Raw genomic sequence first — 53949 nt, 5'->3', positions numbered from 1 at the left:
GGGGCGAGCGCGAGTTTCAGCCGCGTGGCGACCAGAGGGGTGAACGCGAGTTCCAGCCGCGTGGCGACTTCCAGGGCCGTCGCGACGACCGGTTCGGCCGCCGTGGCCCGCGTCCCGACCAGCCGCGCTTCGACCGGCAGGATCGCCAGGACCGGCCGGCGGGCGAGCAGCCCGAGCGGCAGGAATTCCAGGACCGTCCCGAGCGTCAGGAGCAACGCGCCGAGCGTCAGGAGCGGCCTGAAAGGCAGGATCGTCCCGAGCGCCAGGATCGTCCGGAGCGCCAGGATCGCCCCGAGCGTCAGGATCGCCCCGAGCGTCAGGAACGCCCGCGCCGCGAGCGTGCTGAGCGTTCGGCGCCCGTGGCTGACGATGCCGCGCTCCCGGCCTTCATCACGGCTCCCGTGCGGGTGATTGCTCCCGAACCGGTCGCCGAGGCTCCCGCGTCTTCTCCCGTTGTCGAAGAGGCTGCCGGCGAGGAGTTTCCGGTGCGCGCACGCCGTCGGCGGACGCCCCGCGCCAAGGCCGAGGCCGCTCCGGCCGGTGTCGACGAGACCGCCGGCGATTGATCCGGTTTGCCCGCCTCCCGGCGGGATGTGAGATCGAAGGGCGGCCTCGTGGCCGCCTTTCTGCTTTCTGGCGGCCCGCGCAATCAGGCACCGCGATCGGCAGCGGCGGCGTTGACCTCGGCGGCTCCGCGGTTATGATCCGCGCCGCTGCCCCCAGGGGCATGCCCCTGTGGCGGAACTGGTAGACGCGCTCGACTCAAAATCGAGTTCCGCAAGGAGTGCTGGTTCGATCCCGGCCAGGGGCACCATTCCACAGCGTCGCTCTCGTCTGATCATTTCGCGTCATTCCCACGGACGGCGAAACGCAGACACCTGTATCGCGCCTCTGTTCCAGCTCGTTGCGCAACCCCCGATTGAGGGGGGTCCGGCCGACCCCTCCAAGTCTTTGGGCCTTGCCCCATGACGCTAGGGTCGTCGCCGAACCGCAAGTCCGGAGACGACACCATGCCCCGCATTGCCTCGGCCACGCCCTCGCCGTCGCTCCTCACGCCGCGCGACCATGCCCTGCTGATGATCGACTTCCAGTCGCAGATGTCGTTTGCGACGAAGTCGATCGACCCCGTGCTCCTGCGCAACAATGCGGCGCTGGTGGCCCGTGCCGCCGCCGGCTTCGGCGTTCCCGCCATTCTCACGACGGTGGCCGAGAAGTCCTTCTCCGGCCCCATGTACGACGAGATCACCTCCGCCTTTCCGAAGGATCCGCTGCTCGACCGCACCTCCATGAACACCTGGGAGGACGTGCACGTGATCGAGAAGGTCAACGCGATCGGCAAGGACAGGGTGGTGATGTGCGGGCTGTGGACGTCCGTTTGCATCGTCGGGCCCGCGCTGTCGGCCATGTCCCAGGGCTTCGAGGTCTACGTCATCGGCGACGCCTGCGGGGACGTGTCGGAAGAGGCGCATGAGCGCGCCATGGACCGCATGGTGCAGGCCGGGGCGCGGCCGATGACCTCGCTCCAGTACCTCCTCGAGCTGCAGCGCGACTGGGCGCGTGGCGATACCTACGAGCTGACGACGGGTATCGCGAAGGTCTGGGGCGGCGCCTACGGGCTCGGCATCACCTATGCCAAGAGCATGTTCAACGCCCACGAAGGCTGAGCGGCGGAGGTGGACGTGAAGCTCTACCTCGCCTCTCTCGGGGCAGGCCTGCTCGTCGGGGTGGTCTACGCGATGCTTCAGGTACGCTCGCCCGCGCCGCCCGTCGTGGCGCTCGTCGGCCTGCTCGGCATCCTCGTGGGCGAGCAGATCCCGCCACTGGCGAAGGCGCTGTGGACGCGCGATCCCGCCGCCTTCGGCTGGATGAGCCATATCCGGCCGCATGTCTTCGGCGCGCTGCCTCGCGGCGGGGACGCAGCCCTGGCCGAGGGTGGAGCGCCGGCTTCCGGGCTTCGTCCGCCTGCTCCTGCCGCCACCAGAGCCATGCCGTCCAGCGATGGAGAACCGGGATGACTGCGCCGAATGCACCCGACCTGATCCTGCGCAACGGCCGCTTCACGACGCTCGACCGCGCCAATCCGCAGGCCGAGGCCGTATCGATATCCGATGGCGTGTTCACGGCCGTGGGCTCCGAGCGCGAGGTGAGGGCGCTTGCCGGTCCGTCGACCCGCGTCATCGATCTCCGGGGCCGCCGCGTGCTCCCGGGGCTCATCGACAACCACCTGCACATCATCCGCGGCGGCCTGAACTTCAACATGGAGTTGCGCTGGGACGGGGTGCCCTCCCTCGCGGACGCCATGGCCATGCTGAAGCGGCAGGTGGCCGTTACGCCGCCCCCGCAATGGGTGCGGGTCGTCGGCGGCTTCACCGAGCACCAGTTCGCCGAGAAGCGCCTGCCGACGCTGGAGGAGATCAACGCCGTCGCGCCCGACACGCCGGTCTTCATCCTGCACCTCTACGACCGCGCGCTGCTGAACGGGGCGGCGCTGCGGGCCGTCGGATACACGCGGGATACGCCCGAGCCGCCGGGCGGGCAGATCCTGCGCGATGGCGCCGGCAACCCCACGGGGCTCCTGCTGGCCAAGCCCAATGCCGCGATCCTCTACGCCACTCTCGCGAAGGGGCCGAAGCTGCCCTTCGAGTACCAGCTCAACTCGACGCGCCATTTCATGCGCGAGCTGAACAGGCTCGGCGTCACCGGCGCGATCGATGCGGGCGGCGGCTTCCAGAATTACCCCGACGACTATGCAGTCATCCAGCGCCTCGCCGACGAGGGCCAGCTCACCATCCGGCTGGCCTACAATCTCTTCACGCAGAAGCCGAAGGCGGAGAAGGACGACTTCCTCAACTGGACCCGGACCTCCGCCTACAAGCAGGGAACCGACTATTTCCGCCACAACGGCGCGGGCGAGATGCTCGTCTTCTCCGCTGCCGACTTCGAAGACTTTCGCCAGCCCCGGCCGGACATGCCGGCTGAGATGGAGGACGACCTCGAGGGAGTGGTGCGCATCCTGGCCGAGAACCGCTGGCCATGGCGGATGCACGCCACCTATGACGAGACGATCTCGCGCGCCCTGGACGTGTTCGAGGAGGTCGACCGGGATATCCCGCTCGAAGGCCTGAACTGGTTCTTCGACCACGCCGAGACCATCTCCGAGCGCTCCATCGACCGCGTCGCGGCGCTGGGCGGCGGCGTCGCCGTGCAGCACCGCATGGCCTACCAGGGCGAGGATTTCGTCGAGCGCTACGGCCATGCCGCGGCGGAGGCGACGCCGCCCGTCACGCGCATGCTCGAGAAAGGTGTCCACGTCTCCGCCGGCACCGATGCGACGCGGGTCGCGTCCTACAATCCCTGGGTCTCGCTGGCGTGGCTCGTCACGGGGCGAACGGTCGGCGGCCTCGGCCTCTATCCGCGCCGCAACTGCCTCGACCGCGAGACGGCGCTGCGGATGTGGACGGAGAACGTCACCTGGTTTTCCAACGAGGAAGGGCTGAAGGGCCGCATCGCGACGGGCCAATTCGCCGACCTCGTGGTGCCCAGCGCGGACTTCCTTTCGTGCCCGGAGGACGAGATGGCGCATCTCAGCTCCGACCTGACGATGGTGGGAGGCAGGATCGTGTGGGCTTCCGGCGACTTCGTCGCTCACGACGAGGGTGAGGTGCCGCCGGCCATGCCGGACTGGTCGCCGGTGCGAAGGTTCGGCGGCTACGGGGCCTGGGCAGAACAGGAGGGCGCAGAGCGCCAAACGCTGCGCCGCATGTCAGCGGCCGCGTGTTCCTGCGGGACGTCGTGCGGCGTGCACGGCCACGATCATGCAAGGGCGTGGTCCGGCCGGGCACCCGTCGAAGACCTGCGCTCGTTCTGGGGTGCGCTCGGATGCGCATGCTGGGCCGTCTGAGATGGTGGCCCGTCATCCGCTGCTCTCGCGCCTCGCCTTGCTGGCCCTGTGCTCGGCCTACATCCAGGGGCCACTGACGAAGCTCGCCGACTGGCCCGGCGCGCAGGCCGAGATGCTGCATTTCGGCCTGCGTCCGCCCGGTCCCGTCGCAGCTGGCGTGATCGTGTTCGAACTCGCGGCCTCGCTGATGGTTGTCACCGGCGTACGACGCCGCCCCGCGGCGCTGGCGCTCGCCGTGTTCACGATGGCGGCCACCCTGATCGCGCTGCGCTTCTGGACCATGCCGGCCGGCCCGGACCGGGCCATGGCGACCAACGCATTCTTCGAGCACCTGGGCCTCGCAGGCGCCTTCGTCTTCGTGGCGCTCCAGGGGCCAGCTTTCCCCCGGCAGGAGTGACCGCATGAGCCACGAGACCGACAGACCCCCCCTTCGCCTGAGCCGGCGCGAGACCCTGGCCGCGGCCGCGGCGATCGTCCCCGCAACGATGCTCGCCCCGGGCCACCTCGTCTCCGAGGTCCTCGCGGCCACCCCCGCCTCCAAGCCCCCGAAAGGAGATCACCACATGACCAGCACCGTGAAGACCAAGGATGGCGTCGAGATTTTCTACAAGGACTGGGGCCCAAGGGATGCCCAGCCGATCATGTTCCACCATGGCTGGCCGCTCTCCTCGGACGACTGGGACACGCAGATGCTGTTCTTTCTCCAGAACGGCTTCCGCGTCGTGGCGCACGACCGGCGCGGTCATGGCCGCTCGCAGCAGGTCTCGGAAGGCCATGACATGGACCACTACGCTGCCGACGCGTTCGCGGTGGCCGAGCACCTCGACCTCAGGAACGCCGTCCATATCGGTCATTCGACGGGCGGCGGCGAGGTGGCGCGCTATGTCGCGAAGCACGGGCAGCCGGCCGGGCGTGTCGCCAAGGCGGTGCTCGTCAGCGCCGTCCCGCCGCTGATGCTGAAGACGGAGGCCAATCCCGAGGGGCTGCCTCTTGAGGTGTTCGACGGCTTTCGCAAGGCCACGGCGGAAAACCGCGCCCAGTTCTTCCTCGACGTGCCCACGGGCCCCTTCTACGGCTTCAACCGCGAGGGCGCGAAGGTGATGCCGGGGGTCATCCAGAACTGGTGGCGGCAGGGCATGATGGGCAGCGCCAAGGCCCATTACGACGGCGTCAAGGCCTTCTCCGAGACCGACCAGACGAAGGATCTGGAGACCATCACCGTTCCGACGCTGGTCATGCACGGTGACGACGACCAGATCGTGCCGATCGCCGATTCCGCGCTCAAGTCCGTCAAGCTGCTCAAGAACGGCACGCTGAAGGTCTACAAGGGCTATCCGCACGGAATGCTGACAACGGAGGCCGCGACGCTCAATCCGGACCTGCTCGCCTTCATCAAGGGCAAGGCCTGATCCAGGGGGCGCCGCGACGCGCGGCGCCCTCCGCCTCCTGCACGATCCGCATCCAGACCGGGGCAATCGCCATGTCCGCCAGTGCCGCCGCAACTTCCGGTGCCACAGCGCACCGCATGCCCGGCGTCGTGCTGCCGGTGGCGCTGGCCTTCACGGCAGGCTTCGTCGACACCTGCGGCTTCATCGCCCTGTTCGGACTGTTCACGGCGCACGTCACCGGCAACTTCGTGCTGATCGGGGCCGAGCTGGTCGGCCCGTCCCAGGGCATCCTCACCAAGCTCTTGGCCCTGCCCACCTTCGTCGCAGCCGTTGCCGCGACCCGGCTCGCGGTGGCGGCGATGGAGGCGTCTGGCCGCGCTCCGTTGCGCCCGCTGCTCGTGGCCCAGGGGCTGCTCCTTCTCGCCTTCATGGTGGCGGGGATCGCCATCACGCCGCCGCGCCAGCCGGACGGGTGGCCGGAACTCCTCACGGGTCTCCTCGGCGTCACCGCGATGGCGATCCAGAACGCCAAGGCCCGCCTGCTGCTGTCGACCTCCACGCCATCGACCGTGATGACGGGCAACGTGACGCAGCTCGTCATCGATCTCGTCGATCTCTCCCGACCCGTTGCTCCGGAGGTGCGCACACAGGCCGCGTCGCGCGCCGGCAAGATGGCGCCCGCCGTGGCGGCTTTCGCGGCGGGAGCAATCGCCGGCGCCTTCGGCTATGCGGCGCTGGGCTTCGCCTGCCTCGCGGTTCCTGTCGTGGTCGTACTGGCACTCGCGGCGTTTGCGCGCCGGACATAGCGGCCGTGCCCACCATTTCGCTCGCCACCGTTCTCGTCTCGGCGTTCGTCAGCGTGGTGACGGGCTATATCGGCTCGCTCCTGAACCTGAGCCGGCAGAGGCGGACGGAAAGGCGCGTATACGGGCTCGCTTTGCTGGCCGAGATCAAGTCCATCCAGCGCGGCCTGCTGCGCTACAAGGCGCGGATCGACATGTACTCGGGAGGGGCACCGGAGCTCTCCGGCCGCCTGCGGCACGAGCTCTCGCTGTGGCGAAGGGACCTTTCGGTCTACGCCAACAATTCCGGACGCATCGGCCTCTTCTCGGTCCGCACCGCGATCGAGCTCATCGAGTTCTACCATCGCATCCGCTGGCTCGATGGGCGGATCGGGGAGCTCGGGGACAAGGACCTCTGCACTCCCGAGCTGTTTGAGCAATGGGTGGAGGATCATCGCGAGACGCTGCGCCGGGCCAGGCTGCATGGCCGCTATCTCAGCCGCCTGCTGCGCCAGGAAGTGCCTGCCACTTGGCCTGAGATCGCTGCGGCCATCCGCGCCGGCCGCCTTCGCGGCAGACGCTTCCGCCCTGTCAGGCGGGCGCCCATCTAGCCGGCTCAGGCGGTCGCGGCCTCCAGCCGGTCACGGATCTGCAGGAGGGCTTTCTGAATGGCCTCGCGCTGCTCGGCCGTTTCGCCGATGGCCTCTGCGATGGCCGTATTGACCTGCGGCACCCGGGCAGCGGCCTCGCGACCTTTGGCGGTGAGGTCCACAGTGACCACCCGCTCGTCTTCCGCACTGCGGGTCCGCGACACGAAACCGCTCTTCTCCAGACGCTTCAGCATCGGCGTCAGCGTGCTCGTCTCCAGCTTGAGCCGTTCGGCGAGCCTGGAGACGGGCTGCGGCCCCTCGTGCCAGAGCACGACCAGCACGAGGTATTGCGGGTAGGTGAGCCCCAGCTCGTCGAGCAGCGGGCGATAGAGCCGGTTGAACATGTGCGCGGTGGAATACACCGCGAAGCAGAAGTGCTGGTCGAGGTCGAGCATGGTCGTTTCCGGGCGCGCAGGACGGGCCGGCCATCCAGTCCGTTCGCCCTCGTACCACGAAGATTGACTGGTTCCAAATATATCGTGCAATAGTAATTTATCTGCCAACAAGTGGGGTGTTCGTGGTGGCGTTCGATCTGCGGCGAGCTGGGCGGCCCATGGGAGCGGTCGTCGGACTGCTGGCTGGTCTCGTGCTCGCCGCCGCAGCCCCTGTCCGCTCGGCCGAGTTTCGGACCGCCAGCATCGCGCCGCAGACCGTCGTGCTCCCCGTCGCGAGGGCGGCCGACATCCGGTTCCGGCGCACCAGGCTGGAGCAGGGGCTTTCCCAGACCCGGGTCGCCCAAATCGTGCAGGACAACAGGGGCTTCCTCTGGTTCGGCACGCAACACGGCCTGAACCGCTTTGATGGCCGCGACTACCGTCTTTTCAAGCATGAGGCCGGGCAGGACGGCACCCTGAGCGGGGTGTTCATCTACGCGCTGTTCAAGGCCCGCGATGGCGCGCTGTGGGTGGGGAGCGACCAGGGGCTGGACGTCTTCGACGCGGAAACGGAGACGTTCCGGCACGTCCGGGTCGACACAGACAACCCGGTCGTCAACCACATCAGCCAGGACGAAGCTGGGCTCCTCTGGCTTGCGACGGTTCAGGGGCTCTACCGCCTCGACCCTCGCACCGGCGAGACGCGGCGGTTCGTACACAATCCCGCCGATCCCCGAAGCCTCGGCAGCAACGACATCAAGTCGTCCGGCCTCGACCATCAGGGTGGCTTTTGGGTGGCGACAGGGGAGGGCCTCGAGGCCTTTGACCGCGCGGCCGGGGGCGTGACCCTACGTGTTCCCCTCCGGGAGAGCGTGCGTGAGTTCTCGTTCCACGAGGATCGCGCCGGCGTGTTCTGGCTCGTCTACGGCTCCGGCAACGGCCTTGCGCAGTATGATCGGGCTACCAACACGCTGACGCGCTACGCCGTGCAAGGCGGGCAGGAAGGCGGATCGGGCCTGACCGGAATCTACGCCATCCTCGAGGACCATGCCGGCACGATCTGGCTGGGCACGATGGGCGAGGGGCTGCTGCGCTTCGACAGGCAGCGGAACGCCTTCACGGCCTACCGCCACGATCCCGGCAATGTCGAGACGCTGGCCGAAAACCGGGTCATCGCGCTGTTCGAGGATACGCAGCAGAATATCTGGGTCGGCCTCCACGCCAGTCCGCCCAACAGCTTTCCGGCAGTGCAGCTGCCTTTCGAGCGCGTGGTCACGCCGGTCGCGGATCCCAAGGCCGTGGGCGAGACGCTGGTCAACACGGTCTTCACCGCCTCGGACGGGACGCTCTGGGTCGGCGCCGGAGGAGCGCTCGGACGGATCGACCGCCGCACCGGCGAGACCAGGGCGCAGGTGCTCCCCAGCGGCGGACCGGTGGAGGTGCTGGCCATCGCCGAACACCCGACGGGCGTCCTGTGGGCGGGCACGCTCGGGCAGGGCCTCCTGAGGCTCGACCTCGAAACCGGCGCCTTCACCGGCTACCGGCACGACAATGCAGACCGGTCTTCACTCGGAAGCGACATCGTCACCCGCGTCTTCGTCGACCCGGAGGGCACGATGTGGCTCGCGACCTGGAACGGGCTGAACCGGTTCGACCCCGCTTCCGGCCGAACGGAAACCTTCAAGCGCAACCCTGAAAGCGCGGCGGAAGGATATTTTTCAATCGCCCGGGATCCGTCAGGCGACCTCTGGCTCGGCAGCACCTCCGGGCTCTGGCGGTTCTCTCCGGCCGCAGGGACCTTCAAGGGCTACACGCACGATCCCACGAGACCCGGCACCCTCAGCAACAACACGGTCAACACGGTGCTCGTCGATGCTGCAGGCCGGGTCTGGGTCGGCACGCAGAACGGCCTCAATCTGTTCGATCGGGAACGCGGGACCTTTCGCGTGCTGGGCAAGGGTGACGGACTGCCCGGCGACGTGGTGAGCTGTCTCCTGGAGGAGGCGGAGGGCGTTCTCTGGATGAGCACCAACAACGGCATCGCTCGGCTGGACCTCGCGTCGAACGCGTTCAGTTCCTTCTCCGTCGCGGACGGCCTGCCCGGCAACGATCTCAGCGGCTGGAACGCCTGCCACCGGGCCGCGTCGGGGGAGATGGTCTTCGGCGGCTTCGCCGGGGCTGTTTCCTTCCGGCCCGAGCAGGCGGCACAGGCCGAAGTCGAGCCTCATCTCGGGATCACCGACGTCCGGCTCGCCGGTGTGCCAGTGGACGCGTCGGACCGGCGCAGGGGGCCGCCCGACGGGCTTCCCCGTCTCGATGTGCCGAGCGACCGCAACGAGTTCGCGATCGCCTATGCAGCCTTGTGCTTTCGCAATCCGGAAGGCGTGCGGTACCGCTACAAGCTCGCCGGCTTTGACCCCGGCTGGCGTGAGGTGGGGAGCGATCGCCGCGTCGCGAGCTACACCGCGGTGCCTGCGGGCACATATCGCTTCGAGGTCCAGGCCCGCACCGGGCGCAGCAATTGGACGGAACCCGGCGAGGCGATGACCGTCACCGTGATGCCGCCCTGGTGGGCTCTGTGGTGGGTAAGGGCCGCCGCCCTGGCCCTCCTCGCCGCGGCGGCGGCGGGCGCCTACAGGGTGCGTTTGGCGCAACTCGACCGGCAATACGCGATACGCCTCGAGGAGCGGGTGGCCGAGCGCACACGCATCGCGCGGGACGTGCACGATTCCCTCCTGCAGGGCTTCCAGGGCCTGATCCTCAGGCTGCAGGCGATCCGCAACGCCCTTCCGGCACGGCCGGTGGCAGCGGCCGAGATGCTCGACGGAGCGCTCGACAGGGCAGACGCGGCTGTCGCGGAAGGCCGGGACAAGGTGGGTGCCCTGCGTTCCAATGCAGGCCTGGAACTCGAGCTTCCCGACGCCCTCGCCCTGCTTCCCGAGGAACTCGACGGGTCCGGCCGCACCCGACCGGCTTTCGAACTCGTGATCGAGGGCCAGCCACGCCATGTTGGCGCGCTCGTGGGCGACGAAATATATCAGGTTGCGCGCGAAGCGGTTCGCAACGCGGCACGGCATTCGGGGTCTAGCCGCATCGAGGTCGAGTTGTCGTACGGGCGCAAGAGCCTGGTCGTCAGGGTCCGCGACGCCGGCGTCGGAATGGACGCGGCGACGGCGGCCGGGGGGCGCCAGGGCCACTGGGGATTGCAGGGCATGCGGGAGCGCGTGGAGAGGATCGGCGGCGATCTCGCCGTATGGAGCCAGCCGGGCGCGGGTACTGAGATCGAGCTCTCCATCCCCGCTGCGACCGCCTATTCCCGCGGCGAGATCTCTCCGGATCATGGAAGCGGGAGGGCCTGACGCATGGCAGCGCCGATAACCGTGCTGGTGGTGGACGACCACCCGCTCATGCGCGACGGGATCGCGGCCCTGCTGTCGCAGGAGCCGGATCTCGACCTCGTCGGCGAGGCGGCGGACGGCGAGCAGGCCGTCGCGATGCATCGCGCCCTGCGCCCCCACGTGACGCTGATGGACCTGCAGATGCCGCGGACGGGGGGACTGGACGCGCTGGAAGCCATCCGCGCCGAGGCGCCCGGCGCGCGCATCGTCGTGCTGACGACCTATGCGGGCGAAGCGCTTGCCCGGCGCGCGCTGAAGGCCGGGGCCCAGGCCTATCTGCTGAAGAGCGCGGTGCGGAAGGACCTCACCGATACCATCCGCGCTGTCCATCGCGGGCAGATCCGCGTCTCGCCCGACGTCGCATCCGCGATGGCCAGCACCCTCGGGGCCGAGGATCTGACCGGGCGCGAGCTGCAGGTACTCGACCTCGTCGCGGCCGGAAACTCGAACAAGAGCGTCGCCCTGCGCCTCGGCCTCTCCGGCGAGACCGTGAAGGGTCACGTCAAGAACATCCTGGGCAAGCTCGGCGCGCGTGACCGTACGCATGCCGTGTCGCTCGGAATCGCCCGCGGGCTGATCTCGCCACGCGACCCCTCCTGACCCGGCACACCCCCTCTTTCGGGGTGTGTGGGACGCCTGCAGAAGCGCTAGCCTCGCGGGCGAGGTGACGCGTGCAACGCCTGTTTTCGACGTTTCCCGGCTCCTGGCCAGGGCTCGGACTGCTTCTTCTCCGGCTCACGATCGGCTTCGCCTGCCTCGCAGGGCTCGCCGACCGGTTCGGCTCCGCCGGGCTGTCGGAGGCAGCGGCCGGCTTGCCTGCCCTGGTGCTGCTGGCGTGCGTGGCCGCGGGTCTCGCCACGCCCGTCGTGTGCCCCATGCTGGTCCTCGCCCTTTTCGTCGCCGGCCGCGGGCTCTCCGTCTCGTCCTGGGTGATACTGGCAGGCGGCAGCCTCAGCCTGATGCTGCTCGGCCCCGGGGCATGGTCTCTCGATGCCTGGCTCTACGGCCGCAAGCGGATCCGCTTCGACGCGGAATGATCGCGGCCGTGGAAGACGCCGCTCAGTCGTCCTTCCTCGCCACGGCAAGCATGCTGCGGATGCCGGCGCGCAGCTGGATCACGTCGTTCCCCAGCGCGGTCAGGTCGAAGCCCTTGCGGCGCATGTCGCGGGCGCGCTCGGCGGTCATGGCGAAGGAGCAGGCGGCCTTTCCGTGCGCGCGGCAGCGGGCCACGACGTGGTCGAGCGCCTTGTCGACGTCGGGGTGGTCGGCATTGACGAGCTGGCCGTTGGACAGTGCGATGCAGAGGTCGGACGGTCCCACGAAGACACCATCGATCCCCTCGACGGCCAGAATGTCGTCGAGCGCCGCCAGGCTCTCGCGCGTCTCGACCATGGCGATGGCGCGCACCAGCCCGTTCGCCTGGCTGAGATAGTCGCCCGGAACGAGGCCGGAATAGCCGAGCGCGAGGTGCGGTCCCCAGCTGCGTGCGCCGATAGGCGGAAACTTGGTGAACTCGACGAGCATCTTGGCATCCTCGACCGAGTTGACCATCGGGGCGATGATGCCGGATGCGCCGGCGTCGAGCAGCCGCGAGGCCGTCTGGAACTCGCCGACGGGGATCCGCGCCAGGGCCGGCTTGCCGGCCAGCAGGATCTGGCCGATGCCCTGCACTGCGGCGGCGAGATCCACCATGCCGTGCTGCATGTCCATGGTGACGGCGTCGAGGTCCTCGCGCGCCGCAAGCCCGGCAAGCAGGGGATCGGGCAGTCCCACCCAGCCGGTAAACAGGCCGGAGCCGCCCCCGAGCTTCTTCGAAAGGGCGGAATAGGCGGGCATTGACGACATGGCGGGCTCCCTGGCGCGACGGCGCTGCGGAATCAGGCGCCGCTGCCGGTCACACTAGGACAAGCGGGGCGGGATGTGCATCCCGCACCGCGCAGGCCCGCCTGTCGTCAACCGGCCGTCTTGAGCTCCTGGACCGCCCTGCCGAGCAGTTCGTCCATGGTGCCGCGGATCTGGCTCTCGCTGATCGGCACGCCGGCGGCGTCGAAGTCTCCCTTGACCTTGCGGAAGACGTCCTCGTCCCCGGCCTCCTCGAAGTCCGAGAGCACGACGGCCTTGGCGTAGTCCTGCGCGTCCTGGCCGGTCTTGCCGAGCTTTTCCGCCGCCCACAGGCCGAGCAGCTTGTTGCGCCGGGCCATCGCCTTGAAGCGGGTCTCCTCGTCATGCGCGAACTTGCGCTCGAAGCCTTCTTCGCGCTTGTCGAAGGTCGTCATCGTGTGTCTCTCCCTGTGGCGGTGCTCCGGCACCGATATAGGTGGGCCTTTCGCCGACTTCCATGGGGGCCCCTGCCGGTGGCCGAGCGGATGGGGTGGGACCTCACCATCATGTTGCGCTTGCAATACGGGGCGGGGGTCCGCATATACCGCCCGGGCCGAGCGACGGCCCCGGGTCGCGGGCGTTCTACGGGAGGCGTCGTTGTACTCGCAGCACCGATCGGCTAGGTTGCCAGCGCGGTCGGAAGCCGGGTCGGACCCGAAACCCACGCATCGCCCGCAGTGAGCCGCGGACGTTCTCCCAGCGGAGCCACGGCCGTTTCATGGATTTCCTCAAGACACGGTACACGCCGATGAACCGCCGCCGCCGGATATACGAGGGCAAGGCCAAGGTCCTCTACGAGGGTCCGGAGCCTGGCACGCTCATCCAGCACTTCAAGGACGACGCCACGGCCTTCAATGCCAAGAAGCATGAAGTGATCGACGGCAAGGGCGTCCTGAACAACCGGATCTCGGAGTACATCTTCCAGCACCTCAACGACATCGGGGTGCCGACGCATTTCATCCGCCGGCTGAACATGCGCGAGCAGCTCATCCGGGAGGTCGAGATCATCCCGCTCGAGGTGGTGGTGCGCAACGTCGCCGCCGGCTCGCTGGCGACGCGGCTCGGCATCGAGGAGGGCACGCAGCTGCCCCGCTCGATCATCGAGTTCTACTACAAGAACGACGCGCTCAACGACCCGATGGTGTCGGAAGAGCACATCACGGCGTTCGGCTGGGCGACGCCGCAGGAGATCGACGACATCATGGCGCTCGCCATACGTGTCAACGACTTCCTGTCCGGCCTCTTCCTCGGTGTCGGCATCCGCCTTGTCGACTTCAAGATGGAGTGCGGCCGGCTGTGGGAAGGCGACATGATGCGCATCGTCGTCGCCGACGAGATCAGCCCCGATTCGTGCCGGCTGTGGGACATCAAGTCCAACGACAAGCTGGACAAGGACCGTTTCCGCCGCGACCTCGGCGGCCTCGTGGAGGCCTATACCGAGGTGGCCCGCCGGCTCGGTATCATCACCGAGAACGAGCGTATCGGCGCGCCGGGGCCGAAGCTGGTTCAGTGAGAGACGGGCGGGCCCTCGCAAGGGCTCGCCGCGCCAGACGGGTAGGCCGGCCATGGCCCGCCCGCCCGGAACGAACGCGCATACCCTAGCGAGAGCGCTGTAGTCCCAATGTACTGCTGTCGCCGGGGGATGGCGGGACGCGGCCGCAAGTGGAAGCGGCAAGTCTATGCCGCGCTTCCCTCGCTCCGCCACTACGTCCTGATCTCGCCGAAGCGGCTCGACGTGACTGTGTTCAGCCGCGAGCGCGATTTCGGGGAGGATCGGCTCACCGATCCCTCGGCGGTGGTGGAACTGGCTGACCTCGGGGTTGCCATGCCCCTCGCGAGCCTCTATCGCGATACTGGCCTCGTCTGACGCGGCCGCAGCCCGGCAGCGAGGACAGAAACGATGAAGGCCCGCGTCACCGTCACCCTGAAGACCGGCGTGCTCGACCCGCAGGGCAAGGCCATCGAGGGAGCGCTGCGCTCGCTCGGCATCGAGGGCGTCGGCTCGGTCCGCCAGGGCAAGATCTTCGACATCGAGCTCGACGGCGTCGACCGCGACGCGGCGGACGGCGTGTTGAAGGCGGCCTGCGAGAAGCTGCTCGCCAATACGGTGATCGAGAATTACTCCGTCCACCTCGAGTGACGCGGCGCGGCCCCGCCAGCTGGCGCCTGACATCCCGGAAGGACTGACATGAAGACAGCCATCGTCGTCTTCCCCGGCTCCAACCGCGAGCGCGACGCGGCGCGCGCCGTGCGCGAGACCTCCGGCCACGAGCCCGACCTCGTTTGGCATGCGGACACGGAGCTGCCGGCCGGGACCGATCTGGTGATCCTGCCCGGCGGCTTCAGCTATGGCGACTACCTGCGCTGCGGGGCCATCGCCGGGCGTGCCCGCGTCATGGAAGCAGTGCGCGCGCATGCCGCGCGGGGCGGCCTCGTCCTCGGCATCTGCAATGGCTTCCAGATCCTGGTGGAGAGCGGGCTGTTGCCCGGCGTGCTGATGCGCAATGCCGGCCTGCGCTTTGTCTGCCGCATGCAGCATCTGAAAGTCTGCCGCGACGATACGGCCTTCACGCACCGCTACAGGGAAGGGCAGGTCATCAAGGTCGCCATCGCCCATGGCGAGGGCAACTATGTGGCCGATGCCGAGACCGTCGCCCGGATTGAAGGCGAGGGCCGTGTCGCATTCCGGTATTGCGATGCACAGGGCGAGACCGGTGGTGCCGGAGACCCGAACGGATCCGTCAACGCCATCGCCGGGATCTATTCCGAGCGGTTCAACGTGCTGGGCATGATGCCCCATCCGGAGAACCTCGTGGAGGACCTCGTCGGCGGCACGGACGGGCGTGGCCTCTTCGAGAGCCTCGCGACAAAGGGCCTCGTCGTCGCCTGACGCACGACATTGCCAGGGCTGAGAAAAGAAGAGAGCGGGCCTGACGGGGCCCGCTCTCTCGCTATCCGGCGAGGATTGCGTGTTCGGCTTACGAGGTCAGGCGGATGGCCGCGATCTCGTCGGCGATCTTCTGGAAGACGCTGGTGAGCTGCGAGGCGCTGGTCACGTCGTAGTACATGCCCGTGTTTGTCGCGCAGTTGCGCAGCAGCGTCTGGTTGCCGTTGATGACGCGGATCGTATAGAGCCGGATGTTCTTGGCCGGCAGCTTGATCTCGTTGCACGCGGCGGTCGTCCGGGTGTCGATCTGCGTCTGGTTGGTGGTCCAGCGGTTCTGCGTGTTGTCGCCGTCCGTCAGCATGATCATGAACTTTTCGACGCCGTCAGTGCCGTAGGCAGCACCGCCGGTCAGCGGATCGGCCGCGCTCAACGCCGCCAGACCCCAGGAGAGGCCGATGGTGACGTTGGTGTTGCCGCCCGCCACCATGCCGTCGATAGCCGTGCGCAACGCGTCATAGTCCTCGCTGAGCGGCCGGATCGTGGCCAGCGTGCCCGCGGCGCAATTGACGGCCGGGAAGAGAGCCGCGCCGGTGTCCGTCACGTCGCTCGGCTGGTCGCGGTCGGTGACGCAGCCATTCCAGGTGTTCTTGTTGACGCCGTAGGTGGCGAAGTCGAGCCAGCTGGCATTCTTGTTGGACGTGTCGAGGCGAACCTGCGTGGTGAAGGGCACGATACCGATCTTGACGGCGCCCGGCTCCTTGGCGACGCCCTGCAGCGTGGTGATGAGGTTCTTGGCGGCCTTCTTCAGCTCGACGAGCTTGCTGGCGGAGGCCATGGAGCCAGTGTTGTCGAGGACGAGCGCGACCTCGATCTTGCGGGTACCCCAGGCCGACGCGCTGCCGGCCTTCACGTCCATGCTGGGCACGCCGACGAGCTTCATCAGGGTCGCGGGCACGGCGCCTGCGACCGAGATCGTGACCGTCTTGTTTCCCTTCACGACCGAAAGGCCGGTTCTGGAGAAGCCCATGCCGTCGCCCTGCCCGCCGAGGAGGGCGTCGAAGATGATGGCGCCCTTGGCCTCGAGCTCCGCCTGGGTGAGGTTTGCCGCCTCCTTCGCCAGTGCCAAAGCCGTGGCGTCCGACGCAGACTGCAGCTTGGAGCGCACGCTCACCAGCCGGCTGTAATCGATGGCCCCGCCCGCAAAGACGATCAGGGGGATGATGAGCAGGCTGACGAGCACCGAAAAGGAGCCGCGCTTGTCGCTGAAGAAACGTGTCAAAGTGGTCATGCCCGGGCCTCGCCGCGTGTGGACGCAGGACATGTTTCAAATACGAGGCCAACTACAACTAAGGGTTGAAGATACTGAAACGCGAGCATTCAAGGTGAATCGTGTCTCAGCGCGGGACGAGGTCCAATTCCCTGTGCCGCGGCGGGACGAGGGACGGCAGCCACCCTTGCGCACGCTCCTGCAGTGTGCGAAGCGCGGCTGGCGCAGGGCGGGCAGGCGCTCCCCCGAGTTACGAGCCAACGACCGACGGAGACCGGCGTGATCCCCAACGCCATCGCGATCACCCCCGAACTCGTGGCCCAGCACGGCCTGAAGCCGGACGAGTACCAGCGCATCCTCGATTTGATCGGGCGCGAGCCGAGCATCACGGAGCTCGGCATCTTTTCGGCGATGTGGAACGAGCACTGCTCGTACAAATCCTCCCGCCTGCACCTGCGCACGCTGCCGACAAAGGCGCCCTGGGTGATCCAGGGTCCCGGCGAGAACGCCGGCGTCATCGACATCGGCGACGGGCTCGCCTGCGTCTTCAAGATGGAAAGCCACAACCATCCCAGCTTCATCGAGCCCTACCAGGGCGCGACGACAGGCGTCGGCGGCATCCTGCGCGACGTGTTCACCATGGGCGCCCGGCCCATCGCATGCCTCAACGCGCTCCGTTTCGGCGATCCCTCCCATCCCCGCACGCGCCACCTCGTGGCCGGCGTGGTGGCGGGCATCGGCGGCTATGGAAACTCGTTCGGCGTTCCCACGGTGGGCGGCCAGACCGGCTTCCACACGCGCTACGACGGCAACATCCTCGTCAATGCCATGGCGGTGGGGATCGCCAAGGCCGACGAGATCTTCTACGCGGCGGCGGCGGGCGTCGGAAACCCGATCGTCTATCTCGGCTCCAAGACGGGCCGGGACGGGATCCACGGCGCCACCATGGCATCGGCCGAATTCGATGATGCCTCGCAGGAGAAGCGCCCGACCGTGCAGGTGGGTGATCCCTTCGCCGAGAAGCTGCTCCTCGAGGCCTGCCTCGAGCTGATGAAGACAGGCTCGGTCATCGCGATCCAGGACATGGGTGCTGCCGGCCTCACCTGCTCCGCGGTGGAGATGGGGGCCAAGGGCGACCTCGGCGTCGAGCTCGATCTCGACAAGGTGCCCTGCCGCGAGCCCGGCATGACCGCCTACGAGATGATGCTGTCGGAGAGCCAGGAGCGCATGCTCATGGTGCTCGATCCCGAGAAGGAGGCGCAGGCCGAGGCGATCTTCCGCAAGTGGGGTCTCGACTTCGCCGTCATCGGCAAGACGACGGATACGCTCCGCTTCGTCGTGAAGCACCATGGGCAGGTGATGGCGGACTTGCCGATCAAGGAACTCGGCGACGAGGCGCCCCTCTACGATCGCCCGCATCTCGCCAACACTCACCAGCCGGTGATTGCACCGGGCGCCATCGACCCGCCCGTCGGGCATCGCGAGGCGCTCCTCAGGCTGATCGGCAGCCCCGATCTCTGCTCCAAGCGGTGGGTCTGGGAGCAGTACGACCATCTGATCCTCGGCAACACGGTCCAGTCTCCGGGAGGCGACGCCGCGATCGTGCGCGTGCTGGACGGGCCGAAGGGCCTTGCCCTCACCAGCGACGTGACGCCGCGCTATTGCGAGGCGGATCCCGTGGAAGGAGGCAAGCAGGCGGTGGCGGAGGCCTGGCGCAACATCACCGCTGTCGGCGGCCTGCCCCTGGCGATCACGGACAATCTGAATTTCGGCAACCCCGAGCGCCCGGAGGCGATGGGGCAGTTCGTCGGCTGCATCCGTGGTATCGGCGAGGCGTGCCGGGCCCTGGACTTCCCCGTCGTGTCCGGCAACGTGTCGCTCTACAACGAGACCAACGGTCGCGGCATCCTGCCGACGCCGACCATCGGCGGCGTGGGCCTTCTCGACGACGTGACCGTTCATGCCTCGATCGGCTTCAAGGTCGAGGGCGAAGCGGTGCTCGTCATCGGCGCGACGTCGGGTTGGATGGGCCAGTCGCAATACCTGAAGGACGTGGCCAGCCGGGAGGAGGGGGCCCCGCCGCCGGTCGATCTCGCCGTCGAGCGCCGCAACGGCGATTTTGTGCGCGGCCTCATCCGCGCCGGCCGGCTGAAGACGGTCCATGACGTGTCGGATGGCGGCATCGCCGTCGCGCTGGCCGAGATGGCGATGGCCGGCGGTGTCGGCATTGCTCTGGACGGCATGGACGTGCCCGGCGCACATCGCGGCATCGCAGGGGACGTGCCGAGCCATGCCTTCCTCTTCGGCGAGGACCAGGCCCGCTACATCGTGGCGCTGCCCTATGCCGGCGTCGCCGCCCTTCAAAAAGAGGCGGCGGAGGCAGGTGTGCCGACATGGCATCTGGGCGTTACCGGCGGTGACGCGTTGAAGCTGCCGGGAGAAGACCCCATAACCATCGCGGAACTGCGCTCGGCCCATGAGGGCTGGCTACCCGGCTACATGGCCGGACCCGATGCCATCGTCGCGCCCTGAGGAGACACGGCCATGCCCATGGATGCGCGCGAGATCGAGCGCCTGATCAAGGAAGCGCTGCCCGACGCCAGCGTCGAGATCCGGGACCTGGCCGGCGACGGGGACCACTACGCGGCCAAGGTGGTCTCGTCGGCTTTCAAGGGCAGGACCCGCGTGCAGCAGCACCAGATGGTGTATGCTGCCCTGAAGGGAAACATGGGTGGGGTGTTGCACGCACTTGCGCTGACGACCGCGACACCCGATTCTTGAGGAGAGCCCCTGCGGGGCAATCACGGCGCGCCTTGACCGCGCACGGAGAAGGACGAGCAACGATGAGCATTCAGGACGCGATCCGCAACGAGGTCACCGGCAACGACGTGGTGCTGTTCATGAAGGGCACCCCGCAATTCCCGATGTGCGGCTTCTCCGGTCAGGTGATCCAGATCCTCGACTACCTCGGCGTGCCCTACAAGGGCGTGAACGTTCTCGAGAACGACGAGATTCGCCAGGGCATCAAGGAATTCTCCAACTGGCCGACGATCCCGCAGCTCTACGTGAAGGGCGAGTTCGTGGGCGGTTGCGACATCGTCCGCGAGATGTTCCAGTCCGGCGAACTGCAGGACCATATGGCTTCGAACGGCGTGCCGGTGAAGCAGCCCGCGAAGGCCTGACGGCGACCCTGCGCACGCCGCCGCACGAATGAAATGGCCGCCTCCGGGCGGCCTTTCTGCTTTGCGAGTACAGGTGTAGTGTCGGGATCCGGAGTCAAGCAATGTCGAAGCCCCAGCGAAAACCCGTCCCCTACGGCGCCATTGCTCTGCGCGCCGAGGTGATAGCCGTCCTCGACGAGGTTGCCGCGAAGATCGGCAAGACCCGCGACGAACTCGCGGAAGAGGCTCTGCTGACCTACCTGGAGGATCTCGAGGACTCCATCGAACTCGAGCAGGCCTACAAAGAGTGGGAGAAGGACGGGTTTAAGACCTACTCGCTCGAAGATGTTCTAAAAGAAAATGGGCTGGAAGGTTGAGATATCCCCTCGAGCCCGCAAACAGATAAACAGCCTTCCGCCTTCAACCAGAAATAGAATTCTGTCCTACCTGCGAGATAGGGTTGTTCCCTCCCAGGACCCGGCCAAGCTGGGGCGATGGATGGCCGGTGAGTGGGCAGGTCACTTTCGGCTTCGTGTCGGTGACTACCGCATTGTGTGCCGCTTGAGATCGGGCGAGTTCACAGTCCTCGTTGTCTCCGCAGCGCACCGAAGCAGCATCTACGACCGCTGACGCGCCGTCCTATCCGCCCTTCGCAGCCGCCACGAGTTTCAGCGCATCGTCGCTCGCCCATTCGGCCGGGCCGGCCAAGGTGGCCAGCTCGCAGCCGTTCGGATCCACGAGCAGCGTCGTCGGCATGCCGAAAGCCTTGCCGGCCGCCTTGAGCTCCTGGAACGTCTTGGCAGCCGGGTCGGCATAATAGGCGAGGTTCTTGACGCCGATCTCGTCGAGGAAGGCGCGCGGCTTGTCGGGGTTGCGCGTGTCGATGTTGATGGCGACCACCTGGAATTCCTGTCCACCGGCCTTGGCCTGCAAGGCGTCCAGCGCCGGCATCTCCTTGCGGCATGGCACGCACCAGGTGGCCCAGAGGTTGACCAGCAGCGTCTTGCCGCGCAGCGACGAGAGCGTCGCCGGCTTGCCGTCGGGCGCCGTGAAGGCGAGGTCGGGCAGGGGAGCGGGCGTCTTGGCCACCTGAACGGCAGCGACCTCGCCATGCGCAAGCGGCCGCATGGCGTCGGCGCGGGCCTGCGCGGCGGCGCAGGCGTGGCCGGCATTGCCGGATCCCCCCTTCGTCCCGTATAGGACCGCCGATCCCACGGCGACGAGGACCGCGACAACGGCGATCCCGCCGGCGAGGCGGCTGCGCTTCGGCGCGGGTGCGGGGTTGGCGTTCTGGCTCTCTGTCATGGACGTCTTTGCTGCCGGTCGGGGTTCGAGGAGTCGTCTCGGGGCATGAGCAACACGATGTGGGGCGGCCGCTTCGCCAGCGGCCCCGACGCCATCATGGAGGAAATCAATGCCTCCATCGCGTTCGACAAGACCCTGTGGAGACAGGACATCGCCGGCTCCCGTGCCCATGTGGCCATGCTGGCCCTCCAGGGCATTGTCACCGACGCCGATGCCGCCGCGATCACGCAGGGTCTAGCGGCGGTCGAGCAGGAAATCGAGGCCGGGACGTTCAATTTCTCGCGGTCCCTCGAAGACATCCATATGAACGTCGAGTCGCGGCTGGCGCAGATCGTCGGCCCGGCAGCCGGGCGCCTGCATACGGCCCGTTCGCGCAACGACCAGGTCGCGACCGACATGCGGCTTTGGGTGCGCGACACCGTCGACGAGCTCGACGCGCAGCTGGCCGACCTGCAGCAGGCGCTGGCCGAGAAGGCCTTGGCTCATGCAGGCACTGTCATGCCGGGCTTCACGCATCTCCAGTCGGCCCAGCCCGTCACTTTCGGGCATCATCTGCTGGCCTATGTCGAGATGCTCTCGCGCGACCGTGGGCGTTTCCGCGACGCACGCGTCCGCATGAACGAGTCGCCGCTGGGCGCCGCTGCGTTGGCCGGCACCTCGTTCCCAATCGATCGCGAAGCGACTGCGCGCGCGCTCGGATTCGACCGGCCGACGGCCAACTCACTCGACAGCGTGTCCGACCGCGACTTTGCACTGGAGTCACTCTCGGCGGCGGCGATCTGCGCCGTTCACCTGTCGCGGTTCGCCGAGGAAATCGTGATCTGGACGACACCGCAGTTCGGTTTCATCCGGCTCTCCGATCGCTTCACCACCGGCTCGTCCATCATGCCGCAGAAGCGCAATCCGGACGCGGCGGAGCTGGTTCGCGGCAAGGTGGGGCGCATTCTCGGTGCGCTCGTCGGCCTGCTCACCGTCATCAAGGGCCTGCCGCTGAGCTACGCCAAGGACATGCAGGAGGACAAGGAAGGTACGTTCGACGCTCTTCGGTCGCTTTCGCTGTGCCTCGCGGCGACGGCGGGCATGGTCCGCGACATGGAGCCCGAGCCGAAGGTGATGCGCAGGGCGGCGGGCGTTGGCTATGCCACCGCGACCGACCTTGCGGACTGGCTCGTGCGCACGCTGAAGATGCCGTTCCGCGAGGCGCACCACGTTACTGGGCGCATCGTGGCCCTCGCTTCTGCCCGCAATGTCGGTCTCGAGAAGCTGGACCTGGCGGAGATGCAGGGCGTCGAGCCGCGAATCACGGAGGATGTCTTCGCGGTGCTCGGCGTCGAGCGTTCGGTCCGCAGCCGCACCAGCTATGGCGGGACCGCGCCGGCCAACGTCCGGAAGCAGGCGAAGCGCTGGCTTGCGCGGCTTGCGCGGGACGGCAAGCGGGGGGCGGTGCGCTGATGCCGGCGCTTTCGCGTCCCGATCCCTGCGCTATGATGCGCCGCCTTCCGGAGAGCCACCCCGTGCGCAGCCGATCCATTTCTGTCCCACCTGCGATGTGGCGGGTCGCCCTGCTGTGCGGCGCCATCGCCTTGGGGGTCACTGCCTGCGGCCGCAAGGGGCCTCTGGAACCGCCCCCCGCCGCCGCTGGAAAGGCCAGCAGCGATCCGATGAAAAGCGACCAGATGCAGGATGACGGGGCCGAGTCCTCCGACGGCGCCGGCGGGGCCGGGAGCGGCAGCGGACAGCTGCTGCCGTCGGTGTCGCCGGGCGGCTCGAAGCGGAACCAACCGATCGTGGCCCCCAAGCGCCCCTTCTTCCTCGACCCGATTCTCTAGGCTGCGCCATGCACCACTTCGACTACAGGGATGGCGTCCTGCATGCGGAGGGCGTCGACCTCCGCTTGATTGCGGAAGAGGTCGGCACGCCTTTCTACTGCTACTCCACGGCGACGCTGGAGCGGCATTACCGCGTCTTCGCCGGTGCCTTCGCGGATGCGCCATCGCTTGTCTGCTACGCCATGAAGGCGAACTCCAACCAGGCCGTGCTGCGGACCCTGGCGCGGCTGGGCGCCGGCATGGACGTCGTCTCGGGAGGCGAACTCCGCCGCGCCCGCTCGGCCGGGGTACCGGGGCAGCGCATCACCTTCTCGGGCGTGGCCAAGACACGCGAGGAGATGGCTCTCGGGCTCGACGAGAACATCCTGTGCTTCAACGTCGAATCCGAGCCGGAACTCGAGAGGCTCTCGGCGGTGGCCGCGGGCCGCGGGCTAACCGCCCGCATCGCTCTGCGCGTCAATCCCGACGTCGATGCGAAGACGCATCGCAAGATCTCGACAGGCAAGTCGGAGAACAAGTTCGGCGTGCCGATCTCGCATGCCCGCGAGGTCTACGCCAAGGCGGCGCTGCTCCCCGGCATCAAGGTCGACGGCGTCGACATGCACATCGGCAGCCAGATCACCGAACTGCAGCCGTTCGACGACGCCTTCACCCTCCTCTCCGACTTCGTACGAACGCTCCGCGCGGACGGCCATGCGATCGAGCATGTCGACCTCGGCGGCGGCCTCGGGATCCCGTATCGCGACGACAACGAGCCGCCGCCCCATCCCGACCGCTACGCCGAGATCGTCAAGCGGGCGACGCGCGACCTCGGCTGCACCCTGATCTTCGAGCCCGGCCGGCTGATCGTCGGCAATGCCGGCATCCTCGTCACCCGGGTCGAATACGTGAAGTATGGCAACGGGCGGAATTTCGTGATCGTCGACGCGGGGATGAACGACCTCATCCGCCCCACCCTCTACGAGGCGCACCACGATATCCGTCCCGTCCTCCTGCCCCAACAGGGGGCGAAGCGCTTCACGGCGGACGTGGTCGGGCCCGTGTGCGAGACCGGCGACTACCTCGGCCTGGAAAGGGAGATGACCGTCCCGGCCGAGGGCGACCTGCTCGCCGTCATGTCGGCTGGCGCCTACGGCGCGACGCAGTCCGGGACATACAACTCCCGCCTGCTCGTTCCCGAGGTCCTGGTCACCGGCGCGGCATGGGCCGTCGTGCGGCCCCGGCCGTCGTATGAAGACCTGCTCGGTCTGGACCGCCTGCCGTCTTGGCTCTCGCTGGACCTGCCTGCGACCCGTTGACATCCTGATGCGTTGCCCGCGGGGGGTGGCCACGGCAACAGCCCGTGCTACCTTTTCGCGGGGGCCAGGAAGGATGACGCGATGAGCGACGACGCGCCGGGCCCCGCACCGGCCGCCTACTCCGAGCGGGCGAGCCGTGCGGCGGCGCGCATCGAGATCCTTGGGCGCAAGGCGGGCCTTGTGCTGTTTTGGGAACAGCTCTGGCCCCGGCTGGCCGCGGGTATGGTGGTCGTCGCGGTGTTCCTGGCCGCGTCGTGGCTGGGCCTGTGGACGAGCGTCCCCGGCATTGCCCGCATCGCGGGTGTCATCCTGTTCGGACTTTCGCTGGTTGCGGTGCTCGGCTGGGCTATGCGGACACCTTTGCCGGTGTGGCGCGCGCGGCTTGATCGCATCGACCGCGACTCGGGCGTCGCGCACAGGCCGGCGCGCTCCCTCGACGACGATCTCGCCAACAATTCCGACGATCCCGGAACGCGACAGCTCTGGGAGATGCACCGGGCGCGTGTTCTCGAGCAGGCCGCGCGGCTCAAGGTGCTGCCGCCGCGCCCGCGCGTGGCCGAGCGCGATCCATGGGCGTTGCGCTTCGCTGCGGTGCTCGTCGCCGTCGCGGCCTGGTTTGTCGCGGGGCCGCAGCGGGATGCCCGCCTGATGGCCGCGTTCGACTGGTCCGGCGCCCGGGGCGAGGCGATGGCCTTCCGCCTCGACGGGTGGATCGATCCCCCCGCCTATACACAGGTGCCGCCGACCATCCTCGATCTCCGCGCCAGGGACGGGGGCGAGGCCGCCACCGCGCAGGTGCGCGTTCCCGCCGGGTCAACCCTGGTGGTGCGCGCATCGTCCGCGGAGGGACTGGCCTTTGCCCCCGAGGGGGCACTGCAGGTCGTCAAGCCGGAGGAACAGGAGACAAAGGCCGGCGCTCCCGTATCCGGCGCAGGCGGTGCGCCAGCCGCATCGAAGGCTGCACTGCAGACCGGCCCTGCCAGTGGTGCCGAAGGCCGCTGGACCGTGACCGGAGACGGCGCGCTCGTCGTGCGGCGCAACGGGGAGACGATCGGGTCGGTGACCATCGCGTCGATCCCGGACCGGCCGCCGATCATCGAGATCCTCGATCCGCCGGAAGCCAACAGCCGCGGCACGATGACGCTCACCTACGCCATGCGTGACGATTACGGCGTGGCCAGCGCCGAGGCGCGCTTCACGACGCCAATGCGCAACGGCAAGCCGATCGCGGCGTCCCGCCCACCCCTGGTCGCCCCGCCGACAGTGGCCCTGTCGCCGCCGGCCGGCGGCAACCGCGAGGGGGAAGGCCGGACCACGGCCGACCTGTCCGCCCATCCCTGGGCGGGCGCTCGCGTTCAGATGCAGCTCGCCGCACGCGACGATGCCGGGCAGGAAGGCCTGAGCAACGCCACGCCGGTCACGCTGCCACAGCGGCCCTTCACGAAGCCGCTCGCCAAGGCCCTGGTGGAGCAGAGGCGTGACCTCATCCTCGATCCCGGTGACCGTGGCCGGGTGATGACGGCCTTGCAGGCGCTGATGATCGAGCCCGCCCGCTTCACCCCGGAACCTTCGGTCTATCTCGGGCTGCGCACGGCCACGGGCCAGCTGAAGTCCGCCAAGACCGATCCGGAGCTCCTGGCGGTGGCGGACCTGTTGTGGGAAATGGCCCTGCAGATCGAGGACGGTGACCTCTCCGAGGCCGAGAAGGCACTGCGCCAGGCGCAGGAGCGTCTCAAGGACGCCATGGAGAAGGGCGCCACCGACGAGGAAATCCGCAAGCTGACCGAAGAGCTGCGCCAGGCGATGGACAAGTTCCTGCGCGAGTTCGCCGAGCGGATGATGAAGGAGCAGCGGGACAACCCCAACCAGCAGCAGAGCCAGAACGACCGCAACGCGCGCACCATCACGCCGAAGGACCTCAACTCCATGCTCGACCGCATGCAGGAGATGGCGCGTCGCGGCGACATGGAGCAGGCCCAGAAGCTTCTCGACGAGCTGCGCAACATGCTGGAGAACCTGAGGACCGCGAAGCCCGGACAGCGCGATCCCGGCCAGCAGCAGATGGAGCAGGCACTCGACGACCTCGACAAGATGACGCGCGAGCAGCAGGAGCTTCGTGACAAGACCTTCCGCGAGGGCCAGCAGAAGCGCCAGGCCCAGCGCGGACAGCAGGGGCAGCAAGGGCAGCAAGGTCAGCGCCAGCGGGGCCAGCGCGGCCAGCAGGGGCAGCAGGGCCAGCAAGGCGAACAGGGCGAGCAGGGAGAACAGGGCGAGCAAGGCGAGCAGGGCCAGGGCGACCAGCAGGGCGAAGGCATGGACGGCCTCGGCCAGAACCAGCAGGCCCTGCGCGAACAGCTGGAGCAGCTCAAGCGCAAGATGAAAGAGCTCGGGATGAGCGGCGAGCAGGGCCTCGACGATGCCGAGCAGGCCATGCGCGAGGCGGAAGGGTCTCTAGGCCAGGGCGACGACGGCTCCGCGGTCGATGCGCAGGGCAGGGCACTGGAGGGTCTGCGCCGCGGCGCCCAGGGCATGGCGCAGCAGATGCAGCAGCAGGGCGAGGGTAACGAGCAGGCCGGCGAGGACGGTGGCCCGGGCCAGCCTGGAAACCGCCGGGCGCAGAACGGCCAGCGCAACGACGACCCCCTCGGCCGGCCGACGCCCAGCAACGAGATGGGCGACCGTTCCAAGCTGCGCCGGGCGGGGAAGGGCGGCACGCTGGAGCAGCGCGCGCGCGAGGTGACGGAAGAGTTGCGCCGCCGCCTCGGCGACCCCTCCCGCTCGCAGGAGGAACTCGACTATCTCCAGCGCCTGCTGCGTGCCAATTGAACGTCAGATTGATCCCTGGGCGAGGCACCACTGTCTCGCCCGTCAATGGAGCCCACTGTGCCCGCTGTCCTCAATGCGATGGTGCCCTTTGCCATCGGCGCCGTCGCGCTCGTGCTGCTCGCCGGCTTCGTGAACATGTTCCGCGGCGGAGATCCCAACCTGTCCCAGCGTCTCATGCGATGGCGCGTTGGCCTTCAGTTCCTCGCCATCGTCATCATCATGGCCGCGATCTGGGCAAAGACCAGGTGAAGCTTGGCCGTTTCTTGTGTTGCCGAATTGCCATTGCTTCCAAAACCGGCGTGCGGCCCCGGAAACGTCCGTTGTGCCAAGCTCACGGATCATCCACTCTCGATTCGAGGCTTCGAGATACGTGAAGAGATCATGCGCCTGACGCACGGCATTTTGGTCGGAACGTGCTTCCTCGCGTTCGCGACGGGAGCGGACGCGGCGGACTTGCCTGCCCGGACGCAAGCGCCTCCACCTCCACCTCCCGCACCCGTGGTCGGCAGTGTTCCGGCCCTGGGCTTCCTCAGCGAAGTGCGCGCCGGGGTCATGGCCCATGATCCCTGGAGCCCGGAGAAGGACGGGGTCGCCGACCTTAACCTCGAACTCCTGACCGTGAAGCCCCTGCACACCGCTGATCCCGCGTGGGACTGGCTGGTGCCTCGCTTCAACGTCGGTGGCACCATCGATTTCAACGGCTACACCAGCACGGCCTATGCCGGGCTTGCCTGGACGTACGACATCACGCCGGCGGTGTTCGTCGAGGCCACCTTCGGCGGTGCGATCCACAATGGCGAACTCGACCCGAAGGCCGGTTCCGACATGAACGCGCTCGGCTGCCGTGCCCTGTTCCGCGAATCGGCCTCGCTCGGCTGGCGCTTCCTCCCCAACTGGAGCGTCATGGCCACGGTGGAGCACTATTCCAACGCCGGCCTTTGCGACAACAATCGCGGCCTGACCAACGCCGGCGTCCGGGTGGGCTACACCTTCTGAGTCGAGCGTTGGCGGGAGCCCGCCGGCCGATCTGAGCGGCAGGCTCCTGCGACACATGCGGCGTCTTCCGCTTCCCGTGTTCCAGCTGTATCTGGAGGGCTCGAAACGGGGGCCCAAATGGTCGCGCTGAACCGCATCTATACCCGCACCGGAGACGACGGCACGACGGCTCTTGGCACCGGCGAGCGCCGGCCGAAGTTCGACCTGCGGGTCGAGGCCTATGGCACGGTCGACGAGACGAACGCCACGATCGGGCTCGCCCGGCTGCACACGGCGGCGGATCCTGAACTCGACGGCATGCTGGCGCGCATCCAGAACGACCTCTTCGACCTCGGTGCCGACCTCTGCACGCCCGAGGGTGGGCGCAAGATGAAGCACGAGCCCCTGCGCATTCTCGAGTCGCAGGTGGAGCGTCTCGAGCGCGAGATCGACGTGCTCAACGAGGGGCTGCAGCCGCTGCGCTCTTTCGTCCTGCCCGGCGGCAGCGCGGCGGCGGCTGCGCTCCATCTGGCCCGCACCGTCAGCCGGCGCGCCGAGCGCCTGATGGTCGAGCTGGCGTCGCACGACGGCGAAAGCGTCGGTGGGCCGGCGCTGCGCTACGTCAACAGGCTCTCCGATTTCCTCTTCGTCGCCTCGCGGCATGCCAATGCGAGGGGCGAGGGCGACGTTCTCTGGGTGCCGGGCAAGAACCGCTGACGGCGCGCCGGGCGATGTTCCTTCCCCTCTACGACATCGCCCCGCTCCGCTATCTCAAGGCGGCTCATGTCAACCGGGCGATCATCGTCGTCACGACGCTGGTCTTCCTGGCAACGTGGAGCGGCCTGACCCCTGGCGGTGTCGATCTCGCCGCGCTGGTCGGCGGGTCCATCCCCGCCGTTCTCTTTCATCACGCCGTGCTGCCGCCCGAACTCGCCTGGATTCCGGGCCCAGCGACCGTCGTTACCAGCGTGTTCCTGCATGCGGGCTGGATGCACCTCATCGGCAACATGCTGTTCCTTCAGGTCTTCGGCGACAATGTCGAGGACGCGATGGGGCATCTCCGCTTTCTCGTGTTCTATCTCCTCTGCGGGGCGGCCGGTGCTCTCGCCCATGCCGTCATGAACCCGCTGTCGGAGCAGCCGCTGATCGGCGCGTCGGGTGCCGTGGCTGGCGTCATCGCGGCCTATCTCGTGCTGCATCCGAAGGCGCGGGTGTTCGGCCTTCTGTTCGGTCTGGTGCCCTTGAAGGTCTCGGCGTACTGGGTGCTTGGACTGTGGGTTGCGGTGCAGGTTTGGCACGTCGTGGTCCGCGACGAGGTCGAGACCGCGTGGTGGGCGCATGTCGGTGGTTTCGTGACCGGGCTGGCGCTCGTCTTCCTCCTGCGGCGGAAGGTGGAGCCGGTGCCTGGGGTCACGGCCTGAGTTGTCCCGCGTCATGCGCCCGGATGCGGGCCTGATAGGCCGTTTCGGCGCGTTGACAAGCCTTCCAGCCCCTGATTACGGTCCCCGCCGAGGCTGACAGTCGCGCCCGGAGCAGGGCCGCGTCGCGTTTGCGCAAGAGGCTGCCGTCCGAAGGGACGAGTGTCGCCGCCGGGCGCCCCGCCAGCGGGGGCTCATCGGCCTGCCCGGACGAGGGTCCCGCGCGGGCTGCCCCGTACGGGTCTGGAGGAGAAGCGATGAAGATCCTTGTGCCCGTGAAGCGGGTCGTCGACTACAACGTCAAGATCCGGGTCAAGCCGGACGGATCGGGCGTGGAGCTCGCCAACGTCAAGATGTCGATGAACCCCTTCGACGAGATCGCCGTCGAGGAGGCGATCCGGCTCAAGGAGGCCGGAAAGGCTACCGAGATCATTGCGGTGTCGATCGGACCGGCCCAGGCGGCCGAGACCATCCGCACCGCGCTCGCCATGGGCGCCGACCGCGGCGTGCTGGTGAAGCATGACGGCATCGTCGAGCCCCTGGCCGTGGCCAAGATCCTGAAGGGTGTGGTCGAGGCGGAAGGCCCCGGGCTCGTCATCCTCGGCAAGCAGGCCATCGATGACGACGCCAACCAGACCGGCCAGATGCTGGCGGCACTGCTGGGCTGGCCGCAGGCGACCTTCGCCTCCAAGGTCGTCATCGGCGACGGCTCGGCCGAGATCACGCGCGAGGTCGATGGCGGGCTGCAGACCGTCGAGGTGAAGCTGCCGGCGATCGTCACGACGGACCTGCGCCTGAACGAGCCGCGCTATGCCTCGCTGCCCAACATCATGAAGGCGAAGAAGAAGCCGATCGACGAGAAGACGCCTGGCGACTACGGCGTCGATCCGGCGCCGCGGCTCACCGTGGTCAAGACGACGGAGCCCCCGGGCCGCAAGGCCGGTGCCAAGGTGACCTCGGTCGAAGAACTCGTCGGCAAGCTGAAGAACGAAGCGGGAGTGATCTGATGGCAACCCTGCTCCTCGCGGAACACGACAACGCGACCGTCAAGGACGCGACCGCCAAGGCCCTCACCGCCGCCGTCGCTCTCGGCGGGCCGCTGCACGTGCTGGTTGCCGGTTCCGGCGCCCAGGGAGCCGCTGAGGCGGCCGCCAAGCTCGCCGGCGTCGACAAGGTGCTTCTGGCCGATGCGCCTGCCTACGAGCATGCGCTGGCCGAGCCGCTCGCGGCCCTCATCGTGAGCCTTGCCGGCTCCTACGACGCGATCGTCGCGCCCTCGACCTCGACCGGCAAGAACGTTATGCCGCGCGTCGCGGCGCTTCTCGACGTGATGCAGGTGTCCGACATCACCAAGGTGATCGGCCCCGACACCTTCGAGCGGCCGATCTATGCCGGCAACGCGATCCAGACGGTGAAGTCGAACGACGCGAAGAAGGTGATCACGGTGCGCACCGCGTCCTTTGCGGCGGCGGGCGATGGCGGCTCGGCCGCGGTGGAAGCCGTGCCGGCGGCTGCCGATCCGGCCGTGTCGACCTTCAAGGGCGAGGCGGTGACGAAGTCGGACCGGCCGGAGCTGACCTCGGCCAAGATCATCATCTCCGGCGGCCGGGCGATGCAGAACTCCGAGAACTTCAAGACCTACATCGAGCCCATCGCCAACCGGCTGGGTGCTGCCATGGGCGCTTCCCGCGCTGCGGTGGATGCGGGCTACGCTCCGAACGACTGGCAGGTAGGCCAGACCGGCAAGGTCGTGGCACCGGATCTCTACATCGCCGTCGGCATTTCAGGCGCCATTCAGCATCTCGCAGGCATGAAGGATTCCAAGGTCATCGTCGCCATCAACAAGGACGAGGAGGCGCCGATTTTCCAGGTCGCCGACTACGGCCTCGTCGGCGACCTCTTCACCGTGCTGCCCGAGCTCGAGAAAGAGCTCGCCAAGCACGGGCAGTAGCATCGGCGCTCCGGGCCGCCCGGAGCGCCCCATCCCTCCGGACGGCCGCAGCGCCAGGCAGGAACCATGTCCATCGCCATTCGCAAGATCGGGATCATCGGCGCGGGCCAGATGGGCACGGGCATCGCGCAGGTCTGCGCGCAGGCCGGCTACGACGTGCTGATCCACGACGTCAGCGCCGACCGCGTCAATGCCGGCCTCGCCACCATCAACGGCAACATGGCCAAGCTGGTGCAGAAGGGCGTGCTGGAGGAAGCGGACCGGCACCGTGCGCTGGAGCGCATCGGCGGCGCTCCCGGCTACGACGACCTGGGAGACTGCGACCTCGTGATCGAGGCCGCCACCGAGAACGAAGAGGTGAAGCGCAAGATCTTCATGTCGGTCTGCCCCGTGCTGAAGGCGGACGCCATGCTCGCTTCCAACACGTCGTCGATCTCGATCACGCGGCTCGCATCCTGCACGGACCGGCCGGAGCGCTTCATCGGCATCCATTTCATGAACCCGGTGCCGCGCATGCAGCTCGTCGAGCTGATCCGCGGCATTGCGACGGAAGACCCGACCTTCGAGGCAGCGCGGCACCTGATCGCCGCTCTCGGCAAGACCGCCACTGTCGCCGAGGACTTCCCCGCCTTCATCGTCAACCGCATCCTGCTGCCGATGATCAACGAGGCGATCTACACCCTCTACGAGGGCGTGGGATCCGTGGACGCCATCGACACCGCCATGCGGTTGGGCGCCAACCATCCCATGGGGCCGCTGCAGCTCGCCGACTTCATCGGGCTCGACACCTGCCTGTCGGTGATGCAGGTGCTTCACGAGGGCCTGGCGGACTCCAAGTACCGCCCCTGTCCGCTTCTCGTGAAATATGTCGAAGCCGGGTGGCTCGGCCGCAAGGCGAAGCGCGGCTTCTACGACTATCGTGGCGAGAAGCCGGTTCCGACGCGCTGATCCGGGTTTCGAGCGAAGGGCGCAACGCTTTCGCAAGGTGACAGGCGCATGGTCACCGGGCACGTAGCCCGGAACATGTCATGTCGGACCTCGCTCTCACCGCCGTCGCCACCCAGGCGCAGCAGACGCGCGATGCCATCGCGATCAGCGTGATGAAGCAGAACGCGCAGGCCGAGCGGTCGGTCGCCAACATGCTCGAGCAGAGCGTCAGCGAGGGCGAGGCGCTGGCCCGCTCAGCCACGCCGCCGGGCGTGGGCACGCAGGTCGACATCTCCGCCTGACCTGGAACCTTAGCCGCCTGCAGCGGCGGCCAGTTCCTTCTCCACCGCCGCGATGACCCGCGAATCGGTCGGTTCGACAGGCGTCGGGAAGACGGCCGCGATGCGCCCGTCCACGCCGACCAGGTACTTGTGGAAGTTCCAGCGCGGTGTCTCGCGCGGGCGCTCGTCCGCCGCCCAGCGATAAAAAGGATGGGCCTGCGGGCCTGTCACTTTGGCCTTCGCGGCCATGGGGAAGGTGATGCCGTGCTGTACGGCCACCGACCGGATCTCAGGCGCGCCTGCCGCCTCCTGCCCGCCGAAATCGCCGGAAGGGACCCCGACGAGGAGCAGGCCGCGCGGCCCGTGGCTGGCCCACAGTGCCTGCAGGGTATCGAACTGCGAGGCGAAGCCGCAGAAAGAGGCGGTGTTCACCACCATCACCGGCTTCCCGGCATGGTCGCCCAGCCCGATCGGTGGGCCGTCGAGCCCGTCGAAGGAGAAGGTCCAGGCCGTCCGACCGCTCATCTGGGCCGCACCGGCGGGTGCAGCGAGGGCGGCTGCGGCAATCCCGGCTCCAAGGCCGAGGAGATGGCGGCGGTTCATGGTGGCGCACGGGCCGGCGTTCATGGCAGGCACTCCAAGCGGATCAGGCTTTCGGAATACGGACGGCGGCGCGCACCGGTTTCGCGGTGCGGCAGAGTGCTGCGGGGCCGCCCTGACGGCGGTCCTCAGGCCCGCTTCGCACGGGCGTATCCAGACAATCGCGGTTGAAACTCACTCCTCCATGTAGCGGGCGAAGGCATCCTTCCAGTCCGGGTGCCAGCGGGACAATGCCGGCCGGTTCTCGACGATGTCGCCCGCCGCCCAGCGGATGCGCTTCTCGTCCATCTCGCGGGTCACGTCGTTGTCCGGGCACAGAATGTAGAAGTCGCCCCGGTCCAGCGCGTCCAGCATGAACGCGACCACCTGCTCGGGCGTCCACGCGGCGTCCGGCTTCACCGGGGTCCGCACGCGGGTGAAACCGGTGAAGGTGAAGCCGGGAATCAGGAGGTGGGCGGTCGCCCGGCAGCCCTCGGTCGAGCGGAACTCGTGTGCCAGCGCCTCGGTCACGGCTTTCACGCCGGCCTTGCTGACATTGTAGGCGGTATCCCCGGGGGGCATGGTGATGCCCTGCTTGGATCCCGTGTTGACGACGACGGCCGGAGATGTCTGGCGGGCCAGCGCCGGGCCAAAGGACTGCACACCGTTGATGACGCCCCAGAGGTTCACCTCCAGGATCCGGCGCCAGCGCTCGGGATCACCGAAGAGCTGTCCACCGCCTTCCGTGCCGGCATTGTTCATCAGGAACGCAATGTCGCCGAAGCGCTCGATCGCACGGTCGCGCAGACGATCGACGTCCTCTCGCCGGCTTACGTCGGTGACAAGGGCCTCGACGTCGCCAGGGTCCCTCGCCAGCGCACGGACGCCGTCAGCGGCCGAAGCGAGGTCGGGAGATACGTCCGCCATCAGCACCTTGAGCCCGAGCCGGGCGAGTTCCTTCGAGGCCGCAAGTCCGATACCGCTGGCGGCGCCGGTGATGACCGCGCCGCGGCCCGCTGTCAGTGCCTCATGCATCCCGTGCTCCCTCTCTCAGTCATTCGCGCCGGGAGCGGGGTGGATCGGATCGACCCACAAAACTGCTTCCGGCTTTTCGACAGGCTCGATGTCGAGGTTCACCGCGACAGCCTCGCCGTCGCTGCGCACCAGCACGCATTCGAGAACCTCGTCGCGGCTGGCGTTGATTTCCTGGTGCGGCACATAGGGCGGCACGTAGATGAAGTCACCCGGCCCGGCCTCGGCGGTGAACTCCAGCTTGTCGCCCCAACGCATCCGGGCGCGCCCCTTCACGACGAAGATGACGCTCTCGAGATGACCGTGATGATGCGCGCCGGTCTTGGCGTCGGGATGGATCGACACGGTGCCGGCCCACAGCTTCTGCGCCCCGACGCGGGCCGCGTTGATCGCCGCCTTGCGGTCCATGCCGGGTGTCTGCGCGGTATTCGGGTCCAGCCGGTCCGCGGGGATCACGCGGACGCCGTCATGCTTCCAGCGCGGCTCGCCGGAGTGGTCGTGCCCATGGTCATCGTGGTCGGCTGCCATGTCCATCTCCCTGCCATTGCTTGCTGGTCAGGGTGGGGCGGCGAGGCAGGCGCGGCAAGCGCAGCGGACGCGGGGCGGGTATCCGCATAAAGACGATAAGGAGTCTGCCGGATTGCTGAAACGCTGCGCCGATGTCTTTCTGTCGACATGCGTTTGCGCATCGGCCCTCTCCCGGGCTCGTTTCCTCCCAAGACTTGGGCCGCTTCGGCGGCCCTTTTTCTATTGGGAGTGCCCGGGAAGACGGCCGCCATCAAGGGCGGCCGTCCGGTTGATGGTCAGTTCGACTTCTGGCGCAGCTGGCCGAGGCCCATCTGCTTGGCGAGGCGCGAACGGGCCTGGGCGTAGTTCGGCGCGACCATCGGGTAATCGGCGGGCAGGCCCCAGCGGGCGCGGTACTCGTCCGGAGTGAGATTGTAGCGCGAGCGCAGGTGGCGCTTCAGCGACTTGAACTTCTTGCCGTCTTCCAGGCAGATCAAGTACTCGGGCGTGATCGACTTCTTGATTGGCACGGCGGGAGAGAGAGGAGTGGGCTCCGGCGCAGGCGCGGCTCCGTTGCTGAGGCTGGTGAAAGCCTGGTGCACAGAATGAATGAGGCCCGCAAGGTCTCCGCGCTCAATCTTGTTGCCGGATACATAAGCTGCCACCACGTCGGCGACCAGCTCGGTCAATTCAGCTTTGTCACTCACTCCGTCCCTCCTCAGGATCGTGCTCAGTCCCATTTCAGGCGGTGCCGTCCCCCAGACCAGTCACCGCCCTTATTTTCGCTCTGGCCGCCAGACCTCCAAAGGTCAGGTAGAGCATCGACCGGGGGCACATTGAGTTGAGAAGTTCCGTTAAGTCAGACTGAAACCAAAATCAACTAGATAAGTTCGTGAAACGCAAACTTCTTATGGACTGGACGCCATTTTCAATGTCGTGAGAAGGCAAAGAAAGAGCGCCTCGCTGCTGCGAGGCGCTCGTTGGCGGTACTCTATGGGACGTAAGGCTTACGCTTCTGGCCTTCAGATCCAGCCGGACATGACAGAAGCGGATCCCAGCTATTCTTACAGGCCGAAGCAGGCGTACTTGATGTTGAGGTAATCATCGAGGCCGTACTTGGAGCCCTCCCGGCCGATGCCGGACTCCTTGACACCGCCGAAGGGGGCAACCTCTGTCGTGATCACGCCCGCATTAATGCCAACCTGGCCGTATTGCAGACCTTCCATGACGCGGAAGGCGCGGCCGAGGTCGCGGGTGTAGCAGTAGGCTGCGAGGCCGAACTCGGTGTCGTTGGCCATCGCGATCGCCTGCTCCTCCTTGTCGAAGCGGAAGAGCGGAGCGAGAGGTCCGAACGTCTCCTCCTTCGCCACCACCATCTGCGGCGTCACGCCGGTGACGACCGTCGGCTCGAAGAAGGACCGGCCGAGAGCATGGCGCTTGCCGCCGACCACGATCTTGGCACCCTTGGCCACGGCGTCGGCGATGTGCTCCTCGACCTTGGCCACCGCCTTCTCGTCGATCAGGGGTCCCTGCACCGTGCCGGGCTCGAGGCCGTTGCCGACCTTGAGACCCCTCACCGCGTTGGCAAACTTGTCTGCAAAGGCGTCGTAGACGCCGGCCTGCACGTAGAAGCGGTTGGCGCACACGCAGGTCTGGCCGGAGTTACGGTACTTGGAGCCGATGGCGCCCTCGACCGCTGCATCGAGATCCGCATCGTCGAAGACGATGAAGGGGGCGTTGCCGCCGAGTTCCATCGACACGCGCTTCATCGTGCCCGACGCCTGCGCGACCAGCTTCTTGCCGATCTCGGTCGATCCCGTGAAGGTGATCTTCTTGACCATCGGATTGGAGGTAAGCTCGCCGCCGATGGCAGCCGCAGATCCGGTGAGGATGTTGATGACGCCCGGCGGAATGCCAGCCTCCTCGGCCAGGACGCCCCAGGCGATCGCCGAATAGGGCGTCTGCGTCGCCGGCTTGGTCACCACCGTGCAGCCGGCCGCCAGCGCGGCACCGAGCTTGCGCGACAGCATCGAGGACGGAAAGTTCCAGGGCGTGATCGCGCCGACGACGCCGACGGGCTCCTTGGTCACGAGAATGCGGCGGCCGGGCCACGGGGACGGGATCGTGTCGCCATAGACGCGGCGCGCCTCTTCAGCGAACCACTGGACATAGGCCGCGCTGATCCCGACTTCGCCGCGCGACTCGGCCAGCGCCTTGCCCTGCTCGGTGGTCAGGAGGACGGCGAGCTCTTCCTTGTTCTTCTCGATGGCGGCGGCGAGCTTGCGCAGCTTCTCAGCGCGCTCGGCGGCGGTGGTGCGGCTCCAGGTCTCGAAGGCCTTCTGGGCCGCCTCGATGGCACGCCGGGTCTCGGCTGCGCCCGCATTGGGTACGACGCCGATGATCTCTCCGGTCGCGGGGTTGTTCACCTCGATGGTTCCGCCGGAATCCGCGCTGACCCATTCGCCGCCGATCAGGTTGGCTTCGCGCTGGAAGGGGAGCAGTTTCGCCATGTCGATCTCCTAAGGCTTGGCGCCCGGCCGGCTGTGATGCACGCGCTCGGCCGCCGTTCTCTCCTGTCAAACCCCACCACGCGGCAAACATCAACCGCCCAGTCGCGTGCGGATGGGTGCAGTCTGGCACTCGCAGGACGCCAGCGTGGCCCTGAGCCGGCGCTAGATGACCTCGCCCGCCTTGCGCGCGTTGAGACCCCGGCGGATCCACGAGAAGCCGGTCGCCAGCAGACCCGCCGCCGCGATGGTGCCGAGGATCCAGAAACCCGCGGCCGGCCAAGCCCAGAGCAGAATAAGCCAGACGAGGACCGTCACAGCGACGGCAACCCCGAGCAGATGCCATCCCCGCATGCGCTGGCCGAACCAGAGCGTGGCCATGCGATAGATCACGCCGGTGATGATGGCGGCTGCGACAACGAGCGTCAGCAGGAAGTAGCCGGTGAGCGGGCTGCCGACGATGATGCCGCCCGAGAGGACGTAAAGCAGCGCGGGAGTGAGGTCGGAGGCAAAATCCCTCCAGGCCCGGCCGAAGACGGCATGGATGCCCTCGGCCACGCCGGCCACGAGCATGAACACGCCGATGATGATCTGGTTGTCGATGTTGCCGGAGAAGACCTTCCAGATGCACAGGATTCCGAGCACGATCAGGATCGAGCCGAGGCCGAAAGGCCAGAGCCATCGCGCTCCAGCCGGTGTTGCCGATTCAGACATGCGTGCCTCCCGGACGGGCACTATCGCCGAGCGCAGCGCAGGGCGCCAGATGCAGTGTCATGCGCCTGGTTGGGCCACCCGCTCGATCCTTGCCTCGCATTAGCCACGGCGCGGTCTTTCGCCCTCCCCAATGTTAACGAAACTCCGTATCGGTGTGCGACAGCGCACAGCGTTCGTGATTAAGTTCAATCACATTAAAGTACGGGACGCTGCCAAGAGGGGCATCGCCCGCAGGCGGACAACGACGATGACGGTCCTTGATGCAAAGGTGCTCGAAACGGACCCGAACGGGCTGACGAAGCTGCGACTGGTGCTCGAATCCGACCCGCGCTACCGGCGCGCGGTGCAGACGCCCGAGATCCCGCGCCCGCTGACCTTCGACGTGCTCGTCGAAATCGATGAGGTCCGCCTTCGTCCGAGCGTCCAGCCCGCCATCGCCTTCGGCTAGCTCCCTTTCAAGACAAGTCGAGCGAACCCGGTCAGAAATCGAGACGTCGCCTCCGCGGCTTGTCCCGAAGACCCTCCCGTGTCACTGCATGGACGGCAGCGCGCCCGCGCAAGCCCAATGGGCTGCAGCCGGTATGATCGACACCGCCGCCGAATTCATCCTCGCCCATACCCGCCTGCTGACCGTGCCGCACGCGCCTGAGATAGTGTTGCACGTCGCCGACGATTCGACCGCTCTGTGGCAGAAGACGGAGGAGGATCTCGGCGAGATCGGGTTGCCGCCGCCGTTCTGGGCCTTTGCATGGGCCGGCGGGCAGGCTCTCGCCCGCCATCTTCTCGACAATCCCGCGCTGGTGCGGGGCCGCCGGGTGCTGGATTTCGCGTGCGGGTCGGGGGTCGTCGGCATCGCGGCGGCGCGCTGTGGCGCGAGCCATGTGGAAGCCTGCGACATCGATGCCTTCGCCTGCGCTGCGGTGCCGCTCAATGCCGCGGCCAATGGCGTCGACATCGTCGTGCGCCACGGGGACCTCGTCGGCCTGGACGAGGGGTGGGACTGCGTGCTGGCCGGCGACGTCTGCTACGAACGCGACATGGCCGGCCGCGTCCTTGCCTGGCTCGAGGGATTGGCCCGGCGTGGCGCGCTCGTGCTCATCGGCGATCCCGGACGCAGCTACTTCCCCCGGGAAGGCCTCGAGCGCCTCGCCACCTACGAAGTACAGACGACCCGCGATCTCGAAGATTCCGAGGTGAAGCGCACCAGCGTCTGGCGCCTACACGCGGCGCCGTGAAACGTCAGCAGAGCTCGCGCGCGATGTCGACCGTTCCCTCGACCCCGATCATCTCGAAGTGCTTGTCGAGAAAGCGCTTGGCCGCGACCCGGCCGATGGCATGCAACTCCTGGAAGAAGCCCCAGTCGGCACTGAGCTTCGAGGAGGCTCCGAACTTCGCCAACTCCTTCTGCGCCTCGATCCGGTGCAGGTTGATCCGCTTGTAGTGGGTACCCTCCAGCCGGCCCTGGTCGATGAGCCGGCGGACGAAGTCGATGGCCCGCAATTCGTGCATCAGCGACGCATTGAAGGTGATCTCGTTCACGCGCTCGCCGATCTCGCGGGTCGTGTCGGGCAGTTCGTGCCGCTCGATCGGATTGATCTGAACGAGAAGGATGTCGGGCGTGTCCGTTTCCGTGAAGAAGGGGAACAGCACAGGGTTGCCCATGTAGCCGCCGTCCCAGTAGGGCGTCCCGCCGATCTCCACGGCGCGAAACAGATAGGGCAGGCAGGCAGACGCCATCAGCACGTCGACGTCCACCTCCTCCTTGCGGAAGACCCTGACCTTCCCGGTGTAGACGTTCGTCGCCGCGATGAAGAGCTTGAGCTCCTGGCAGGCGCGCACGTCCTTGAAGTCGACATGGGCGAGGACGACGTCGCGCAGCGGATTGATGTCGAGCGGATTGCTTTCATACGGCGAGAAGAGCGGCGCCGGCAGTCCGAACCAGGTGTGGCTCGCCCCGTAGCGCCACGCGCCAAGAAACGCGTCCAGGATGGCGCGCTGGGCGGGAAAGAGATCCCCGTCGATGCTCACCGACCGCCAGAACGTCTCCAGCCTGCGCCGGGCCTCGTCCGGTCCGCCCGCCGCAATGCCGCCGGCCAGGATCGCGGCGTTCATCGCCCCGGCGCTCGTCCCCGAGATTCCGTCGATGGCGATGCGCCCGTCCTCCAGCAGCATGTCGATGACGCCCCAGGTGAAGGCGCCATGCGCGCCTCCCCCCTGCAGCGCCAGGTTCACCCGGCGCTGTGCATTGGAACCCGGCGTGTGGGCCTTCGCTGCCGGCCGCGACTTGCCGTTGCGGCCGGTGCTCATTCGGCGGTCCAGCCGCCGTCAATGGAAAGGTTCGCGCCGGTGATCTGCGAGGCCGCGTCCGAGGTGAGATAGAGCGCGAGCGAGGCGACCTGGTCGACGGTGACGAACTGCTTGGTCGGCTGGGCCTCCAGCAGCACGTCGTGGATCACCTGCTCCTTGGTCATGCCTCGGGACTTCATCGTGTCGGGGATCTGCTTTTCGACGAGGGGCGTCCAGACATAGCCAGGCGAAATGCAGTTCACGGTGATGCCGTGCTGCGCCGTCTCGAGCGCGACCGTCTTGGTGAGGCCGGCGATGCCGTGCTTGGCCGCCACATAGGCGGACTTGAACGGCGAGGCGACGAGGGAGTGGGCGGAGGCCGTATTGATGATGCGGCCCCATTTGCGGGCCTTCATTCCCGGCACGGCAGCCCGGGTCGCGTGGAAGGCGGCCGAGAGGTTGATGGCGATGATGGCGTCCCACTTCTCGACGGGAAACTCCTCGATCGGGGCGACGAACTGGATGCCGGCATTGTTGACGAGGATGTCGACCGAACCGAGGGCCTTCTCGGCATCCTGGATCATGGCGGCGATCTGGTCGCCCTTTGTCATGTCCGCGGCAGAGTAGATGGCCTTGACGCCGAAATCGCGCTCGATGCCGGCGCGCTCGGTCTCGATGGCAGCCGCGTCGCCGAAACCGTTGATCACGACGTTGGCGCCGTCTGCGGCGAATGCCCGCGCAATGGCAAGCCCGATGCCCGACGTCGAGCCGGTGACGACGGCGTTCCTGTTCTTCAGAGACATGACTGGTACCTCGCGTTCGCAGTCGCAGCACTTATTTCGCAGCGCAGCATATATCCCTCCAACGCCCGTGCCATAGCTGGCGATGCGGGGTTGCCGTGCTACATAAGGCTCGGGAGTTCTCACATGTCCGTGACACCGAAGTCGGCCGGAGTGGCCGGCCCGCGCCCGACAGGAGCGGCGCCCGGGACTGCGCCAGTGCACGACCATGCCGGCTGCGCCCATGCGCACGACCATGCAAGGCGTGCTCCGCAGGCGCTTGCCGTGGCGGAGGCGACCTGCCGCGATCGCGGTGTGCGGCTGACGCCGATCCGCCGCGAGGTGCTCACCGCGCTTTACGACAACCACCGGCCCCTGAGCGCCTACGAGCTCGCCGAGCGCGTCGCGGGGAAGGGCGAGAAGGCCCTGTCGGCGGTCAGCGTCTACCGGGCGCTGGAGTTTCTCATCGCGAACGGCTTCGCGCATCGCCTGGAAAGCCGCAATGCCTTCGTCGCGTGCCCCGCCATGCACGGGCCGGGCGACCTCGTCGTGTTCATGATCTGCGAGGCCTGCGGAGGGGTCGACGAGGCGGTCTCCGACGATCTGTCGAAGGCTCTGGCCCGGGTCGCGCGCGACCACGGCTTCTCGCCCGATGCCCGGCTGATCGAACTCGCCGGGCGCTGCGCCCATTGCCGATGACGGACGCGCCGACTTGACCGTGTCGCGCGCCTGGGTCACCTCTCAGCCAAGCCCAGCGGAAAGCCGCCTATGAACGCCCCCATGCCGAACCCCGACGCGCTCGACTGTCTCCCGCCCCAAGGGCCGTCCGGACCGGCGAGACGGCATTTGACCGTCCCCGTTCGGGTGGGAAACGTCGTGGTCGGCGGCGACGCCCCGATCGTCGTGCAGTCGATGACCAACACCGACACGGCCGACATCGAGGCGACCGTGACGCAGGTGGCGGCGCTGGCGCGGGCGGGGTCCGAGATCGTCCGCATCACCGTGGACCGCGACGAAGCCGCCGCGGCCGTGCCCCATATCCGCGACCGCCTGATGCTGCGCGGCATCGACGTGCCGCTCGTCGGCGACTTCCACTACATCGGGCACAAGCTGCTGGCCGACCACCCGGCCTGCGCCGAGGCCTTGGCGAAATACCGCATCAACCCCGGCAATGTCGGCTTCAAGGACAAGAAGGACCGGCAGTTCTCGGCCATCGTCGAACTGGCGGCACGGCACGACAAGGCTGTGCGGATCGGCGCCAACTGGGGCTCGCTCGACCAGGACCTGCTGACGCGGCTCATGGACATCAATGCCGCCAGTGCCGCGCCGCTCGATGCACGCGCCGTCACCCGCGAGGCGATGGTGCAGTCGGCGCTGCTCTCGGCCGCGCGGGCCGAGGAGATCGGCCTGCCGCGCGACCGCATCGTGCTGTCCGCGAAGGTCTCCGGCGTGCAGGACCTCATCGCCGTCTACAGGATGCTGGCGGAACGCTCGGACTATGCCATCCATCTCGGCCTCACCGAGGCAGGGATGGGCTCCAAGGGCATCGTGGCGTCTTCAGCCGCCATGGGAATTCTCCTGCAGGAGGGGATCGGCGACACGATCCGCGTCTCGCTGACGCCCGAGCCGGGCGGCGACCGCACGCTGGAGGTGAAGGTCGCGCAGGAGCTCCTGCAGACCATGGGCTTCCGCACTTTCGTTCCGCTTGTGGCGGCCTGCCCAGGCTGCGGCCGCACGACCTCGACGGTGTTCCAGGAACTCGCCCGCGACATCCAGAACTGGATCTCCACTTCCATGCCGGAGTGGAAGCGCACCTACCCCGGCGTCGAGGCGCTCAACGTCGCGGTGATGGGCTGCATCGTGAACGGGCCGGGCGAATCCAAGCACGCCGATATCGGTATCTCGCTTCCCGGCACCGGCGAGGTGCCGACGGCGCCCGTCTTCGTCGACGGCAGGAAGGTCGCAACCCTGCGCGGGCCGACCCTGTCGGCGGACTTCAAGACCATGGTCGGCGACTACATCGAGAAGCGCTTCGGCCCGGCTGCGCGCAGCGCGGCCGAATAGGCGTTCAGCTACCGCCCTGCACGAGGCTGGCGGCGATGTTGATGCTGAGCGCCAGGATCGCCGTGTTGAAGACGAAGGCCACGACGCCGTGGATCGTGGCGACCCGGCGCATCTCCCGCGAGGTGATGTTGATGTCGGCCGTCGCCGTGGCGCAGCCGATGACGAAGGCGAAGTAGACGAAGTCGGCGAACTCCGGATCCGCCCCGTCGGGCAGCTTGAGGCCTCCGCGGTCTCCACCCTCCCCCTCGCCGTAGAAGACGTGGGCATAGTGGAGCGCGAAGACCAGGTGGGTCATCGACCACGAGAGCACGATCGTCGCGGCCGCGAGAACGGTGCGCTCGCCCTGCGTGAGCCAGTGCGAGCCGCTCCAGTTCGCGAGCTCGGCCGTGAGCGCGATGAAGCTCACCGCCGCGCTGGCGACGAGGAGCAGCAGGATGACCCACCGGTTCTCGTCGTAGATCGAGGCGCGACGGCGGATGTCGTCTATGTCGGAGCGCGCCATCATGGTTCCCACGAGGGCGATGTAGACGACGGCGGCGCAGTTCCACGCGAGGAGCAGTCGCGTTGCCCCGCCGGCCTCCTGCGGGACCAGCAGCGCCGCAATGACACCGACACCGGCGGCGGCCCAGGTCCGGGGACGGCCGGCGAAGAGGCGGACGATCCGGGCCGGGGCGCTTTGATTTTCGAGATCGTGCCACCAGGAGGGGCCGATCCGCCGCGGGTGCTTCAAGAGCGGCGCTCCGCGGCGAACAGGGCCGCCCGACGCAGCGTGTCGGCGCGCGCACCGAACCCTTCCAGCGCCATGATGGCGGCGTGGGCGAGCCTGTCGCGTTCCGCAATCGCCTCGTCCAGTCCGAAAAGCCCCACAAGGGTGGCCTTGCCGCGGCCGGCGTCCTTTCCCGTCGCCTTGCCGATGGCGGCGGAATCGGACGTGACGTCGAGAATATCGTCGGCGACCTGGAAGGCGGCTCCCAGGGCCCGGCCGTAGCCGTGCAGTGCCTGCCTGTCGGTTTCGCTCGCCTGCGCCAGGATGGCCCCGGCATCGACCGCGAAGGCGAGGAGCGCGCCTGTCTTCATCGCCTGCAGCCTGCGCACTGCAGGCGCGTCGAGGGCCAGCGGATTGCCGCCGTCGTAGCGGCCTTCCGCTTCCAGATCGAGCATCTGGCCGCCGGCCATGCCGCCCATCCCAGCGGCGCGGGCGAGGCCCAGCACGAGTTCCGCGCGTACGCCGGGTTCGGCATGGGTGGGAGTGTCCGCGGCGACGTCGAAGGCGAAGGTGAGCAGGGCATCGCCTGCCAGGATCGCCGCAGCCTCGTCATAGGCCTTGTGCAGGGTCGGGCGTCCCCGCCGGGTGTCGTCGTCGTCCATGGCGGGCAGGTCGTCATGGGCCAGCGAGTAGCAGTGGATCATCTCCAGCGCAGCCGCAGCCCGCAGAACGCCCTCGCCCTCCTGGCCGAAGAGGCGCGCCGTCTCCACCATGAGGAAGGGGCGCAGCCGCTTGCCGCCGCCGAGCGCCGCATAGCGCATCGCCTCGACGAGCCGCGCCGGGCGGGCGATCTCGCCGGCAAGGGGGTCCGTGCCGAGAAGGCGGGACAGCATATCCTCGATGTCCGCCGCGCAAGAAACAAGGCGGCGTTCGAACGCGGCATTCTCGCCGGTATCCTGCGCGTCGGTCATATGCTCCGTCCGGCCTGTCATGCCGGCACCTTGGCACGCTTCCCGCGCCGGAATGAGGCGAGGCGCCCCGTCGGCCGGCCGACCTCCCGCTTGCCCCAACCGCCGGGATCGGTCAAGGCTCGGGCATGAGTGGAGCCCGGGCCAAGACTGCCGGCATGCGATGGAGGCCGGCGGGGCTGATCCGCAGGCTGTTCCGCCTCGGCCTCTACGCCGTGCTCGCCTGTGTCGTGCTGGTCGTGGCGCTCACCATGTTGTGGCGTTTCGTTCCGCCGGTCTCGACGCTGATGCTGGGGCGCTGGCTGACGCTGCAGGATGTGGACCGGCGCTGGGTGCCTCTGGAGCGTATCTCGCCGCGCCTGGTCGACGCCGTGCTGATGTCCGAGGACGCCCGCTTCTGCCTGCATTCCGGGGTGGACTGGGACGCGCTTCACGAGGTGATCGCCGATGCAGAGGACGGCAGTCCTTCCCGCGGGGCATCCACGATCACCATGCAGACGGCCAAGAACCTCTTCCTGTGGCCATCCCGGTCCTACATCCGCAAGGGCATGGAGATCCCGCTGGCGCTCTGGATCGACATCGCCTGGCCGAAGTCGCGCGTCATCGAGGTCTATCTCAACATCGCCGAGTGGGGGCCTGGCGTCTTCGGCGCCGAGGCCGCGGCCCGTACCCACTTCAACAAGAGCGCGGCAGACCTCAGCGTGCGGGAAGCTGCGCTGCTCGCCACGTCGCTGCCCAACCCGATCAAGCGCCTCGCAGGGAAGCCCGGCCGTGGCCAGCAGCGGCTGGCCGCCATCGTCGCGGCGCGCATGAGCGGCGCGTCGGCCTGGACGCAATGCGTGAGGGCCCGTTGAGCATCGCGAAAAATACCGTCCTGTTCGGCTAGCCATGCGGGGTCCGAGCGTGTATATGCCCGGCTTCGATTTTCGGCTGGTGCGGCCGGCGGGCGACGCCGCGCGACCAACCCCGACCCGGAGAGTTCCATGGCCGTTCCGAAGAGAAAAACCTCGCCGATGAAGCGCGGGTTCCGCCGTTCCGCAGACGCCCTCGCGGCCCCGACCTATGTCGAGGACAAGGATTCCGGCGAGCTGCGCCGCCCGCACCACATCGACCTGAAGACCGGCATGTATCGCGGCCGGCAGGTGCTGAAGGTGAAGTCGAGCGACTGACCCCTTCTCAGGCCTTGGTGTCCAGCCGCAGCGGCTGGACCACCGGCTGGTCGAGAACCGTGGACTGACGGTATGCGGCGGCGCCCTCATCGGGCGCCGCTCTGCGTTTGGCTCGCTGCGAGGGAAGCTGGGCCCGCACGGCCAACAGATGCGTCAGGAAGCGCGTATCTGCCCTGTGCAAGGCAGCAGGGCGCACCGGCTCCGCGGCACTTTCCTGCGGCTGCGCGAGGCTGACGACGCTGCGGCCCTGGCTCATTTCCGCACTCCACTGTGCCTTTGCGGGACGACCCCGGCCAGGCCGGGCTTGTTCCCGAACCGAAACGCAAGCACCGGGCCAGACTTTACCCGCCGTTTACCATGGCAGGGCCAGGGTGTGACGGGGATTTCTTCCCGGTCCGCCCCTCGCTGTGCGCCGCGTCGCCGGCAGGGCCGGCGGGGCAGCAGGGCCGGGCGAAGCGATGGATAGCCGGACGGGCGGGACTGAAAGTGGAGCCGCACGCCAGGACGATTCCGGCGAGGGCCTCGCCGGTACCAATCTGCGGGCCGTCCTGGCCTCGATCGGCGAGACGATCTACGACTGGGACATGGTCAGCGACCGGCTGACCTGGGGGGCCAGCGCGGCGCGGACGCTGCGGGTGCCGGACACGGCCGGCCTGTCGAGCGGCAGGGCCTTCGCCCAGCTGATCGTGCCGGATGCGGGCATCAGCCGCTACGACTGCATCACCCGGACGAAGGAGCGCGACGCCGGCTTCGGCGTGCAGTTCCAGACGATCTACGCGGTGCGCTCGGGCGCTGGACAGCCCATCTGGGTCGAGGACACCGGCCGCTGGTTCGCAGGGCTGAACGGCAGGCCGGTCCGGGTGCACGGTGTGGTCCGGGTGATCCCGGCGCCGGCTACGCTGGACGGCGGCCTGCGGTCGCCGCAGAGCGACCCGCTGACCGGTGGCCTGACCCGGACACAGCTCGGCGAACTGCTCGCTGATGAGCTCGGCCGCGCCCGGCGCGAGGGCCGGCCGCTCGCCATGGCGCTCGTGGCCATCGACGGATTGGCCGAACTCAACCGGTCCTTCGGGGTCGACGCCGCCGACGAGGTGATCGCGGCAGTTGCCGGGCGGCTCCGGGTCGTCATGCGGCGCGGAGACGCGCTGGCGCGCTACGCCGGCAACAAGCTCGCAGTGGTGCTGATGGGCTGTGCCGAGACGCAACTCGGCCCGGCCTGCACTCGCCTGTCGTCCTCTGTCCGCGAGCGGCCCCTCGAGGTGTCGACCGGCTCCTTCAGTGTCGCCGTGCGCATCGGGGCGGTCCACCTGCCGCGCCATGGCCAGACGGCGGCCCTCGCCATGCAGAACGCCGAGGATGCGCTGGCGGAAGCGAAGGCCTCGGCCTCCGGCGACTTCGTCCTCTACCGGCCGGACCGGCGCAAGGCGGAGCGACGGGAGAGCAACCGCCGCTTCACCGACGACGTGCTGGCGGCCCTGAACGAGCGGCGCGTCGTGCTGGCCCGCCAGCCGATCGTCGCCTCGGGAAGCCGGACCGTCGCCTTTCACGAGGCACTGCTGCGTGTGCGCCAGCGCGACGGCAGCGTGGTGTCGGCCGGCGAGATCATTCCGCAGATGGAGCAGCTCGGCCTGGTCTCCCTCGTGGACCATCGCGTGTTGGAGTTGGCGATCGCGTCCCTGGCCGACGAGCCGGGTCTCAGCCTCTCGCTCAACGTGTCAGCCGCGACGGCAAAAACCGGCGACTTCGCCGACGCCCTGGCCGCCCACATCACGGCGCTGCCCTTCGTGGCGCGCCGTCTCATCGTCGAGATTACCGAGACCTGCGCCATCTCCGACATGGAGGCGACGAGCCGCTGCATCGGCCGGCTCCGCGACCTCGGGGTGAAGGTGGCGATCGACGATTTCGGCTCCGGCCACACATCGTTCCGGCACTTGCGCGACCTTGCGGTGGACATGGTCAAGATCGACGGCGCTTTCGTGCAGAACCTCAACCGCTCGAGCGACGACCGCTTCTTCGTCCGCACGCTGCTCGATCTCGCCCGGCACATCGGGGTGAAGACCGTGGCGGAGTGGGTGCGGGACGAGGAGACCGCGCGCCAGCTGGAAAGCTGGGGCGTCGACTACATGCAAGGAGAGCTTTTCGGCCGCGCGGAAGTGCCCGCGCCGGCGCTGCAGTCCGCGACGGGCTGAATTGCCTACTTGTCGGCCAGCTTGTCGATCCGGCGCTGCATCTCGCCGATCTGGCGCTTGAGATCGTCGAGCTCCGATCCGGCTTCCCGGCGGGGCGCCTCGCCCGTCGCCGGAGCGGCTCCCTCCACCTCGCCCTCGCGCGCCTGAAAGGGCGTGAACATCCGCAGCGCCTCGCGGAACATCGTCATGTTCTTCTGGACCTGTTCGTCCATGACGTTGAAGGCTGCGCTGCCGAACGGCGTCTGGCCAAAGGTGTTGGCCATCTGCTCACGGAATTTCTGCTGGTTCTGGGCGAGCGTCTGCAGCGAGTATTCCAGATAGCTCGGCACCAGCGCCTGCATGCTGTCGCCGTAGTAGCGGATCAGCTGGCGCAGGAAGGTGATGGGCAGGAGGTTCTGGCCGCTCTTGCCTTCCTGCTCGAAGATGATCTGCGCCAGCACCGAGCGCGTGATGTCCTCGCTCGTCTTCGCGTCGAAGACCACGAAGTCTTCGCCCGCCTTCACCATCGATGCGAGGTCGTCGAGTGTGACGTAGGTGCTCGTTCCCGTGTGGTAGAGTCGGCGATTGGCGTATTTCTTGATCGTCGTGGGTTGCTTTTCGGTCGCTGCCATCGTGATCCGCCGGGAACTCCACCCCCCGCAGGCGGCTTGCTGCGGTGCGCGAAACGCTAGCTGGTTTGGCCGTCGGCTCAAACACTTTTTCTGCGACTTTGGTCGGAAATTCAGCAATCTGACGCACGAAACGACACGAAAGACTGAGACACCGGCTGCCGTTCCGGCCTTGACGCTCGCCGCTGCGGCGCGGAAAGTCCGGCCACACCAGACCCCCGCCGTCCCACAGCGCACGGCAGCACGGAGGAACTTTCCCATGGCGGCAGAAGATATCGTCATCGTCAGTGCGGCGCGCACCCCGGTGGGCTCGTTCAACGGAGCGCTGGCGTCGGTTTCCGCCCACGATCTGGGCGCCATCGCCATCCAGGAGTCGCTGTCCCGCGCCGGCGTGGCGGCCGAGGAGGTCGACGAGGTCATCCTCGGCCAGATCCTGTCGGCGGGCCAGGGCCAGAACCCGGCGCGCCAGGCCGCGATGAAGGCCGGCATCCCGCAGGAGAAGACCGCGTTCGGCATCAACCAGCTGTGCGGCTCCGGCCTGCGGGCGGTCGCTCTGGGCCTGCAGCAGATCCGCAACGGTGACGCCACGGTGGTGGTGGCGGGCGGAATGGAGTCCATGTCGCAGTCGCAGCACACGGCTCACCTGCGCAACGGCACGAAGATGGGCGAGCTGAAGCTCGTCGACACGATGCTGAGGGACGGCCTGCTCGACGCCTTCCACGGCTACCACATGGGCAATACGGCCGAGAATGTCGCCCAGCGCTGGCAGATCAGCCGCGACGAGCAGGATCAGTTCGCCGTCGCCTCGCAGAACAAGGCCGAGGCGGCGCAGAAGGCCGGCAAGTTCAAGGATGAGATCGTCGCCGTCACGGTGCCCGGCCGCAAGGGTGACGTGGTCGTCACCGACGACGAGTACATCCGGCCCGGTACCACGATGGAGGCGGTCGGCAAGCTCCGCCCGGCCTTCTCGAAGGACGGCACGGTGACCGCGGGCAACGCGTCGGGCATCAATGACGGCGCCGCCGCGCTCGTTCTGATGAGCGAGAAGGAGGCCGCCCGGCGCGGCCTGAAGCCGCTCGCGCGCATCGCCTCCTGGGCGACCGCCGGCGTCGATCCCGCCATCATGGGTTCGGGCCCGATCCCGGCGTCGCGCAAGGCGCTCGAAAAGGCCGGCTGGTCGCATCAGGACCTGGATCTCGTGGAGGCCAACGAGGCGTTCGCGGCTCAGGCCATCGCGGTCAACAAGGACCTCGGCTGGGACACGTCCAAGGTCAACGTCAATGGCGGTGCCATCGCCATCGGTCATCCGATCGGCGCCTCCGGCGCGCGCGTCCTGACGACGCTGCTTCACGAGCTGCAGCGCCGCGGCGGCAAGAAGGGGCTGGCGACGCTGTGCATCGGCGGCGGCATGGGCATCGCGCTCACCGTCGAACGCTGAGGTCGGCTTGAGACCGGGCCGCGCCGCGCGCGCGGCCCACACCAACAAAAATCATCGGGGGAACGCCACATGGCACGGGTTGCACTTGTCACCGGCGGTACGCGCGGCATCGGCGCGGCCATTTCCAAGGCGCTGGCAGCCAAGGGCTGCAAGGTCGCTGCGACCTATGCGGGCAATGACGAAGCAGCTGCCAAGTTCAAGGCAACGACGGGGATCTCGGTCTTCAAGTGGGACGTCGCGGACCCGGAGGCCTCTGCCGCAGGTGTAAAGGCCGTGGAGGCCGAACTCGGCCCAGTCGACATTCTGGTCAACAATGCCGGCATCACGCGCGACGGCTTCTTCCAGAAGATGACGTGGGAGCAGTGGAGGGCGGTGCTGGCGACCAACCTCGATTCGATGTTCACGGTGACCCGTCCGGTGATCGAAGGCATGCGCGCCCGCAATTTCGGCCGCATCATCAACATCTCGTCGGTGAACGGCCAGAAAGGGCAGATGGGGCAGTCCAACTACTCCGCCGCCAAGGCGGGCGTGATTGGTTTTTCCAAGGCGCTGGCGCAGGAGAACGCCACGAAAGGCGTGACGGTGAACGTCATCGCACCAGGATACATCGCCACGGAGATGGTGCAGGCGGTGCCGGAAGAGGTGCTGAAGACCAAGATCCTGCCGCAGATCCCCGCTGGCCGCCTCGGCGAGGCCGAGGAGATCGCCGCCGCCGTCGTCTATCTCGCCAGCGACGAGGCGGCATGGATCACAGGCTCGACGCTGACCATCAATGGCGGCCAGTACATGGCCTGAGGCATACGGCTCGGGTTCTCCGCCATGGTGCGGCAGCAGCGGCCAGTACCGTGCGAATGACGCTCACCACGAGCCCTTCCCCCGCAAACGGGGGAAGGGCCCTGCATGCCGATCACGCCCGCAGCGATTCGTCGGCGAGCCACCAGCACGCCCGGTCGCGGTAGCGCACGGGGCGGAAGCGCTTGTCCTGCGACAGGTTCGACGACAGGTTCCCCTGAGGCCGGACGCCTCCAAGGGTCACGCCGCGCTGCTGCAGCTGGTCGATGATCTCGGTGATGGGCAGCGGTTCGCCGCGCTCGCGCAGGATGCGGACGACCGCGTCGCGCTTGGTCAGGAGCCCGGTCTCCGCCGGCAGGGTGCGGCGCGAGCTGCGGCGTGCCATGGCGGCGAGAAGCTCGATCGGCGGGCTGGGCGGGCCGGAGTCCGCGTCGCCCTCGCGCGCTGCCGGGAAAGGGGCGCCGGACATGGACGGAGCTCCCCGCACTTCCTCGTCCAGCAGCCGGATCGACTGCCTGAGCGAAATGAGCACCCTGAAGTCGCTGCTCTCCCGCAGGAGGCGGGCTTCAGTGTCATGATGAAGCTGACGCAGTGAATCGAGCGCCATCGAAAGGCGTGTCGCCATGGATCAAATCCTTCAAGCAAAAAAATATAAACAATGCGACTTTCTACCGCGATTGCGGCATGTTGCGCAAGCCCCTTAAGTGCCCAAGGCATCAATTCCGTTTGAAGTCTCAAGCGTAAGGTGAATATCCAGTGGATTTTCTGGGGATTTGCCGGGTTGACGCAGAATTCGGCTCATTCTGAAGGATTATACACTTCAGGGTTGTATCGACGTTGTATCGCTTCTCATGATCGTGGAGTGGGACGCCAGTCCGGTCCTGCCATCTCGAAGCCGGCAAACTCGAAGCCGGGCGCGACGGTACAGCCGGCGAGCGACCAAGCGCCGAGGCTGGTTGCGGTCTGCCACCATCCCGCGGGAACCACCAGTTGTGGGCGCTGGCCGGTGGCCAGCACGGCGCCGAGATGGTGCGCCTGGGCATCGTGCCCGTTGGGGGACAGGGTGAGCACGAGCGGCGCGCCGGCGTAGTAGTGCCAGACCTCGGTGGCGTCGACGCGGTGCCAGTGCGAGACGTCTCCCGCCTCAAGCAGATAGTAGATGAGAGTGGACGCGGACCGGCCGCCCGGCAGGGTTGCCGGGTCGCGGAAGGTCTCCCGGTACCAGCCACCCTCGGGATGGCGCTCCAGCCCGAGAAGCGCGATGACCTCGGCGGCGCTGCCGGGCACGGGTCTCGGCATCGGCTCAGGCCCGGTTCTTGCGCTCGCGGAGTTCGGCGAACACTTCCAGAGCGGGCTTGTCCGCCATGCCCACGGCCTGCGCGACGGCGGGGTCGTCCGCGCGCAGGAAGGGATTGGTGCGCTTCTCCAGGGCAATCGTCGTGGGGAGCGTGAACCGGTTCGCGGCGCGCAGCGCCTCGACCTCCTTCATCCGCGCCTGCAGGTCAGGGTTGGTGGCATCGACGGAGAGGGCGAAGCGGCCGTTCGACAGTGTGTACTCATGCCCGACATAAACGGTCGTGTCGTCGGGCAGGGCAGCGAGCTTCTGCAGGCTCGACCACATCTGCCCGGCTGTTCCCTCCAGCAGCCGCCCGCAACCCATGGCGAACAGCGTGTCGCCGGCAAAGAGCAGCTTCTCCTTCGGGAAATGGAAGACGATGTGGCCGATCGTGTGGCCGGGCGTCTCGAAGACCTCGGCCTCCAGCGAGCCGACCTTGATGCGCTCGCCTTCCGCGACGCCCTCATCCATGCCGGGGATCCGCGGGGCCTCGCCCGCCGGGCCCACGACGCGGGCCCCTGTCTTCTGCTTGAGGGCCTCGATGCCGGCCACGTGGTCGCCGTGGTGGTGCGTGACAAGGATGTGGGTGAGCTTCCACCCCGTCTCCTCGAGGGCCTTCAGGATCGGCGCTTCCTCGCCGGCGTCGATGCTCGCCGTGGCACCGGTCGCTGGGTCGTGGAGGAGGACGCCGTAATTGTCGGTCAGGATCTGGAACTGGCGGATGTCGGCGGGCATCGTCAGGGCCTCATCGTCGGAGCGGGGGAGTTCGGACACCCATTTACCGGTCCACCCTTGCATCGGACAACGCCCTTCTGCTTGATGCGCGTTCACCAGGCGCGGAGCTTGGCCCCGGCCCATGTATCCCGACGTCGTCGACCTGCGTTCCTTCTATGGCGGCCCCCTCGGGCACGTGGCGCGCCGTCTGCTGTGCCGGCGCATCCGTGCGCGCTGGAGCAACGTGACGGGGTTGGCGCTGGCCGGGTGCGGCTTCGCCGTGCCGTATCTCGACATCTTCTCGGGCGAGGCCGAGCGCGTGCTCGCCTTCATGCCGGCGGCGCAGGGAGTGGTGAACTGGCCCGCCGACGGCCTGTCCGCTTCGGCGCTGGCCGATCTGACGATGATGCCGCTGCCGGATGCTTCGGTGGACCGCATCATCGTGGTGCACGCGCTGGAGACCGGCGAGAACCCCGGCGAGCTCCTCTCGGAGATGTGGCGGATCCTGACGCCGGGTGGGCGCCTGATCGCAGTCGTGCCCAATCGCCGCGGCCTTTGGGCGCGGATGGACACGACGCCTTTCGGCCAGGGCCAGCCCTTCTCCCGCGGCCAGCTGACCAGCGTGCTGCGCCAGGCCCTGTTCTCGCCCGTGCACTGGGATGAGGCGCTCTACGTGCCGCCGATACCCCGGCAGGTGTTCATGGCCTCCGCTGTGGCATGGGAACGGCTGGGGACGACGCTGTCCCTGCCCTTTGCGGGCGTGCACGTCATCGAGGCGACGAAGACGCTCTACCGGCCGGTCGCCGTGCGGCAGGCGAGGAGGGCTCCGGCCAGGCTGGCGCCCGTGCTGGTTCCGGCATCGCGGACCGCGGTGGGCGGCGCGTCGCTTGACTAAGGACGGCCGAGCGGTCACTTATCCGCCCGGCTCGTGGAGCGCCCCCGCCCTCCTGCCCCTTCCCGCCGCGGCGCCGCCGCCCGGGGCCGCCCCAGGGAACCGCCCTTCCGTCAATGCGCAGCTATCTCGACTTCGAAAAGCCCGTCGCCGAACTCGAGGCCAAGGCC

The 53949-nt window shown here is 67.9% G+C and carries 62 protein-coding genes and 1 tRNA gene (1 of these 63 running past the window's edge); 43 read left to right on the top strand and 20 right to left on the bottom strand.

Annotated features, from left to right (window positions below; genetic code table 11):
• From AC5JCN_RS25865 to AC5JCN_RS25825, 9 genes are all read left to right on the top strand, one after another.
• Positions 1-566, top strand: the 3' portion of a protein-coding gene (locus AC5JCN_RS25865; protein ID WP_495758023.1) for a DUF4167 domain-containing protein. 568 nt of this gene lie to the left of the window's left edge; 566 of the gene's 1134 nt are visible here — the last part of the coding sequence; the start codon falls outside the window, past its left edge; its stop codon occupies positions 564-566.
• 163 nt (positions 567-729) lie between these two features.
• Positions 730-814 (top strand) — tRNA-Leu (locus AC5JCN_RS25860).
• Positions 815-1010: 196 nt separating this feature from the next.
• Positions 1011-1664, top strand: a complete 654-nt coding sequence (locus AC5JCN_RS25855) for a hydrolase (protein WP_495758022.1) — start codon at positions 1011-1013, stop codon at positions 1662-1664.
• A 15-nt stretch (positions 1665-1679) separates the two neighbouring features.
• Positions 1680-2015: a XapX domain-containing protein gene (locus AC5JCN_RS25850; RefSeq protein WP_495758021.1), complete on the top strand. Its 336-nt coding sequence runs from the start codon at positions 1680-1682 to the stop codon at positions 2013-2015.
• Positions 2012-3901, top strand: coding sequence for an amidohydrolase (locus AC5JCN_RS25845; RefSeq protein ID WP_495758020.1), 1890 nt, complete (start codon positions 2012-2014; stop codon positions 3899-3901). Before AC5JCN_RS25850 ends, AC5JCN_RS25845 begins: the two co-directional genes overlap by 4 nt.
• 1 nt (position 3902) lies before the next feature.
• Positions 3903-4298, top strand: coding sequence for a DoxX family protein (locus tag AC5JCN_RS25840; protein ID WP_495758019.1), 396 nt, complete (start codon positions 3903-3905; stop codon positions 4296-4298).
• Positions 4299-4464: 166 nt separating this feature from the next.
• On the top strand, positions 4465-5310 hold the full coding sequence (locus AC5JCN_RS25835; RefSeq protein WP_495758131.1) for an alpha/beta fold hydrolase: 846 nt from the start codon (positions 4465-4467) through the stop codon (positions 5308-5310).
• Positions 5311-5381: 71 nt separating this feature from the next.
• Positions 5382-6095 (top strand): YoaK family protein, encoded by a 714-nt coding sequence (locus AC5JCN_RS25830; RefSeq protein ID WP_495758018.1) that lies wholly within the window; start codon positions 5382-5384, stop codon positions 6093-6095.
• A gap of 5 nt (positions 6096-6100) precedes the next feature.
• Entirely contained in the window at positions 6101-6682 is a 582-nt protein-coding gene (locus AC5JCN_RS25825; protein ID WP_495758017.1) for a hypothetical protein, read from the top strand.
• 5 nt (positions 6683-6687) lie between these two features.
• Here the strand turns inward: AC5JCN_RS25825 and AC5JCN_RS25820 are convergent, their stop codons facing one another.
• The gene (locus tag AC5JCN_RS25820) at positions 6688-7116 is read right to left on the bottom strand and encodes a MarR family winged helix-turn-helix transcriptional regulator (RefSeq protein WP_495758016.1); all 429 of its coding nucleotides are present in this window, start codon (positions 7114-7116) and stop codon (positions 6688-6690) included.
• 158 nt (positions 7117-7274) lie between these two features.
• On the opposite strand from AC5JCN_RS25820, the gene AC5JCN_RS25815 reads away from it, so the two are divergent.
• The 3 genes from AC5JCN_RS25815 to AC5JCN_RS25805 all read left to right on the top strand — a co-directional run bounded on the left by AC5JCN_RS25815 (position 7275) and on the right by AC5JCN_RS25805 (position 11530).
• Positions 7275-10454 carry a sensor histidine kinase gene (locus AC5JCN_RS25815; RefSeq protein WP_495758015.1) on the top strand — a complete coding sequence of 1060 codons (3180 nt, stop codon included), beginning with the start codon at positions 7275-7277 and terminating at the stop codon, positions 10452-10454.
• 3 nt (positions 10455-10457) lie between these two features.
• Positions 10458-11093, top strand: coding sequence for a response regulator (locus AC5JCN_RS25810; RefSeq protein WP_495758014.1), 636 nt, complete (start codon positions 10458-10460; stop codon positions 11091-11093).
• Positions 11094-11164: 71 nt separating this feature from the next.
• Complete coding sequence (locus AC5JCN_RS25805; RefSeq protein ID WP_495758013.1) at positions 11165-11530, top strand: hypothetical protein; 366 nt, start codon at positions 11165-11167, stop codon at positions 11528-11530.
• Between the two features lie 22 nt (positions 11531-11552).
• Here AC5JCN_RS25805 and AC5JCN_RS25800 read toward each other — a convergent pair whose 3' ends face one another.
• The gene (locus tag AC5JCN_RS25800; RefSeq protein WP_495758012.1) at positions 11553-12338 is read right to left on the bottom strand and encodes an HpcH/HpaI aldolase family protein; all 786 of its coding nucleotides are present in this window, start codon (positions 12336-12338) and stop codon (positions 11553-11555) included.
• A gap of 107 nt (positions 12339-12445) precedes the next feature.
• Positions 12446-12769, bottom strand: coding sequence for a DUF1476 domain-containing protein (locus tag AC5JCN_RS25795; protein WP_495758011.1), 324 nt, complete (start codon positions 12767-12769; stop codon positions 12446-12448).
• 323 nt (positions 12770-13092) lie between these two features.
• On the opposite strand from AC5JCN_RS25795, the gene purC reads away from it, so the two are divergent.
• The 4 genes from purC to purQ all read left to right on the top strand — a co-directional run bounded on the left by purC (position 13093) and on the right by purQ (position 15264).
• Positions 13093-13887, top strand: a complete 795-nt coding sequence (gene purC / locus AC5JCN_RS25790; RefSeq protein WP_495758010.1) for a phosphoribosylaminoimidazolesuccinocarboxamide synthase — start codon at positions 13093-13095, stop codon at positions 13885-13887.
• A 129-nt stretch (positions 13888-14016) separates the two neighbouring features.
• Positions 14017-14241, top strand: coding sequence for a hypothetical protein (locus tag AC5JCN_RS25785; RefSeq protein ID WP_495758009.1), 225 nt, complete (start codon positions 14017-14019; stop codon positions 14239-14241).
• A 33-nt stretch (positions 14242-14274) separates the two neighbouring features.
• Positions 14275-14514, top strand: a complete 240-nt coding sequence (gene purS, locus AC5JCN_RS25780; protein ID WP_495758008.1) for a phosphoribosylformylglycinamidine synthase subunit PurS — start codon at positions 14275-14277, stop codon at positions 14512-14514.
• A gap of 48 nt (positions 14515-14562) precedes the next feature.
• Positions 14563-15264: a phosphoribosylformylglycinamidine synthase subunit PurQ gene (purQ, locus tag AC5JCN_RS25775; RefSeq protein WP_495758007.1), complete on the top strand. Its 702-nt coding sequence runs from the start codon at positions 14563-14565 to the stop codon at positions 15262-15264.
• A gap of 88 nt (positions 15265-15352) precedes the next feature.
• On the opposite strand, the gene AC5JCN_RS25770 is transcribed toward purQ, so the two are convergent.
• On the bottom strand, positions 15353-16549 hold the full coding sequence (locus AC5JCN_RS25770) for a vWA domain-containing protein (protein ID WP_495758006.1): 1197 nt from the start codon (positions 16547-16549) through the stop codon (positions 15353-15355).
• Between the two features lie 258 nt (positions 16550-16807).
• On the opposite strand from AC5JCN_RS25770, the gene purL reads away from it, so the two are divergent.
• The 5 genes from purL to AC5JCN_RS25745 all read left to right on the top strand — a co-directional run bounded on the left by purL (position 16808) and on the right by AC5JCN_RS25745 (position 20319).
• On the top strand, positions 16808-19060 hold the full coding sequence (purL, locus tag AC5JCN_RS25765) for a phosphoribosylformylglycinamidine synthase subunit PurL (RefSeq protein ID WP_495758005.1): 2253 nt from the start codon (positions 16808-16810) through the stop codon (positions 19058-19060).
• A gap of 12 nt (positions 19061-19072) precedes the next feature.
• Positions 19073-19309 (top strand): BolA family protein, encoded by a 237-nt coding sequence (locus AC5JCN_RS25760; protein ID WP_495758004.1) that lies wholly within the window; start codon positions 19073-19075, stop codon positions 19307-19309.
• 62 nt (positions 19310-19371) lie between these two features.
• A complete protein-coding gene (gene grxD / locus AC5JCN_RS25755; protein WP_495758003.1) occupies positions 19372-19710 on the top strand; it encodes a Grx4 family monothiol glutaredoxin in 339 nt (112 codons plus the stop codon).
• A 101-nt stretch (positions 19711-19811) separates the two neighbouring features.
• Positions 19812-20066, top strand: a complete 255-nt coding sequence (relB, locus tag AC5JCN_RS25750) for a type II toxin-antitoxin system RelB family antitoxin (protein WP_495758002.1) — start codon at positions 19812-19814, stop codon at positions 20064-20066.
• Positions 20050-20319 (top strand): type II toxin-antitoxin system RelE family toxin, encoded by a 270-nt coding sequence (locus tag AC5JCN_RS25745; RefSeq protein WP_495758001.1) that lies wholly within the window; start codon positions 20050-20052, stop codon positions 20317-20319. Before relB ends, AC5JCN_RS25745 begins: the two co-directional genes overlap by 17 nt.
• A gap of 9 nt (positions 20320-20328) precedes the next feature.
• Here AC5JCN_RS25745 and tlpA read toward each other — a convergent pair whose 3' ends face one another.
• Positions 20329-20994: a thiol:disulfide interchange protein TlpA gene (gene tlpA / locus AC5JCN_RS25740; RefSeq protein WP_495758000.1), complete on the bottom strand. Its 666-nt coding sequence runs from the start codon at positions 20992-20994 to the stop codon at positions 20329-20331.
• 45 nt (positions 20995-21039) lie between these two features.
• On the opposite strand from tlpA, the gene argH reads away from it, so the two are divergent.
• The 12 genes from argH (at position 21040) to AC5JCN_RS25680 (ending at position 32520) form a co-directional block, all read left to right on the top strand.
• Positions 21040-22446: an argininosuccinate lyase gene (gene argH / locus AC5JCN_RS25735; protein WP_495757999.1), complete on the top strand. Its 1407-nt coding sequence runs from the start codon at positions 21040-21042 to the stop codon at positions 22444-22446.
• Between the two features lie 62 nt (positions 22447-22508).
• Positions 22509-22823 (top strand): LPS translocon maturation chaperone LptM, encoded by a 315-nt coding sequence (gene lptM / locus AC5JCN_RS25730; protein ID WP_495757998.1) that lies wholly within the window; start codon positions 22509-22511, stop codon positions 22821-22823.
• Between the two features lie 8 nt (positions 22824-22831).
• Positions 22832-24121, top strand: coding sequence for a diaminopimelate decarboxylase (lysA, locus tag AC5JCN_RS25725; RefSeq protein ID WP_495757997.1), 1290 nt, complete (start codon positions 22832-22834; stop codon positions 24119-24121).
• Between the two features lie 81 nt (positions 24122-24202).
• Positions 24203-26947, top strand: a complete 2745-nt coding sequence (locus AC5JCN_RS25720; RefSeq protein ID WP_495757996.1) for a TIGR02302 family protein — start codon at positions 24203-24205, stop codon at positions 26945-26947.
• A 78-nt stretch (positions 26948-27025) separates the two neighbouring features.
• Complete coding sequence (locus tag AC5JCN_RS25715; RefSeq protein ID WP_495758130.1) at positions 27026-27196, top strand: twin transmembrane helix small protein; 171 nt, start codon at positions 27026-27028, stop codon at positions 27194-27196.
• Between the two features lie 132 nt (positions 27197-27328).
• Positions 27329-27943, top strand: a complete 615-nt coding sequence (locus AC5JCN_RS25710; RefSeq protein WP_495757995.1) for an acyloxyacyl hydrolase — start codon at positions 27329-27331, stop codon at positions 27941-27943.
• Between the two features lie 117 nt (positions 27944-28060).
• Positions 28061-28639 (top strand): cob(I)yrinic acid a,c-diamide adenosyltransferase, encoded by a 579-nt coding sequence (locus AC5JCN_RS25705; protein ID WP_495757994.1) that lies wholly within the window; start codon positions 28061-28063, stop codon positions 28637-28639.
• 14 nt (positions 28640-28653) lie between these two features.
• The gene (locus tag AC5JCN_RS25700; protein WP_495757993.1) at positions 28654-29343 is read left to right on the top strand and encodes a rhomboid family intramembrane serine protease; all 690 of its coding nucleotides are present in this window, start codon (positions 28654-28656) and stop codon (positions 29341-29343) included.
• A 254-nt stretch (positions 29344-29597) separates the two neighbouring features.
• Entirely contained in the window at positions 29598-30347 is a 750-nt protein-coding gene (locus tag AC5JCN_RS25695) for an electron transfer flavoprotein subunit beta/FixA family protein (protein WP_495757992.1), read from the top strand.
• Positions 30347-31291 carry an electron transfer flavoprotein subunit alpha/FixB family protein gene (locus AC5JCN_RS25690; RefSeq protein ID WP_495757991.1) on the top strand — a complete coding sequence of 315 codons (945 nt, stop codon included), beginning with the start codon at positions 30347-30349 and terminating at the stop codon, positions 31289-31291. Before AC5JCN_RS25695 ends, AC5JCN_RS25690 begins: the two co-directional genes overlap by 1 nt.
• 66 nt (positions 31292-31357) lie before the next feature.
• Positions 31358-32239, top strand: a complete 882-nt coding sequence (locus tag AC5JCN_RS25685) for a 3-hydroxybutyryl-CoA dehydrogenase (protein WP_495757990.1) — start codon at positions 31358-31360, stop codon at positions 32237-32239.
• Positions 32240-32319: 80 nt separating this feature from the next.
• The gene (locus AC5JCN_RS25680; protein ID WP_495757989.1) at positions 32320-32520 is read left to right on the top strand and encodes a hypothetical protein; all 201 of its coding nucleotides are present in this window, start codon (positions 32320-32322) and stop codon (positions 32518-32520) included.
• 9 nt (positions 32521-32529) lie between these two features.
• Here AC5JCN_RS25680 and AC5JCN_RS25675 read toward each other — a convergent pair whose 3' ends face one another.
• From AC5JCN_RS25675 to AC5JCN_RS25650, 6 genes are all read right to left on the bottom strand, one after another.
• Positions 32530-33126, bottom strand: a complete 597-nt coding sequence (locus AC5JCN_RS25675) for a glutathione peroxidase (RefSeq protein WP_495757988.1) — start codon at positions 33124-33126, stop codon at positions 32530-32532.
• A gap of 147 nt (positions 33127-33273) precedes the next feature.
• Positions 33274-34113 carry an SDR family NAD(P)-dependent oxidoreductase gene (locus AC5JCN_RS25670; RefSeq protein WP_495757987.1) on the bottom strand — a complete coding sequence of 280 codons (840 nt, stop codon included), beginning with the start codon at positions 34111-34113 and terminating at the stop codon, positions 33274-33276.
• 15 nt (positions 34114-34128) lie between these two features.
• Positions 34129-34638 carry a cupin domain-containing protein gene (locus AC5JCN_RS25665; RefSeq protein WP_495757986.1) on the bottom strand — a complete coding sequence of 170 codons (510 nt, stop codon included), beginning with the start codon at positions 34636-34638 and terminating at the stop codon, positions 34129-34131.
• A gap of 275 nt (positions 34639-34913) precedes the next feature.
• Positions 34914-35357, bottom strand: a complete 444-nt coding sequence (locus AC5JCN_RS25660; RefSeq protein ID WP_495757985.1) for a Ros/MucR family transcriptional regulator — start codon at positions 35355-35357, stop codon at positions 34914-34916.
• A 324-nt stretch (positions 35358-35681) separates the two neighbouring features.
• The gene (locus AC5JCN_RS25655) at positions 35682-37127 is read right to left on the bottom strand and encodes an NAD-dependent succinate-semialdehyde dehydrogenase (protein WP_495757984.1); all 1446 of its coding nucleotides are present in this window, start codon (positions 37125-37127) and stop codon (positions 35682-35684) included.
• 162 nt (positions 37128-37289) lie between these two features.
• Entirely contained in the window at positions 37290-37838 is a 549-nt protein-coding gene (locus AC5JCN_RS25650) for an HdeD family acid-resistance protein (protein WP_495757983.1), read from the bottom strand.
• Between the two features lie 247 nt (positions 37839-38085).
• On the opposite strand from AC5JCN_RS25650, the gene AC5JCN_RS25645 reads away from it, so the two are divergent.
• Together AC5JCN_RS25645 and AC5JCN_RS25640 are read left to right on the top strand one after the other, a co-directional pair.
• Positions 38086-38286, top strand: a complete 201-nt coding sequence (locus tag AC5JCN_RS25645; protein WP_495757982.1) for a hypothetical protein — start codon at positions 38086-38088, stop codon at positions 38284-38286.
• Positions 38287-38419: 133 nt separating this feature from the next.
• Positions 38420-39073: a class I SAM-dependent methyltransferase gene (locus AC5JCN_RS25640; protein ID WP_495757981.1), complete on the top strand. Its 654-nt coding sequence runs from the start codon at positions 38420-38422 to the stop codon at positions 39071-39073.
• Positions 39074-39077: 4 nt separating this feature from the next.
• On the opposite strand, the gene AC5JCN_RS25635 is transcribed toward AC5JCN_RS25640, so the two are convergent.
• Entirely contained in the window at positions 39078-40145 is a 1068-nt protein-coding gene (locus tag AC5JCN_RS25635; RefSeq protein ID WP_495757980.1) for a patatin-like phospholipase family protein, read from the bottom strand.
• Positions 40142-40927, bottom strand: coding sequence for a 3-hydroxybutyrate dehydrogenase (locus AC5JCN_RS25630; RefSeq protein WP_495757979.1), 786 nt, complete (start codon positions 40925-40927; stop codon positions 40142-40144). The genes AC5JCN_RS25635 and AC5JCN_RS25630 overlap by 4 nt, the downstream gene beginning before the upstream one ends.
• A 123-nt stretch (positions 40928-41050) precedes the next feature.
• Between AC5JCN_RS25630 and AC5JCN_RS25625 the strand changes: the two genes are divergently transcribed.
• Positions 41051-41602 (top strand): Fur family transcriptional regulator, encoded by a 552-nt coding sequence (locus tag AC5JCN_RS25625; protein ID WP_495757978.1) that lies wholly within the window; start codon positions 41051-41053, stop codon positions 41600-41602.
• A gap of 81 nt (positions 41603-41683) precedes the next feature.
• Positions 41684-42967, top strand: a complete 1284-nt coding sequence (gene ispG, locus AC5JCN_RS25620) for a flavodoxin-dependent (E)-4-hydroxy-3-methylbut-2-enyl-diphosphate synthase (RefSeq protein ID WP_495758129.1) — start codon at positions 41684-41686, stop codon at positions 42965-42967.
• A gap of 4 nt (positions 42968-42971) precedes the next feature.
• Here the strand turns inward: ispG and AC5JCN_RS25615 are convergent, their stop codons facing one another.
• Both AC5JCN_RS25615 and AC5JCN_RS25610 read right to left on the bottom strand, forming a co-directional pair.
• On the bottom strand, positions 42972-43697 hold the full coding sequence (locus AC5JCN_RS25615) for a DUF1345 domain-containing protein (protein WP_495757977.1): 726 nt from the start codon (positions 43695-43697) through the stop codon (positions 42972-42974).
• Complete coding sequence (locus AC5JCN_RS25610; protein ID WP_495757976.1) at positions 43694-44644, bottom strand: polyprenyl synthetase family protein; 951 nt, start codon at positions 44642-44644, stop codon at positions 43694-43696. The genes AC5JCN_RS25615 and AC5JCN_RS25610 overlap by 4 nt, the downstream gene beginning before the upstream one ends.
• A 155-nt stretch (positions 44645-44799) precedes the next feature.
• On the opposite strand from AC5JCN_RS25610, the gene mtgA reads away from it, so the two are divergent.
• Both mtgA and rpmF read left to right on the top strand, forming a co-directional pair.
• On the top strand, positions 44800-45495 hold the full coding sequence (mtgA, locus tag AC5JCN_RS25605; protein WP_495757975.1) for a monofunctional biosynthetic peptidoglycan transglycosylase: 696 nt from the start codon (positions 44800-44802) through the stop codon (positions 45493-45495).
• Positions 45496-45624: 129 nt separating this feature from the next.
• Positions 45625-45810: a 50S ribosomal protein L32 gene (rpmF, locus tag AC5JCN_RS25600; RefSeq protein ID WP_495757974.1), complete on the top strand. Its 186-nt coding sequence runs from the start codon at positions 45625-45627 to the stop codon at positions 45808-45810.
• 7 nt (positions 45811-45817) lie between these two features.
• On the opposite strand, the gene AC5JCN_RS25595 is transcribed toward rpmF, so the two are convergent.
• Positions 45818-46066, bottom strand: coding sequence for a hypothetical protein (locus AC5JCN_RS25595; protein WP_495757973.1), 249 nt, complete (start codon positions 46064-46066; stop codon positions 45818-45820).
• A gap of 202 nt (positions 46067-46268) precedes the next feature.
• Between AC5JCN_RS25595 and AC5JCN_RS25590 the strand changes: the two genes are divergently transcribed.
• The gene (locus tag AC5JCN_RS25590; protein ID WP_495757972.1) at positions 46269-47999 is read left to right on the top strand and encodes an EAL domain-containing protein; all 1731 of its coding nucleotides are present in this window, start codon (positions 46269-46271) and stop codon (positions 47997-47999) included.
• A 5-nt stretch (positions 48000-48004) separates the two neighbouring features.
• Here AC5JCN_RS25590 and phaR read toward each other — a convergent pair whose 3' ends face one another.
• On the bottom strand, positions 48005-48610 hold the full coding sequence (phaR, locus tag AC5JCN_RS25585) for a polyhydroxyalkanoate synthesis repressor PhaR (protein ID WP_495757971.1): 606 nt from the start codon (positions 48608-48610) through the stop codon (positions 48005-48007).
• Between the two features lie 256 nt (positions 48611-48866).
• Here phaR and AC5JCN_RS25580 point away from each other — a divergent pair, with 256 nt between their 5' ends.
• The gene (locus AC5JCN_RS25580) at positions 48867-50045 is read left to right on the top strand and encodes an acetyl-CoA C-acetyltransferase (RefSeq protein WP_495757970.1); all 1179 of its coding nucleotides are present in this window, start codon (positions 48867-48869) and stop codon (positions 50043-50045) included.
• A 69-nt stretch (positions 50046-50114) separates the two neighbouring features.
• Positions 50115-50840: an acetoacetyl-CoA reductase gene (gene phbB, locus AC5JCN_RS25575; protein WP_495757969.1), complete on the top strand. Its 726-nt coding sequence runs from the start codon at positions 50115-50117 to the stop codon at positions 50838-50840.
• Between the two features lie 112 nt (positions 50841-50952).
• Here phbB and AC5JCN_RS25570 read toward each other — a convergent pair whose 3' ends face one another.
• From AC5JCN_RS25570 to gloB, 3 genes are all read right to left on the bottom strand, one after another.
• Positions 50953-51462, bottom strand: coding sequence for a hypothetical protein (locus tag AC5JCN_RS25570; RefSeq protein ID WP_495757968.1), 510 nt, complete (start codon positions 51460-51462; stop codon positions 50953-50955).
• A gap of 224 nt (positions 51463-51686) precedes the next feature.
• Positions 51687-52136, bottom strand: coding sequence for a cupin domain-containing protein (locus AC5JCN_RS25565; protein ID WP_495757967.1), 450 nt, complete (start codon positions 52134-52136; stop codon positions 51687-51689).
• Between the two features lie 4 nt (positions 52137-52140).
• Positions 52141-52908: a hydroxyacylglutathione hydrolase gene (gloB, locus tag AC5JCN_RS25560; RefSeq protein WP_495757966.1), complete on the bottom strand. Its 768-nt coding sequence runs from the start codon at positions 52906-52908 to the stop codon at positions 52141-52143.
• Between the two features lie 121 nt (positions 52909-53029).
• Between gloB and AC5JCN_RS25555 the strand changes: the two genes are divergently transcribed.
• Positions 53030-53782 carry a class I SAM-dependent methyltransferase gene (locus tag AC5JCN_RS25555; protein WP_495757965.1) on the top strand — a complete coding sequence of 251 codons (753 nt, stop codon included), beginning with the start codon at positions 53030-53032 and terminating at the stop codon, positions 53780-53782.
• The last annotated feature ends 167 nt before the right edge of the window (positions 53783-53949 follow it).

This window comes from Alsobacter sp. (assembly GCF_059501845.1).
This window is presented reverse-complemented; position numbering and strand designations above follow the sequence as displayed.

Coding starts and splice junctions, on each gene's coding strand:
- AC5JCN_RS25595 (WP_495757973.1), bottom strand. CDS start 46,066: ATGAGCCAGGGCCGCAGCGTCGTCAGCCTCGCGCAGCCGCAGGAAAGT.
- gloB (WP_495757966.1), bottom strand. CDS start 52,908: ATGCCCGCCGACATCCGCCAGTTCCAGATCCTGACCGACAATTACGGC.
- AC5JCN_RS25650 (WP_495757983.1), bottom strand. CDS start 37,838: ATGTCTGAATCGGCAACACCGGCTGGAGCGCGATGGCTCTGGCCTTTC.
- AC5JCN_RS25640 (WP_495757981.1), top strand. CDS start 38,420: ATGATCGACACCGCCGCCGAATTCATCCTCGCCCATACCCGCCTGCTG.
- AC5JCN_RS25840 (WP_495758019.1), top strand. CDS start 3,903: ATGGTGGCCCGTCATCCGCTGCTCTCGCGCCTCGCCTTGCTGGCCCTG.
- AC5JCN_RS25675 (WP_495757988.1), bottom strand. CDS start 33,126: ATGAACGCCGGCCCGTGCGCCACCATGAACCGCCGCCATCTCCTCGGC.
- AC5JCN_RS25815 (WP_495758015.1), top strand. CDS start 7,275: ATGGGAGCGGTCGTCGGACTGCTGGCTGGTCTCGTGCTCGCCGCCGCA.
- argH (WP_495757999.1), top strand. CDS start 21,040: ATGAGCAACACGATGTGGGGCGGCCGCTTCGCCAGCGGCCCCGACGCC.
- phbB (WP_495757969.1), top strand. CDS start 50,115: ATGGCACGGGTTGCACTTGTCACCGGCGGTACGCGCGGCATCGGCGCG.
- purS (WP_495758008.1), top strand. CDS start 14,275: ATGAAGGCCCGCGTCACCGTCACCCTGAAGACCGGCGTGCTCGACCCG.
- AC5JCN_RS25580 (WP_495757970.1), top strand. CDS start 48,867: ATGGCGGCAGAAGATATCGTCATCGTCAGTGCGGCGCGCACCCCGGTG.
- ispG (WP_495758129.1), top strand. CDS start 41,684: ATGCCGAACCCCGACGCGCTCGACTGTCTCCCGCCCCAAGGGCCGTCC.
- rpmF (WP_495757974.1), top strand. CDS start 45,625: ATGGCCGTTCCGAAGAGAAAAACCTCGCCGATGAAGCGCGGGTTCCGC.
- AC5JCN_RS25630 (WP_495757979.1), bottom strand. CDS start 40,927: ATGTCTCTGAAGAACAGGAACGCCGTCGTCACCGGCTCGACGTCGGGC.
- AC5JCN_RS25845 (WP_495758020.1), top strand. CDS start 2,012: ATGACTGCGCCGAATGCACCCGACCTGATCCTGCGCAACGGCCGCTTC.
- AC5JCN_RS25745 (WP_495758001.1), top strand. CDS start 20,050: ATGGGCTGGAAGGTTGAGATATCCCCTCGAGCCCGCAAACAGATAAAC.
- AC5JCN_RS25785 (WP_495758009.1), top strand. CDS start 14,017: ATGGCGGGACGCGGCCGCAAGTGGAAGCGGCAAGTCTATGCCGCGCTT.
- grxD (WP_495758003.1), top strand. CDS start 19,372: ATGAGCATTCAGGACGCGATCCGCAACGAGGTCACCGGCAACGACGTG.
- AC5JCN_RS25710 (WP_495757995.1), top strand. CDS start 27,329: ATGCGCCTGACGCACGGCATTTTGGTCGGAACGTGCTTCCTCGCGTTC.
- AC5JCN_RS25720 (WP_495757996.1), top strand. CDS start 24,203: ATGAGCGACGACGCGCCGGGCCCCGCACCGGCCGCCTACTCCGAGCGG.
- AC5JCN_RS25655 (WP_495757984.1), bottom strand. CDS start 37,127: ATGGCGAAACTGCTCCCCTTCCAGCGCGAAGCCAACCTGATCGGCGGC.
- AC5JCN_RS25610 (WP_495757976.1), bottom strand. CDS start 44,644: ATGACCGACGCGCAGGATACCGGCGAGAATGCCGCGTTCGAACGCCGC.
- AC5JCN_RS25855 (WP_495758022.1), top strand. CDS start 1,011: ATGCCCCGCATTGCCTCGGCCACGCCCTCGCCGTCGCTCCTCACGCCG.
- AC5JCN_RS25555 (WP_495757965.1), top strand. CDS start 53,030: ATGTATCCCGACGTCGTCGACCTGCGTTCCTTCTATGGCGGCCCCCTC.
- purC (WP_495758010.1), top strand. CDS start 13,093: ATGGATTTCCTCAAGACACGGTACACGCCGATGAACCGCCGCCGCCGG.
- AC5JCN_RS25695 (WP_495757992.1), top strand. CDS start 29,598: ATGAAGATCCTTGTGCCCGTGAAGCGGGTCGTCGACTACAACGTCAAG.
- relB (WP_495758002.1), top strand. CDS start 19,812: ATGTCGAAGCCCCAGCGAAAACCCGTCCCCTACGGCGCCATTGCTCTG.
- lysA (WP_495757997.1), top strand. CDS start 22,832: ATGCACCACTTCGACTACAGGGATGGCGTCCTGCATGCGGAGGGCGTC.
- mtgA (WP_495757975.1), top strand. CDS start 44,800: ATGCGATGGAGGCCGGCGGGGCTGATCCGCAGGCTGTTCCGCCTCGGC.
- AC5JCN_RS25800 (WP_495758012.1), bottom strand. CDS start 12,338: ATGTCGTCAATGCCCGCCTATTCCGCCCTTTCGAAGAAGCTCGGGGGC.
- AC5JCN_RS25570 (WP_495757968.1), bottom strand. CDS start 51,462: ATGGCGACACGCCTTTCGATGGCGCTCGATTCACTGCGTCAGCTTCAT.
- AC5JCN_RS25820 (WP_495758016.1), bottom strand. CDS start 7,116: ATGCTCGACCTCGACCAGCACTTCTGCTTCGCGGTGTATTCCACCGCG.
- AC5JCN_RS25690 (WP_495757991.1), top strand. CDS start 30,347: ATGGCAACCCTGCTCCTCGCGGAACACGACAACGCGACCGTCAAGGAC.
- purQ (WP_495758007.1), top strand. CDS start 14,563: ATGAAGACAGCCATCGTCGTCTTCCCCGGCTCCAACCGCGAGCGCGAC.
- AC5JCN_RS25770 (WP_495758006.1), bottom strand. CDS start 16,549: ATGACCACTTTGACACGTTTCTTCAGCGACAAGCGCGGCTCCTTTTCG.
- AC5JCN_RS25635 (WP_495757980.1), bottom strand. CDS start 40,145: ATGAGCACCGGCCGCAACGGCAAGTCGCGGCCGGCAGCGAAGGCCCAC.
- AC5JCN_RS25625 (WP_495757978.1), top strand. CDS start 41,051: ATGTCCGTGACACCGAAGTCGGCCGGAGTGGCCGGCCCGCGCCCGACA.
- AC5JCN_RS25835 (WP_495758131.1), top strand. CDS start 4,465: ATGACCAGCACCGTGAAGACCAAGGATGGCGTCGAGATTTTCTACAAG.
- AC5JCN_RS25795 (WP_495758011.1), bottom strand. CDS start 12,769: ATGACGACCTTCGACAAGCGCGAAGAAGGCTTCGAGCGCAAGTTCGCG.
- AC5JCN_RS25830 (WP_495758018.1), top strand. CDS start 5,382: ATGTCCGCCAGTGCCGCCGCAACTTCCGGTGCCACAGCGCACCGCATG.
- tlpA (WP_495758000.1), bottom strand. CDS start 20,994: ATGACAGAGAGCCAGAACGCCAACCCCGCACCCGCGCCGAAGCGCAGC.
- AC5JCN_RS25715 (WP_495758130.1), top strand. CDS start 27,026: ATGGTGCCCTTTGCCATCGGCGCCGTCGCGCTCGTGCTGCTCGCCGGC.
- AC5JCN_RS25685 (WP_495757990.1), top strand. CDS start 31,358: ATGTCCATCGCCATTCGCAAGATCGGGATCATCGGCGCGGGCCAGATG.
- AC5JCN_RS25565 (WP_495757967.1), bottom strand. CDS start 52,136: ATGCCGAGACCCGTGCCCGGCAGCGCCGCCGAGGTCATCGCGCTTCTC.
- phaR (WP_495757971.1), bottom strand. CDS start 48,610: ATGGCAGCGACCGAAAAGCAACCCACGACGATCAAGAAATACGCCAAT.
- AC5JCN_RS25670 (WP_495757987.1), bottom strand. CDS start 34,113: ATGCATGAGGCACTGACAGCGGGCCGCGGCGCGGTCATCACCGGCGCC.
- AC5JCN_RS25810 (WP_495758014.1), top strand. CDS start 10,458: ATGGCAGCGCCGATAACCGTGCTGGTGGTGGACGACCACCCGCTCATG.
- AC5JCN_RS25645 (WP_495757982.1), top strand. CDS start 38,086: ATGACGGTCCTTGATGCAAAGGTGCTCGAAACGGACCCGAACGGGCTG.
- AC5JCN_RS25590 (WP_495757972.1), top strand. CDS start 46,269: ATGGATAGCCGGACGGGCGGGACTGAAAGTGGAGCCGCACGCCAGGAC.
- AC5JCN_RS25705 (WP_495757994.1), top strand. CDS start 28,061: ATGGTCGCGCTGAACCGCATCTATACCCGCACCGGAGACGACGGCACG.
- AC5JCN_RS25680 (WP_495757989.1), top strand. CDS start 32,320: ATGTCGGACCTCGCTCTCACCGCCGTCGCCACCCAGGCGCAGCAGACG.
- AC5JCN_RS25760 (WP_495758004.1), top strand. CDS start 19,073: ATGCCCATGGATGCGCGCGAGATCGAGCGCCTGATCAAGGAAGCGCTG.
- AC5JCN_RS25665 (WP_495757986.1), bottom strand. CDS start 34,638: ATGGCAGCCGACCACGATGACCATGGGCACGACCACTCCGGCGAGCCG.
- AC5JCN_RS25660 (WP_495757985.1), bottom strand. CDS start 35,357: ATGGGACTGAGCACGATCCTGAGGAGGGACGGAGTGAGTGACAAAGCT.
- AC5JCN_RS25700 (WP_495757993.1), top strand. CDS start 28,654: ATGTTCCTTCCCCTCTACGACATCGCCCCGCTCCGCTATCTCAAGGCG.